At 73.2% G+C, this 56,769-nt stretch carries 50 protein-coding genes (1 of these 50 only partly in view); 22 read left to right on the top strand and 28 right to left on the bottom strand.

Features of this window, described 5'->3' with window-relative positions:
* Window positions 1–2,134: the 5' portion of an MFS transporter gene (locus tag ACZ466_RS44955; RefSeq protein ID WP_378283115.1), read on the bottom strand. Its footprint begins 170 nt before the window's first position; only the first 2,134 of its 2,304 coding nucleotides appear in the window; it begins with the start codon at window positions 2,132–2,134; its stop codon lies off the left edge, out of view.
* Between the two features lie 188 nt (window positions 2,135–2,322).
* On the opposite strand from ACZ466_RS44955, the gene ACZ466_RS44950 reads away from it, so the two are divergent.
* The 10 genes from ACZ466_RS44950 (at window position 2,323) to ACZ466_RS44905 (ending at window position 12,950) form a co-directional block, all read left to right on the top strand.
* Window positions 2,323–3,186 carry an NAD(P)-dependent oxidoreductase gene (locus ACZ466_RS44950; protein ID WP_378283116.1) on the top strand — a complete coding sequence of 288 codons (864 nt, stop codon included), beginning with the start codon at window positions 2,323–2,325 and terminating at the stop codon, window positions 3,184–3,186.
* Window positions 3,179–3,586, top strand: a complete 408-nt coding sequence (locus tag ACZ466_RS44945) for a carboxymuconolactone decarboxylase family protein (RefSeq protein WP_378283117.1) — start codon at window positions 3,179–3,181, stop codon at window positions 3,584–3,586. Before ACZ466_RS44950 ends, ACZ466_RS44945 begins: the two co-directional genes overlap by 8 nt.
* A 395-nt stretch (window positions 3,587–3,981) precedes the next feature.
* Window positions 3,982–5,205: a CaiB/BaiF CoA transferase family protein gene (locus ACZ466_RS44940; protein ID WP_378283118.1), complete on the top strand. Its 1,224-nt coding sequence runs from the start codon at window positions 3,982–3,984 to the stop codon at window positions 5,203–5,205.
* A 101-nt stretch (window positions 5,206–5,306) separates the two neighbouring features.
* The gene (locus ACZ466_RS44935; protein ID WP_378283119.1) at window positions 5,307–6,005 is read left to right on the top strand and encodes a TetR/AcrR family transcriptional regulator; all 699 of its coding nucleotides are present in this window, start codon (window positions 5,307–5,309) and stop codon (window positions 6,003–6,005) included.
* Window positions 6,006–6,048: 43 nt separating this feature from the next.
* Complete coding sequence (locus ACZ466_RS44930; protein ID WP_378283120.1) at window positions 6,049–6,987, top strand: cyclase family protein; 939 nt, start codon at window positions 6,049–6,051, stop codon at window positions 6,985–6,987.
* Between the two features lie 50 nt (window positions 6,988–7,037).
* A complete protein-coding gene (locus ACZ466_RS44925; RefSeq protein ID WP_378283121.1) occupies window positions 7,038–8,582 on the top strand; it encodes an AMP-binding protein in 1,545 nt (514 codons plus the stop codon).
* Window positions 8,583–8,730: 148 nt separating this feature from the next.
* Window positions 8,731–9,132 (top strand): DUF427 domain-containing protein, encoded by a 402-nt coding sequence (locus ACZ466_RS44920; RefSeq protein ID WP_378283122.1) that lies wholly within the window; start codon window positions 8,731–8,733, stop codon window positions 9,130–9,132.
* Entirely contained in the window at window positions 9,129–9,998 is an 870-nt protein-coding gene (locus tag ACZ466_RS44915) for an acyl-CoA thioesterase (RefSeq protein WP_378283123.1), read from the top strand. The genes ACZ466_RS44920 and ACZ466_RS44915 overlap by 4 nt, the downstream gene beginning before the upstream one ends.
* A 121-nt stretch (window positions 9,999–10,119) precedes the next feature.
* The gene (locus ACZ466_RS44910; RefSeq protein ID WP_378283124.1) at window positions 10,120–11,031 is read left to right on the top strand and encodes a leucine-rich repeat domain-containing protein; all 912 of its coding nucleotides are present in this window, start codon (window positions 10,120–10,122) and stop codon (window positions 11,029–11,031) included.
* Window positions 11,028–12,950 carry a hypothetical protein gene (locus tag ACZ466_RS44905; RefSeq protein ID WP_378283125.1) on the top strand — a complete coding sequence of 641 codons (1,923 nt, stop codon included), beginning with the start codon at window positions 11,028–11,030 and terminating at the stop codon, window positions 12,948–12,950. The genes ACZ466_RS44910 and ACZ466_RS44905 overlap by 4 nt, the downstream gene beginning before the upstream one ends.
* Window positions 12,951–12,988: 38 nt before the next feature.
* Here the strand turns inward: ACZ466_RS44905 and ACZ466_RS44900 are convergent, their stop codons facing one another.
* Together ACZ466_RS44900 and ACZ466_RS44895 are read right to left on the bottom strand one after the other, a co-directional pair.
* Window positions 12,989–13,966: a TAXI family TRAP transporter solute-binding subunit gene (locus ACZ466_RS44900; RefSeq protein WP_464041941.1), complete on the bottom strand. Its 978-nt coding sequence runs from the start codon at window positions 13,964–13,966 to the stop codon at window positions 12,989–12,991.
* Entirely contained in the window at window positions 13,966–16,101 is a 2,136-nt protein-coding gene (locus ACZ466_RS44895; protein WP_378283127.1) for a TRAP transporter permease, read from the bottom strand. Before ACZ466_RS44895 ends, ACZ466_RS44900 begins: the two co-directional genes overlap by 1 nt.
* Before the next feature lie 97 nt (window positions 16,102–16,198).
* Between ACZ466_RS44895 and ACZ466_RS44890 the strand changes: the two genes are divergently transcribed.
* A complete protein-coding gene (locus tag ACZ466_RS44890) occupies window positions 16,199–17,149 on the top strand; it encodes a TAXI family TRAP transporter solute-binding subunit (RefSeq protein ID WP_378283128.1) in 951 nt (316 codons plus the stop codon).
* On the opposite strand, the gene ACZ466_RS44885 is transcribed toward ACZ466_RS44890, so the two are convergent.
* Both ACZ466_RS44885 and ACZ466_RS44880 read right to left on the bottom strand, forming a co-directional pair.
* Complete coding sequence (locus ACZ466_RS44885) at window positions 17,122–18,615, bottom strand: sensor histidine kinase (protein WP_378283129.1); 1,494 nt, start codon at window positions 18,613–18,615, stop codon at window positions 17,122–17,124. The genes ACZ466_RS44890 and ACZ466_RS44885 overlap by 28 nt on opposite strands.
* 68 nt (window positions 18,616–18,683) lie before the next feature.
* Window positions 18,684–19,364: a response regulator transcription factor gene (locus ACZ466_RS44880; protein ID WP_378283130.1), complete on the bottom strand. Its 681-nt coding sequence runs from the start codon at window positions 19,362–19,364 to the stop codon at window positions 18,684–18,686.
* A 210-nt stretch (window positions 19,365–19,574) separates the two neighbouring features.
* On the opposite strand from ACZ466_RS44880, the gene ACZ466_RS44875 reads away from it, so the two are divergent.
* Window positions 19,575–20,717: a zinc metalloprotease gene (locus ACZ466_RS44875; protein WP_464041940.1), complete on the top strand. Its 1,143-nt coding sequence runs from the start codon at window positions 19,575–19,577 to the stop codon at window positions 20,715–20,717.
* A 25-nt stretch (window positions 20,718–20,742) separates the two neighbouring features.
* The gene (locus tag ACZ466_RS44870; RefSeq protein WP_378283132.1) at window positions 20,743–21,060 is read left to right on the top strand and encodes a hypothetical protein; all 318 of its coding nucleotides are present in this window, start codon (window positions 20,743–20,745) and stop codon (window positions 21,058–21,060) included.
* 6 nt (window positions 21,061–21,066) lie between these two features.
* On the opposite strand, the gene ACZ466_RS44865 is transcribed toward ACZ466_RS44870, so the two are convergent.
* From ACZ466_RS44865 to ACZ466_RS44845, 5 genes are all read right to left on the bottom strand, one after another.
* A complete protein-coding gene (locus tag ACZ466_RS44865) occupies window positions 21,067–23,112 on the bottom strand; it encodes a DNA/RNA non-specific endonuclease (RefSeq protein ID WP_464041939.1) in 2,046 nt (681 codons plus the stop codon).
* A gap of 103 nt (window positions 23,113–23,215) precedes the next feature.
* A complete protein-coding gene (locus tag ACZ466_RS44860; protein WP_378283134.1) occupies window positions 23,216–24,178 on the bottom strand; it encodes an alpha/beta hydrolase in 963 nt (320 codons plus the stop codon).
* Window positions 24,179–24,730, bottom strand: a complete 552-nt coding sequence (locus tag ACZ466_RS44855; protein ID WP_378283135.1) for a hypothetical protein — start codon at window positions 24,728–24,730, stop codon at window positions 24,179–24,181.
* Window positions 24,731–24,802: 72 nt separating this feature from the next.
* On the bottom strand, window positions 24,803–25,876 hold the full coding sequence (locus tag ACZ466_RS44850) for an ArsR/SmtB family transcription factor (protein WP_378283136.1): 1,074 nt from the start codon (window positions 25,874–25,876) through the stop codon (window positions 24,803–24,805).
* A 100-nt stretch (window positions 25,877–25,976) separates the two neighbouring features.
* Window positions 25,977–26,741 carry an NAD(P)H-dependent oxidoreductase gene (locus tag ACZ466_RS44845; protein WP_378283137.1) on the bottom strand — a complete coding sequence of 255 codons (765 nt, stop codon included), beginning with the start codon at window positions 26,739–26,741 and terminating at the stop codon, window positions 25,977–25,979.
* A gap of 99 nt (window positions 26,742–26,840) precedes the next feature.
* Between ACZ466_RS44845 and ACZ466_RS44840 the strand changes: the two genes are divergently transcribed.
* Complete coding sequence (locus ACZ466_RS44840) at window positions 26,841–27,818, top strand: GlxA family transcriptional regulator (RefSeq protein ID WP_378283138.1); 978 nt, start codon at window positions 26,841–26,843, stop codon at window positions 27,816–27,818.
* 14 nt (window positions 27,819–27,832) lie between these two features.
* Here the strand turns inward: ACZ466_RS44840 and ACZ466_RS44835 are convergent, their stop codons facing one another.
* Window positions 27,833–28,228 (bottom strand): PPOX class F420-dependent oxidoreductase, encoded by a 396-nt coding sequence (locus tag ACZ466_RS44835; protein WP_378283139.1) that lies wholly within the window; start codon window positions 28,226–28,228, stop codon window positions 27,833–27,835.
* Window positions 28,229–28,311: 83 nt separating this feature from the next.
* On the opposite strand from ACZ466_RS44835, the gene ACZ466_RS44830 reads away from it, so the two are divergent.
* Window positions 28,312–28,695 (top strand): winged helix-turn-helix transcriptional regulator, encoded by a 384-nt coding sequence (locus ACZ466_RS44830; RefSeq protein WP_378283140.1) that lies wholly within the window; start codon window positions 28,312–28,314, stop codon window positions 28,693–28,695.
* A gap of 184 nt (window positions 28,696–28,879) precedes the next feature.
* Here the strand turns inward: ACZ466_RS44830 and ACZ466_RS44825 are convergent, their stop codons facing one another.
* From ACZ466_RS44825 to ACZ466_RS44800, 6 genes are all read right to left on the bottom strand, one after another.
* Window positions 28,880–29,797, bottom strand: a complete 918-nt coding sequence (locus ACZ466_RS44825) for an MBL fold metallo-hydrolase (RefSeq protein WP_378283141.1) — start codon at window positions 29,795–29,797, stop codon at window positions 28,880–28,882.
* A 121-nt stretch (window positions 29,798–29,918) separates the two neighbouring features.
* Window positions 29,919–30,413, bottom strand: a complete 495-nt coding sequence (locus ACZ466_RS44820; protein ID WP_378283142.1) for a molybdopterin-dependent oxidoreductase — start codon at window positions 30,411–30,413, stop codon at window positions 29,919–29,921.
* Between the two features lie 159 nt (window positions 30,414–30,572).
* Entirely contained in the window at window positions 30,573–31,013 is a 441-nt protein-coding gene (locus ACZ466_RS44815; protein WP_378283143.1) for a cold-shock protein, read from the bottom strand.
* Between the two features lie 257 nt (window positions 31,014–31,270).
* On the bottom strand, window positions 31,271–32,944 hold the full coding sequence (locus tag ACZ466_RS44810) for a glycerol-3-phosphate dehydrogenase/oxidase (protein WP_378283144.1): 1,674 nt from the start codon (window positions 32,942–32,944) through the stop codon (window positions 31,271–31,273).
* Window positions 32,945–32,986: 42 nt separating this feature from the next.
* The gene (glpK, locus tag ACZ466_RS44805) at window positions 32,987–34,504 is read right to left on the bottom strand and encodes a glycerol kinase GlpK (protein ID WP_464041938.1); all 1,518 of its coding nucleotides are present in this window, start codon (window positions 34,502–34,504) and stop codon (window positions 32,987–32,989) included.
* Between the two features lie 61 nt (window positions 34,505–34,565).
* A complete protein-coding gene (locus ACZ466_RS44800) occupies window positions 34,566–35,498 on the bottom strand; it encodes an MIP/aquaporin family protein (RefSeq protein ID WP_464041937.1) in 933 nt (310 codons plus the stop codon).
* Window positions 35,499–35,827: 329 nt separating this feature from the next.
* On the opposite strand from ACZ466_RS44800, the gene ACZ466_RS44795 reads away from it, so the two are divergent.
* Both ACZ466_RS44795 and glpK (ACZ466_RS44790) read left to right on the top strand, forming a co-directional pair.
* Complete coding sequence (locus tag ACZ466_RS44795; protein WP_378282156.1) at window positions 35,828–36,595, top strand: IclR family transcriptional regulator; 768 nt, start codon at window positions 35,828–35,830, stop codon at window positions 36,593–36,595.
* A 57-nt stretch (window positions 36,596–36,652) separates the two neighbouring features.
* Window positions 36,653–38,188 carry a glycerol kinase GlpK gene (glpK, locus tag ACZ466_RS44790; RefSeq protein ID WP_378282157.1) on the top strand — a complete coding sequence of 512 codons (1,536 nt, stop codon included), beginning with the start codon at window positions 36,653–36,655 and terminating at the stop codon, window positions 38,186–38,188.
* Between the two features lie 29 nt (window positions 38,189–38,217).
* Here glpK (ACZ466_RS44790) and ACZ466_RS44785 read toward each other — a convergent pair whose 3' ends face one another.
* From ACZ466_RS44785 to ACZ466_RS44770, 4 genes are all read right to left on the bottom strand, one after another.
* A complete protein-coding gene (locus ACZ466_RS44785; RefSeq protein WP_378282158.1) occupies window positions 38,218–39,891 on the bottom strand; it encodes a DUF885 domain-containing protein in 1,674 nt (557 codons plus the stop codon).
* Window positions 39,892–39,914: 23 nt separating this feature from the next.
* Window positions 39,915–40,613 carry a hypothetical protein gene (locus ACZ466_RS44780; RefSeq protein WP_378282159.1) on the bottom strand — a complete coding sequence of 233 codons (699 nt, stop codon included), beginning with the start codon at window positions 40,611–40,613 and terminating at the stop codon, window positions 39,915–39,917.
* Window positions 40,614–40,865: 252 nt separating this feature from the next.
* Window positions 40,866–41,414 carry a LysE family translocator gene (locus ACZ466_RS44775; RefSeq protein WP_378282160.1) on the bottom strand — a complete coding sequence of 183 codons (549 nt, stop codon included), beginning with the start codon at window positions 41,412–41,414 and terminating at the stop codon, window positions 40,866–40,868.
* A gap of 66 nt (window positions 41,415–41,480) precedes the next feature.
* Complete coding sequence (locus ACZ466_RS44770) at window positions 41,481–42,260, bottom strand: hypothetical protein (RefSeq protein WP_378282161.1); 780 nt, start codon at window positions 42,258–42,260, stop codon at window positions 41,481–41,483.
* 245 nt (window positions 42,261–42,505) lie between these two features.
* Between ACZ466_RS44770 and ACZ466_RS44765 the strand changes: the two genes are divergently transcribed.
* From ACZ466_RS44765 to ACZ466_RS44745, 5 genes are read left to right on the top strand one after another with little or no spacing between them, the layout of a single operon-like run.
* Window positions 42,506–43,516: an AAA family ATPase gene (locus ACZ466_RS44765; protein WP_378282162.1), complete on the top strand. Its 1,011-nt coding sequence runs from the start codon at window positions 42,506–42,508 to the stop codon at window positions 43,514–43,516.
* A gap of 59 nt (window positions 43,517–43,575) precedes the next feature.
* A complete protein-coding gene (locus ACZ466_RS44760) occupies window positions 43,576–44,586 on the top strand; it encodes a DUF58 domain-containing protein (protein ID WP_378282279.1) in 1,011 nt (336 codons plus the stop codon).
* Window positions 44,583–45,545 (top strand): VWA domain-containing protein, encoded by a 963-nt coding sequence (locus ACZ466_RS44755; RefSeq protein ID WP_378282163.1) that lies wholly within the window; start codon window positions 44,583–44,585, stop codon window positions 45,543–45,545. The genes ACZ466_RS44760 and ACZ466_RS44755 overlap by 4 nt, the downstream gene beginning before the upstream one ends.
* A 47-nt stretch (window positions 45,546–45,592) precedes the next feature.
* Window positions 45,593–46,222, top strand: coding sequence for a class I SAM-dependent methyltransferase (locus tag ACZ466_RS44750; RefSeq protein WP_378282164.1), 630 nt, complete (start codon window positions 45,593–45,595; stop codon window positions 46,220–46,222).
* A complete protein-coding gene (locus tag ACZ466_RS44745) occupies window positions 46,219–46,767 on the top strand; it encodes a TrmH family RNA methyltransferase (protein ID WP_378282165.1) in 549 nt (182 codons plus the stop codon). The genes ACZ466_RS44750 and ACZ466_RS44745 overlap by 4 nt, the downstream gene beginning before the upstream one ends.
* Before the next feature lie 5 nt (window positions 46,768–46,772).
* Here the strand turns inward: ACZ466_RS44745 and ACZ466_RS44740 are convergent, their stop codons facing one another.
* The 7 genes from ACZ466_RS44740 to ACZ466_RS44710 form a co-directional block, all read right to left on the bottom strand.
* Window positions 46,773–46,994, bottom strand: coding sequence for an EF-hand domain-containing protein (locus ACZ466_RS44740; protein ID WP_378282166.1), 222 nt, complete (start codon window positions 46,992–46,994; stop codon window positions 46,773–46,775).
* A 98-nt stretch (window positions 46,995–47,092) separates the two neighbouring features.
* Complete coding sequence (locus tag ACZ466_RS44735) at window positions 47,093–49,528, bottom strand: SpoIIE family protein phosphatase (RefSeq protein WP_378282167.1); 2,436 nt, start codon at window positions 49,526–49,528, stop codon at window positions 47,093–47,095.
* Window positions 49,529–49,700: 172 nt separating this feature from the next.
* Window positions 49,701–50,399 carry an ABC transporter ATP-binding protein gene (locus ACZ466_RS44730; protein ID WP_378282280.1) on the bottom strand — a complete coding sequence of 233 codons (699 nt, stop codon included), beginning with the start codon at window positions 50,397–50,399 and terminating at the stop codon, window positions 49,701–49,703.
* A gap of 5 nt (window positions 50,400–50,404) precedes the next feature.
* Window positions 50,405–53,206: an ABC transporter permease subunit gene (locus ACZ466_RS44725; protein WP_378282168.1), complete on the bottom strand. Its 2,802-nt coding sequence runs from the start codon at window positions 53,204–53,206 to the stop codon at window positions 50,405–50,407.
* A 24-nt stretch (window positions 53,207–53,230) separates the two neighbouring features.
* Window positions 53,231–54,451, bottom strand: coding sequence for an ABC transporter substrate-binding protein (locus ACZ466_RS44720; protein ID WP_378282169.1), 1,221 nt, complete (start codon window positions 54,449–54,451; stop codon window positions 53,231–53,233).
* A gap of 15 nt (window positions 54,452–54,466) precedes the next feature.
* On the bottom strand, window positions 54,467–54,739 hold the full coding sequence (locus tag ACZ466_RS44715) for a DUF427 domain-containing protein (protein ID WP_378282170.1): 273 nt from the start codon (window positions 54,737–54,739) through the stop codon (window positions 54,467–54,469).
* 28 nt (window positions 54,740–54,767) lie between these two features.
* A complete protein-coding gene (locus ACZ466_RS44710) occupies window positions 54,768–56,402 on the bottom strand; it encodes an AMP-binding protein (protein WP_378282171.1) in 1,635 nt (544 codons plus the stop codon).
* Between the last annotated feature and the right edge of the window lie 367 nt (window positions 56,403–56,769).

Genomic DNA, 56,769 nt, shown 5'->3' with positions numbered 1-56,769 from the left:
CGAACCGGTAGAACCCGTCGGCGCCGGTGACCGAGGCGGCGACGACGTTGCCGCCGGAGTCCAGCACCGCGACCCGGATGTCCGGGAGCGGATTCCCGGACGTGGCGCGCACCGTCCCGCTCAGCGTGGCCGCGGGCTCCAGGGCGATCGCCCAGTAGCCTGCGGCGCCCGGCGACTCGCTCTGGAACGCCTGGGGCCGGTACCCGGCGGCGCGCACGGCCAGGGTGTGGTTCGGCGCGGCCAGGTCGGTCAGGAAGAACGCGCCGTCGTCCCCCGTGACGGTCGAACTCAGCACATCGCCGGTGCCGTCGACGGCCACCACCGTCGCGCCCGGCACGGCCTCGCCGGTCACGGCGTCGCGGACGGTGCCGCCCGCCCCGGCGGGCCCGGTCAGGCGGACGTCGGCGTCGATCGCGGCCCCGGCCGCCTGGACCGGGACAGCGGCCGGCTCGAACCCGGCCGCCGAACCGACCAGCAGGAACGGGCCGGTCCTGGCGGTGCTCAGGGCGTACCGGCCGCCCTCGCCGCTCACGGCGTGCGCGGCCTGGCGGCCCGCGTCGTCGATCAGCGTCACCGCGGCGCCCGTGACGGGCCGCGACCCGCTCAGGACGGTCCCGCTGACGACGGTCGAGCCCGTCGCTGCGGGGACCTCCGGGACGGCGGCCCGCGCGGGTGCGGGAGCCACAGGCGCGGGAGCGGGGGCCGCGGGACCGGCAAGCTCGGCCGGAGCGGTGATCTGGGCGGCCGGGGCGCGGCGGCGGCGGCCCGGGATGCTCAGGGTGAGGAGCGCGGCCGCGACCGCCACGCCCGCGCCGATGAGGAAGCCGACGCGGAACCCGTTCTCGGACGGGATGGACACCGGCCCCATGCGCACGGTCATCTGCGCCAGGACGACGCCGATGACGGCGCTGGAGGTCGAGGTGCCGACCGCGCGCATCAGGGTGTTGAAGCCGTTGGCGGCGGCGGTCTCCGAGGCGGGCACCGCGCCCATGATCAGGGCGGGCATGGCGCCGTAGGCGAAGGCCACGCCCGCGCTGCAGACGCAGGAGAAGGCGAGGATCCCCCACGCCTCGCCCATCAGCGGCAGCGCGACGCCGTACCCGGCGGCGATGATCAGCGCGCCGGTCAGCAGCGAGATCTTCGGCCCGGCGACCGCGGACAGCTTGGCGCCGATCGGGGACACGACCATCATCACCAGCCCGGCGGGGGCCATCCACAGACCGGCGGCGAGCATCGACTGGCCCAGCCCGTAGCCGGTGGCCTCGGGAAGCTGGAGGATCTGCGGGGAGAGCACCGACATCGCGTACATCGAGAAGCCGATGACGATCGAGGCCAGGTTGGTCAGCAGCACCTGGCGCCGGGCGGTCGTCCGCAGGTCGACCAGGGGCTCGGCGACGCGCAGTTCCCAGAAGCCCCAGAGCAGCAGGATCAGCGCGGCGGCCCCGAACAGGCCGAGCGTGGTGCCGCTGTCCCAGCCCCAGTCGCCGCCCTTGGACACCGCGAGCAGCAGGCACACCAGCCCGGCCGACAGGCCCGCCGCGCCGAGGTGGTCGAAGCGGCCGCGGGCGCGGACCTCGGATTCGGGCACGAACAGGAAGACCAGGACGCCGATCAGCACGGCCAGGACCGCGGTCCCCCAGAACAGCGCGTGCCAGTCGGCGTTGTCGACGACGACGGCCGACAGCGGCAGGCCGAACGCGCCGCCCACGCCGAGCGAGGAGCTCATGAGCGCGATGGAGGAGCCGAGGCGTTCGGCGGGCAGCACGTCGCGCATGATGCTGATGCCCAGCGGGATGATGCCCGACGCCATGCCCTGCAGGGCCCGCCCGACCACCATCGGGACCAGCGAGTCGGCCAGCCCGCTGACGACCGAGCCGGCCACCAGCAGCGCGACGCAGCCCAGCAGCACGCGCCGCTTGCCGTACAGGTCGCCCATGCGCCCGACGACGGGGGTGGCGACGGCGCCCGCCAGCAGCGTCGCGGTGAGGACCCACGAGGCGTCGGCCGGGCTGGTGTCCAGCAGCCGCGGCAGCTCGCCGATCAGCGGGACCACGAGGGTCTGCATCAGGGAAGCCACGATGCCGGCGCACGCCAGGACGCCGACGATCGCCCCGGCCCGGGGTGCTGGGGACACGTTCTCTCCTCTCGGGCACCGAACCGGCTCGGATGCCATGTGCACTCTACATACGTTATGCACGATGCACACATCGGGGCCGGGCCGTGGCGGGCCCGTCCTTGCGCCCTCCCCCGCCCCGGCGGGTACTCTGCAACGGAGAGGTGACCAACCGATCGCTTGCTTGTGGAGGGCAGGGTGGTCCGCGCATGAGCGCCGTCGAACTGGGCTTCATCGGATTGGGGCAGATGGGCGCGCCCATGGCCGGCCACCTGGCCGGCGCGGGCCTGATCGTGTACGACGCGCGCCCCGAGGCGATGGCGCCGCTGGCCGCCGCGGGCGCCCGGGCCGCGGGCGGCGTGGCGGAGGTGGCCGAGCGGGCGCGGGTCGTGTCGGTCATGGTCCGCGACGACGCGCAGGTGGCCGAGGTCGGCGCGGAGGTCCTAGCCGCCGCCCGGCCCGGCACCGTGCTCGCGATCCACTCCACGATCCGCGCCCGTACCGCCGAAGACCTGGCCGCACGCGCGGCCCCGCACGGGATCGAGGTGGTGGACGCCCCGGTCAGCGGCTCGTTCATCGGGGCGGCGGAGGGCAACCTCGCCGTGATGGCCGGCGGTACCGAGGAGGCGTTCGAACGGTGCCGCGAGCCGTTCGGCGCCTGGGCGGGCCTCGTCCTGCACATGGGCCCGGTCGGGTCGGGCACGCGGGCCAAGCTCGCCCGCAACCTGCTGCAGTTCGCGGCCTTCGCCGCGGCGGCGGAGGCGCAGCGGCTGGCGGAGGCGTCCGGGGTGTCGCTGCGCAAGCTGGCCAGGGTCGTCCGGCACACCGACGCGATCACCGGCGGGCCGAGTTCGATCATGCTGCGGCCGACGGCCGCGCCGCTGACCCCGGACGACGGCCTCTACGACGTCCTGCGGAACGTGCGCGACCTCGGAGAGAAGGACCTGGCGCTCGCCGTGGAACTGGCCGGCGAGCTCGGCGTGGACGTCCCGATGACCCGGCTCGCCCTCGACCGCCTCGCCGCCGGCCTCGGCCTGGAGGCGTCCGCCGGACGGGGCGGCGCCGATGGATGAGCGGCGGGAACGCGGCCTGGAGATGATGCGCCGGGTGTACGGCTTCGAGGTCGGCGACTCCCCCGGCGACTTCTTCGGCATCACCGTGGACCACCTGTTCGGGGACATCTGGACGCGCCCCGGCCTCAGCGTGCGCGACCGGCGCCTGCTGATCCTGGGCGTCCTGGCCGGCCAGGGCCAGACCGACGTCATGGAGCTCCAGATCCCCGCGGCCCTGGCCAACGGCGAGCTCTCCCCGGACGAGCTGCGCGAGATCGCCGTCTTCTTGACGCACTACATCGGCTGGCCGCTGGGGACCAAGGTCAGCGTCCAGGTCGACACCCACGTCGCCAGGCACGAGAAGCGCGCCCGGCGCGAGCGGGACGGCGGCCAGGAAAGGGACACGAAGCGGCCCCGGTAATACGGATCAGCACGTCGGCAAGGCCGTCGCCCTCAGGAGAATGGGCTTCTCCATAATCAATGCGGAGCCCCACTCCCACCCCCGCGCCCACCTCCGAGCGACGCCAGGGCCCGCTGACCAGGCGCGGGGGCCTCGCCCGCCTCCGGCAACGATCTTCCGGCGGCTTATGGACATACGCTCTTCTCCTGGTTAAGGTTGATTTCCGATCTAGGAGAAGCGTCTTCTCGTCTCCAGCGAGTACCATTTGCCCTCTAGCGCGGAGGAGCGACGACCGTGCCAACGGCGCCATTTCGCCATGCCTTGCGACCCGGCCGGGACCCCCTGGCCCCCCGAGCCGCCCGCCAGGCCGCCCGCCGCGCGGCGGCGGCATGAGCGCGGGCGAGGGGGAGGGCCCCGTGCCCGGCGGACCGGCGGACGCGCTGCCCGTCTTCGACGGCGTCCAGGTGCTCGAGGTGGCGCAGTGGACGTTCGCGCCCGCCGCGGCCGCGGTGCTGGCCGACTTCGGCGCCTCGGTGATCAAGGTGGAGGACCCGGTCACCGGTGACCCGCAGCGCGCGCTCACCACCTCCGGCGTGATGCCGGCGGTCGGCGGGGTCAACGTGGTCACCGCCCAGACCAACCGGGGCAAGCGCAGCATCGGGCTGAACCTGCGCGATCCCCGCGGCCAGGAGCTGCTCATGGAGCTCGTGGACCGCTCCGACGTCTTCGTGACGAACTTCCGGGGGCCGGCGCGGGCCAAGCTCGGCTTCGACGAGGACGCGGTCCGGGCCCGCAACCCGCGCATCATCTACGCCCGGGCCACGGGCCAGGGGGCGCGCGGCCCCGACGCCGACCGGGGCGGGTACGACTTCACCGCCTACTGGATGCGCAGCGGCATCGCCGCGAGCTTCACCGCCGAGGACGCCGACCGGCCGCTCCCCCAGCCGCCCGCCTTCGGCGACAAGGCCGGCGCGATGAACCTCGCGTTCGGCATCGCCGCGGCCCTCTACCGCCGCGAGCGCACCGGCCAGGGCGCCACCGTGGACGTCTCCCTGCTGGGCACCGCGCTGTGGCAGCACTCCAGCGCCGTCCTCTACAGCTGGGGGCTGGACCGCGAGTTCCCCATCCTGACCGGGCGGTCCAGGAACCCCATCGGCTGGAGCTACCGGACGGCCGACGGCCGCTGGATCGCGCTGATGATGATCGAGTCCGACCGGTGGTGGCCCGACCTGTGCCGCCATCTCGACCGCCCGGACCTGATCGACGACCGGCGCTTCGCCGACGCCGCGGCGCGCGCCGAGAACCTCACCGAGTGCGTCGCCGTGCTCGAGGGACTCTTCGCCGCCCTGCCGCTGGCCGAATGGGAGCGGCGGCTCGCGACGCTCGCCGGGCCCTGGGCCGTCCAGCGCACGATGCTGGAGACGGCCGAGGACCCCCAGGTGGTCGAGAACGGGTACGCCGTGTCGGTCGACTACGACGGCACCGACGTCCGGCTGATGAGCGCGCCCGTGCAGTTCGACGAGCGGGTGCCCGAGCTGGGCCGGGCGCCCGAGCACGCCGAGCACTCCGAGCAGGTGCTCCTCGAGCTGGGCTACGGCTGGGACGCGATCACCGAGTTCAAGGACTCCGGCGTGGTCTGAGTCGAGAGGACGAACCGCCATGACCGAGACCGACCCCGCGGAGGGCTTCCCGGGTTCCCCGGGGAAGGGGGAGGCCGCCGATCGCACGCTACCCTTTCGCTGTGACGCGAGATCCTGGATGGAGCGAGCTCATCGCTCGGGACGCGGTCGCGCGCCCCGAGCCGGGGACCTTCGTCGGGCCGCGGACGAAGCTCGTCCTGGCCGGGCAGCAGCTGCTGTTCGAGCACGGCGACTCCTCGTACACGATCGAGGAGCTGGTCCGCCGGGCGGGCGTGGCGATCAAGACCTTCTACCGGTGCTTCCCCAACAAGGAGGAGTTCCTGCAGACGGTCTTCACGACCTTCATCAACGGCACCATCCCGAGGATCCGGGAGCGCATCCTCGGCGCCTCCGGCGATCCGCTGGTCCGGCTGCGGATGGCGGTGACCTGGCCGCTGGACTGGCCCAGGGACGACGGGCGGCTGAACCGCGTGATCGCCAACGAGCACGTGCGGATCGCCGCGACCAATCCGGAGCGGATCGCCGAGACGAACCGGGCGTACGCCGAGCTCGTCCGGGAGATGGTCGCCGACGCCCGCGCGGCCGGGCTGGTGCGGCCGGCCGACCTGGAATGGGACGTCCACATCATCACCTCGATGGTCACGACGTCGTTCCACACCCTTGTCCTCGGGCTGAGCGATCCGCCCGACCGCGCGCTGCTGGCGGACAACGTCTGGCGGTTCTGCCTGACGGCCCTGCACGGACCCGGGCCGGTCTCGGCCGAGGGGGCCGAGCCGGTCTCGGCCGAAGGGGCCGGCTGACGCGCGGACTCACCTGTCGACAGCTCAGCGGGAGGCTCGAACCATGCCGGTGATCGATCTTGACGGGGTCCGGGCGCTCGGACGCGAGCTGAGCAACTGGGGGCGCTGGGGCGAGGACGACGAGCGCGGGACGCTCAACCTCATCACCCCCGAGGTGGTGACGGCGGCGGCGGCGACGGTACGGCGCGGGGTGTCCTTCGCTCTCTCGGTCCCCGCCGACGAGAACGGCCCCCACGACATGAAGACCAGCGGGCGCTTCAACCCGATCCACACGATGACGCGGTACCGCGGCGACAGCCCCCGGGGCGACGCGTGGGACTTCGCCTCCTCCGAGGACATGCTGATCATCGGGACGCACTCGTCGACGCACTTCGACGCGCTCGCCCACCTCTGGTACGACGACCTGCTCTACAACGGCCGCCACCACGACACCGCGGTGACGGCGTGGGGCGCCGTGCACGGCTCGATCCAGAACCTGGTGAACGGGGTCGTGTCGCGCGGCGTCCTGGTGGACGTCCCGCGCCATCTGGGCACCACCCATCTCGCCCCCGGGACCCAGGTCGGGCCCGCCGACCTGGACGCCGTGCTCGGCGCGGCCGGTGTCACGCCGCGGCCGGGCGACGTGCTGCTGCTGCGCACGGGCACCTACCCCCGGCAGCGGCGCGGCCTCGACGTCGCCCCCGGCGCGTCGCCCGGGCTCACCTGGGAGTGCGCCCGCTGGATCCGCGACCACGGGATCGCCGCCGTGTGCGCCGACAACCTGGCCGTGGAGGCGCTCCGCGCGAACGGCGACGGCCCGATGATCCCCTTCCACATGCTCGCGATCCGCGACATGGGCCTGCTCCTCGGCGAGATGTTCGACTTCGAGGACCTGGCCGAGGACTGCGCGGCCGACGGGGTCTACGAGTGCATGTTCGTCGCGTCCCCTTTGAACATCCCCGGCGGCGTGGGCTCGCCCGTCAACCCCATCGCGGTCAAGTGACCTCCGCCCCGCCCGGCCCCGGGCGGGCCTCGGATTCTGGAGCCATCGCCATGCGCACGATTCCCAGCGAGCTGGTCAAGCGGTACGAGGCGGAGGGGTGGTGGACGCGGGACACGCTCGGCGAGCTGCTGGCCCGGGGCCTGGCGGCGGCACCGGAGGCGGTGTTCCGGGTGCACTCCTCCGTGCGGCCGTGGAGCGGCACCTTCGCCGACGTGGAGCTGGTGGCGCGGCGGCTGGCCGGTGGGCTGCGGGAACGGGGCGTGGGGCCGGGTGACGTGGTCGCCTTCCAGTTGCCCAACTGGATGGAGGCGGCGGCGGTGTTCTGGGCGTCGGCGCTGCTGGGGACGACGGTGGTGCCGATCGTCCACTTCTACGGGCGTAAGGAGGTCGGCTACATCCTGGAGGCGGTCCGGCCGCGGGTGTTCGTGGGCGCCGAGAAGTTCGGGCGGCTGGAGTTCCAGGACGACCTGTTCGAGGGCGTGCCGATCGTGGGCGTGGTCGGGCGCGACTTCGACAGCCTGCTCGCCGCCGACCCGATGGCCGGGACGCTGCCGGTGGACCCGGCGGCGCCCGCGGTGATCGCGTTCACCTCGGGCACCACCCGCGACCCCAAGGGCGTGATCCACAGCCACCGGACCCTCGGCTGCGAGACGCGCCAGATGTCCGAGCGCTACCCGCCCGAGCTGGCGCGGCAGCTCACCTCGGCCCCCGTGGGGCACTTCATGGGCATGGTGGGCGCCTTCCTGGTCCCGGTGCTGGACGGCTGGCCGATCCACCTCGCCGACGTCTGGGACCCGGGCCGCGTCCTGGCGCTGATGGACAGCGACGGCCTCATCGTGGGCGGCGGCGTGCCGTACTACATCACCAGCCTGCTGGACCACCCCGACTTCGCCGACCGGCATCTGCGGTCCATGAAGTACGCGGGGCTGGGCGGCGCGGCCGTCCCGGCGGCGATCACCGGCCGGCTCACCGGGCTCGGCATCACGGTCTACCGCTCGTACGGCAGCACCGAGCACCCGTCCATGACGGCCTCGCTGCACACCGCGCCCGAGGCCAAGCGGGTCTACACCGACGGCAAGGCGCTGCCGGGCGTGGAGGTGCGGCTGACCGAGGACGGGGAGATCCTCAGCCGGGGCCCGGACCTGTGCCTGGGCTACACCGACGAGGCCCTCACGAAGCGGGCCTTCGACGAGGACGGCTGGTACCACACGGGCGACATCGCGGTGATGGACGAGGACGGCTACATCACGATCACCGACCGCAAGTCCGACATCATCATCCGCGGCGGCGAGAACATCAGCGCCCTGGAGGTCGAGGAGGCGCTGCTGACCCTGCCGGACGTCGCGGAGGCGGTGGTGGTGGCCGCGCCCGACGAGCGGCTGGGCGAGCACGCCGCCGCCGTCCTGCGGCTCAGGGAGGGACGTCCCGTGCCCACGATGGACGAGCTGCGGGCCCATTTCGAGCGGGTGGGCCTGGCCAAGCAGAAGTGGCCGGAGGAGGTGCACGCGGTCGACGACTTCCCCCGCACCGCCAGCGGCAAGGTCCAGAAGTTCGTGCTGCGGCGGGACATCGAGGCGCGCCGGACGTCCGGCTAGCCGGGGGCGGACCGCGCCTGGCACGGCCGTAGCGGCATATGGCACTCTCTTTTTCGGAGATGCCTCCATCCACTTAACGGGATCGGGCTTGTCCGGGCCGGCCGGGCGACGGCCGGCCCCGCTCGCGCAAGAGAGTGAGGTTGCAGCCTTGGGGTCCACACCCGTGCGGTCGGCGTTTCACGACCGGCCGGATTATCGCGTCGAACTGCTCGCCCGCACCAACGTCATGACCGCCTGGCTGGGTGAGACCCGCCTGGCCCAGAGCGACGCCTGCTTCGTCGTCGACGAGCAGGATCACGGGCTGGTGGTGTACTTCCCCCGGGACGCCGTCGATTTCTCCCATCTGGAGCCGACCGACCATCACACCGTCTGCCCGTTCAAGGGGCAGGCCTCGTACTGGCGGGCCGCCGGCGGTGAGGGGACGGGCATCGCGTGGAGCTATCCGGAGCCCTTCCCTGAGGTGGCCCGGCTGGCCGGCTACATCGCCTTCGACCAGGACCAGGTCCGCGTGGCCATCGGCACGGGGACCTTCACCGGGGTGCGCCCGTGAGCGAGTCGTCCCTCGAGCGCATGATCGACATCTTCGACGTGGCACCGGTCGACTCCGCCTCGACGCGGTTCGAGGGGGACAGCGACGGCGGGGGCCGGCAGGTCGTCGACGGCAGCCAGATCCTGGGCCAGTCCATCGTCGCCGCGAGCAAGGCCCTTCCGGGGCGGACGGTGCGTTCCGCGCACGCGCTGTTCGCCGCCGTCGCCGACCCGGACAGGCCGCTGGAGTTCACCGTGACGCCGGTGCGCGCGGGACGCTCGTTCGCCAGCGCCACGGTGCTGGTCGCGCAGGGCGACCGGCCCTGCGTGACGAGCACCGTGCTGCTGGACCATCCGCAGCCCGACGTCATCCGGCACGACCGGTGGACGGGCCCGCCGGTCGAGGGCCCGGAGGCGGCGAAGGCCGTCGACATGCCGCTGCCCGGCAGGGAGCTGCGCATCGAGGGGATCGACGACTACGGGAACCCCGACGAGGTCGGGCCGCCGGTCATCGACGCCTGGCTGCGCTACGACGCCGTGCCCGAGCGCGACGACCTGCGCCGCGCCCTGCTGTCGCACTTCACCGGCCACCTGTCCATCTCCACCACCATGCGGCCCCATCCGGGAATCGGCACGTCCCAGGCGCATTACACGGTCTCGACCGCGCCCATGGGCATCGGCGTGAGCTTCCACGACCCGGTCGGCTGGGACGGCTGGCTCCGCTACCACCACGAGAGCACCTTCGCGGGCGCGGGCATGAGCTACGTCCGCGGCCAGATCCTCACCGCGGAGGGGCGCCTGCTGGCGTCGTTCACGCAGGACGGCATGATCCGCGCCTTCGACGCCAAGGGCTCGGCGACGTCGATGCCGGCCAAGGCCCGCCTGTAGCACCGCGAACGGCCCCGGGGCCCGGCGGGTTCCCCGGGGTCACGCGCGGGTGAGGGGCGGCCGGCACCGTCGTTCGCCGGACCCGCCTCGAATGTCGGTCGCCGCCCATAAGGTGCCCGGGATGGAAACTCCGGATCTTGAACAGAGGCTGCGCGACCGGCCCGGCGACCGCGCCTCGTGGCTGGTCTACGGCGACCGGCTCCTCGACCGGGGCGACGCGCGCGGCACGCTCATCCGGTTGGAAGAGCGCCGCGCCCGCTGCGGCCCCGTCGAGGGCGTGGCCCTGGACCACGAGATCACCGGCCTGGAGCGGGAGCACCAGGTCGGCTGGGACGCGGCGCTGCCCGAGGGCGTGACCGTGCTGGCACGCCGGTACGGCTTCGCCACGAAGATCGCCGTCGAGTGGTCCGAGAACGCGCCCGCGGTGATCGAGCGCGCCCTGCGGGACCCCTTCGTGACCGCGCTGCGGATCCGGCCCCCCGCCGGCCCCTCCGACGACGACGAGGAAGAGGAGGAGGAGGAGTGGATCGAGCTCGACGAGGACGGCATGCCGCTCGGGGCGCCGCCCGTCGAGGCCGGCGCCCTCGCCACGCTCGACCTCGGCCGGCTCACCGAGCTCGACCTGTCCTACTTCCGCGTCGGCGACCCCGGCGCCAGGGCCCTCGCGGCCTCGATCGCGAAGGGCCGCGTCGAGACGCTCGACCTGCGGTACTGCGGCATCGGTGACGACGGCCTGGAGGTCCTCGCCGCGTCCCCGCACTTCGACCGCCTCCGGCGGCTGCGCCTGCAGAGCAACGGGCTCACCGCCGCGGGCGTCCGTTCGCTGGGCCGCTTCGGGCGGCTCGTCGACCTCGACCTGCGCTACAACCGGATCGGCGCGGACGGGGCGGACGCCCTGCTCGCCGCGCCGTTCATCGGGTCGCTCCAGCGGCTGCTCCTGCACCGCGGCGACCTCTCCGACGCCGGCGTGAAGAAGCTGGCGCTCGCCGACCAGCTCCCGCCCGCGCTGCGCAGCTTTTGGAGGAGTGTGTGAGCATCGAGCTCCGCGACCGTTTCTTCGCCCTGTCGGAGAGGGACGCCCCCGCCGCCGAGGTCGCCCGCTACCGCGCCGAGGTCGACGCCACCGACGCCGAGTCCGCCGCGACGCTCGACGGGCTGGCGATCTCCTGGCATCCGACCGCGCGCCACAAGGCGGTGCGGTTCGTGGACGCCTGGCGCATCGACGCCGGCGTGCGCGAGCTGTTCGCCCGGCCCAGCGAGGCCGCGCCGCACCTGGCGGCCGTCTTCGTCGATCCGCGCGAGCTGTCGTTCCGCACGTTCGAGAACATCCTCCCGCTGGACGACCTGTTCACCGGGGCCGGGCTGGAGTTCGAGTTCACCGACCGCGTGGAGCTCGCGGACGAGGCGTTCGCGTTCGCGCTCCGGCTCCCCGACGCCGACCGGGCCCGCCTCGAACGCCTCGACGCGCTGAACCTGTACGTCCCGCCGCTCAACGCCGCCTCGCGCGGCGGCGACCGCTTCATCTTCCACTCCGCCCTGCTCGCCGAGGCGCTCGGCGCAGCGGTCGCCACGGCGATGCCCGAGCCGCTGCTCGACGGCTTCTCCCACGTGAACCCGGTGTTCCGGTGCAACCGCTTCGAGCCCGGCGACGCCAACTTCCACCGCCACCGCGACACGCCCTATTACGACGCGGCGCGGCGGCACGTCTCGCGCTACACGGTGCTGCTCTATCTCACCGGCGGTTCGGCGGAGCCCGCCCTCGACCTCGCCGGAGGGGCCGCGCTCGCCGACATCGGGCCCTTCACCTGCGTGATCTTCGATCAGCGGTACGAGCACGAGGGCGCACCCTACCGCGACGGCCGCAAGGTCTTCCTGCGCACCGAGCTGATCTTCACCGACCCCGAGGTCTCCCACGATCCCGAGATCGGCGCGCTGTTCAGCAAGGCGTGCTACCTCACCGGTGAGAGCGTCTTCGCGCCCGAGCTGGCCCGCCACGCCGACGACCATTACAACCGGGTGGCCGCCGCGCACTGGGACGGCCTCGCTCCCGGCGCCGCCCGCGAGCCGTTCGTCCACAAGCGGTTCCGGGGCGTGGACTTCGTCGCCAACGGCTACGACTTCTGGTTCGCCAAGAGCGACGCGCTCTCGCTCGCCGAGTGCGCCGCGATCACGCTTCTGGACTACTTCAACTGCAAGGTCGGCGACACCGCGTTCCGCGCCCTCTGCGACTCGACGGTGATCGAGGCCGACGGCACCGACTGGATCCCCGGCTTCCTGGAGGAGCGGCGCGGCGGCTCGGCCGTCCCGGCGTTCGACAAGTCCATGCTCTTCCCCGAGCCGGAGGAATCCGACGGCGAGTGCTGCCCGTTCCACGGCTTCAGGTTCGAGGCCCGGCGCCACTACGAGATCATCGATCTCTACCAGCGCGCCCAGCTCTTCACCAAGGCGCACATCATGCCCGCGCCGATCATGATGATGGGCGAGGACGTGGTCCTCGATCCGGAGAAGTTCGTGGTCCGGGGCAACCAGATCCACGTGCTGGGCGGGGAGTCGCTCGCGCCCGTCAACTTCGCCGCGTGCTGGAACAGCGGCGGCTCACCGGAGAACTACATCGACGTCGCCGCCACCGTCGGGGTGGCGCACTTCCTGGTCCCGCCGATCCTCTTCACCGAGTCCGCCACCGGCTACCACCTGCGGTTCGACTTCTTCCGCAACTCCTGGACGGTGAAGCACCGGCAGGCGGCCGTCCCCGTCCCCATGATCACCGACGAGGGTCCGTGGGAGGTCGAGGAGAGCGGCGAGGCGCCCTGGATGGACGCCGTCGACCCGTCCCTGGTCGCGGGCGGCTCCGGCGAGACCGCGGCCAAGCTCTGGTGGGCCGACGGCTCCCCGCTGGTCGACGAGCTCTACGACTACGTCACCGACCGGGAGTATGACGAGGACGACTACTGAGGCCCCGGGCCCGGCCCGGGGCCTCACGGATCAACGGATCAGGCGCCGTCGTAGAACTTCTTGGCCCCCGGGTGCAGCACGACCGGTTCGCTCTTCGGCGCCTGGGCGCGGTCGATGTTCTTCGCCTCCGGATGCACCTTGATCAGCTCCTGCTGGTGGTCGAAGATCACCTTGGCGAGGTCGTGGGCCAGCGTGTCGGGCATCTTGGCCGAGACGATGAGCACGTTGGGCACCGCGATCGTCGACACGTCGCCCGGCGTGCCGTACACGTTCTTCCTGATGGTGGTGGACTTGTAGATCGGGCCGTAGGTCGAGCCCAGCCGGGCCAGCTCCCGGTCGAGGGGCACGAACACGGCCTTGGTCTTCATGCTGGTCATCAGGTCGGTGATGCCGCTGGTGGGCAGCCCGCCGGACCAGACCATGGCGTCCAGGGTGCCGTCCTTCATGCCCTGGACGGTCTCGGGCAGCGACAGGGCCTGTTTCTTGACCCCGGTGCCGGGATCCAGGCCGGCCGCCTCCAGCAGGCGCAGCGCCATGGTCTCGGTGCCCGACTTGGGCGACCCGGTGGAGACCCGCTTGCCCTTCATGTCCGCCACCGTGCGGATGCCCGCGTCGGCCCGCGCGATGACGTGCACGTAGTTGTCGTAGATGCGGGCCAGCGCCCGGATCGGCTGCGGGCTGGAGAACGAGTGCTTCCCGGTGGCGGCCTCCCCGGCGACGTCGGCCAGGCTGAAGGCGATGTCGGAGTCTCCGCGCACCACGCGCTGGATGTTCTCGACGGAGGCGCCGGTGGCCTCGGCCGTGGCCTGGTACCCGCGCACGTTCCTGCTGATCAGGTCGGCGTAGCCGCCGCCGAGCTGGTAGTAGACGCCGGTGGTGTTGCCGGTCGCGATGGCCAGCCGGCCCCGGTTGTAGAGGCCGTCGTCGCCGGTGTTCCGCTCGCCGCCGCACGCGGCCAGCGTCGCGGTGAGCGCCAGGGCCGCGAGGGCGGCACAGGTCCGGATGATGGGGCGCATCAGTGTCCTTTCCGGGCTGGGGTGGGTTGGAGTTCGGGGGCCGGGGGGAGGGTCCGGCCGCGCCGCAGGACCAGGTGGACGAGCAGGGCCGCCGCCAGCAGGCCGAGGCCGGCGGCCACGCTGGCGGGTCTGAGGTGCAGGAGCGCGAGGGCGGCGCCGGCGGCGAGCAGCCGTTCGACCGGGCCCGCCGGTCCGAGCATCCAGCCGCCGGTGACGACCGCGAGCGCCGCCACCGCGACGGCCGACACCGCCAGCGCGGTCAGCACCTCCGGCCACGGCGCCTGCCACAGCAGCGCGCGGCCCTCCGGCGCCAGCACGAACGCGAAGGGGACCAGGAAGGCGGGCAGGGTGTACTTCCAGGTCAGCATCATGGTCTTGAAGGCGTTGCCGCCGGTGATCGCCGCCGCCGCGACCGCCGCCAGCGCGGTCGGCGGCGTCACCTCCGACAGCACCGCGTAGTAGAAGATGAACATGTACGCGGCGTCCGGGGCCACGCCGTGCGTCTGCAGCACCGGCCCGATGATGACGGCGGCGATGATGAACGACGCGGTCACCGGCACCGCCAGGCCCAGCAGCAGGACGGCGACGGCGGCCAGGACGACGGTCAGCGTCATGTTCCCGCCGGCGAAGTCGACGATGAGCCGCGAGGACTTCAGCCCGAGCCCGGTGAGCGTCACGACCGCCACGATGATGCCCGCCGCGGCCGTCGTCGCCGCCACCGGCAGCACCCCGAGGGTGCCCGCCGCCAGGGCCTGCGCGGTGCGCCGCGGGCCGAGCCGGTTGCGGCGGTCCAGGAACGACAGCGCGAAGGCCAGGACGGTGGCGTACACGACCGCGCGGAACGGCGAGACGCCGAACGCCATCAGCACCACGATCGCGATCAGCGAGGAGAAGTGGTACCCGAACCGGCCGAGCAGCCGCCACACCGACGGGGTGTCCACCTCGACGGCGCGGACCCCGAACCGCCGGGCGTCGATCTCGATCGCCAGGATGATCCCCAGGTAGTAGAGCAGCGTCGGGATCGTCGCGTACAGCAGCACGGTCAGGTAGGAGACCCGCAGGTACTCGGCGATGATGAAGGCCGCGGCGCCGAGCGTGGGCGGGGAGAGGATCGCCCCGATCCCGGCCGCGGCCAGCACGCCTCCCCCGGCGGCCGGCGGGTACCCGGCCCGCCGCAGGATCGGCCACGAGACGCTGCCCAGCGAGACGGCCGTGGCCGTGCCCGACCCCGACACCGTGCCCAGCAGGAACCCGGCCAGCGTGACGGTGCGGCCGGGGGCCGCCGCCGACCGGCGGAAGGCGGCGAACGAGACGTCCACGAAGAAGCGGCCCGCGCCCGAGTGGTCGAGCACGGCGCCGTAGATCGTGAAGAGCACGATGTAGGTCGCGGCGACGTCCAGCGGCACCCCGAACAGGCCCTCGGTGCCCATGTAGAGCTGGGTGAGGATCCGGTCGAACTCGAAGCCGCGGTGCCCGAGCGTCCAGTCCACCGGCAGGTAGCCGCCGTAGTAGGCGTAGGCGAGGAACGCGACGCAGATGCCCGGCAGGATCGGCCCCACGGTGCGGCGCGTCGCCTCCAGCACCAGCAGCAGGCAGCCGGTGGCCATCGCCACGTCGAGGCCGGAGGGGGTGACCGTGCGGCGGAGGAAGTCGTCGAAGCCGATGAGCGGGTAGGCGCACACGACCAGGGAGACGGCCGCCAGGATCCAGTCGGCCACGCCCGGGTTGTCGCGCCCCGGGGCGCTCTTCTTCGGCTCCTCGCCGGCGTCCTGGTCGCCGTCCGGCGCGGTCTCGTCGCCGTCCCGCCCGCCCTTGAGGCGCCGCCCCAGGCCCCGCAGGTTCAGGCCGGGCCGGTACACCAGAAAGGTGAGCGGCAGCACCGCCGCCAGGAAGCCCATGCGGTACTGCAGGGCGGGGAGGGGCCTGAAGACGGCGTACAGCGCGTACAGGGACACGCCGAACGCGACCGCTCCGGTCGCGTACGCCACCGGGCCGGTGAGCCGCCGGGCCGGACGTTCCGCGTCGTACTCGGCGATGAGGTCCTCGGCGTCGGCCCGCGTGAGCTCGGGCGCCTCGCCTTTGGGCGCCTCGTCGCCGGTCGCCGGGCGCGGGTCGCTGTGCCTGGGTGTGGACACGCCAACCTCCCGTTCGGTTGACGGAAACGTAAATGTGATGCAGCGCACACGGGAAGGGGGCGGGCCTCCGATTTGAGGAACTCTTAGGGTTGCGTCCGTGAGGCGCGTCCCGGCCCTGGTCCTCGTGCTCGCGGTGCTGGTCTCGTGCGCGGCGGCGTGCAGCGAGTCGGCACCGGACGAAGGGCGCCTGCTGATCGCCGCGGGTGGCGGCAGCGGCGTCTACCACGCCTACGCGCAGGGCCTGGCGCGGGCGGCCCAGCTGGAGGAGATGCGGCCGCGCGTGCTCGCGACGGCGTCGGCGGCCGACAACCTGCGGCGGGTCGCGGAGGGGACGGCGGACGTCGCGTTCGCGCCCGCCGACCTGGCGGCGCTGGCGGCGGCGGGCAGACCCCCGTTCACCGCACTGCCGCGCGTGGCGGCGCTGGCGCGGCTGTACGACGAGCACACCCACCTGGTGGTCCCCGCCGACAGCGGCGTCCACGCGCTGCCCGACCTGCGGGGCCGGAGGGTGTCGACCGGGGCGCCGGGCACCGACACCGAACTGGTCGCCACCCGGCTGCTGGGCTCCGCCGGGATCGACCCCGACAAGGAGGTCCGCCGGCTGCGCCTGCCCGTGCGCGAGGCCGCGGCGGCCCTGCGGGACCGGCGGGTGGACGCCTTCTTCTTCTCCGGCGGCGTGCCCAACGAGGCGATCACGCAGCTGACCCACGTGATGGGGGTGCGGCTGGTCGATCTCGGCGCGTACGTGGGGCCGCTGCGCCGGTTCCACGGGGACTTCTACGAGGAGCGCTCGATCCCGGCGTCGGCCTACCGGTTGTTCGCCGCGCCCCGGACCGTCGGCGTGCCGAGCTATCTCGTCGTGGCGTCGTCCATGCCGGCCGACCGCGCCCTCGCGCTCACACGGATGCTGTTCGCGCGGAAGGACGTCCTGGTCGCCACCCGTCCGGAGGCGCTGTACCTGAACCGGCGCGCGGCGATCTCGACCGGGCCCCTGCCGCTGCATCCGGGGGCGGCGCGCTACTACCGGGAGTCCAAGGTCGCCGGCTGATCCGGGGACACCGCGCGGTCCTGCCCGTCCCGGGCCCGCGGCACGTCGCCGGCGGGTGCGGGCAGCACGAGCCTGGCGCACAGCCCGTGCGGCTCGACCGGCAGCAGCTCCAGCCGTCCGCCCGACGCCTCGGCCAGGGCGTGGGCGATGGTGAGCCCGAGCCCGGTGCCGTCGATGTTCTGGTGCTCCGGGCTCCGCCAGAACCGCTGGGTGGCGGCGGCGCGTTCGGCGTCCGGCAGTCCCGGCCCGTCGTCGGCGACGTCGACGCAGACCACGCGCTGCTCCGCGGCGGGCCCCTCCCCCGCGGGCACGGCGCCCGGGGCCGGCGGCGGCCGCCGGCGCGGGCGCGACACGGTGACGGTGACGGTCGCGCCCGGTCCCGCGAACTTGGCGGCGTTGTCGATCAGGGCGTCCAGGATCTGGCCCACGCCGTCGACGGCGGCCAGCGCGCCCGCGTGCGCCGCGCCCCGCCGCCGCACCCGCACGCCCGCCGCCGCCTCCCGCCACGCGGCCACCCGCTCGGTGGCCACCCGGCCGCAGTCCACGACGGCGACCCGGCAGTTGCCGCCCTCGGCGCGCACCAGCGCCAGAAGGCCGTCCAGGATGCCGGTGAGCCGGGCGGTCTCCTCGATCGCCGATTCCAGGTCGCGGGCCCCGTCGGCCGACATGTGCGGGCCGAGGTTCTCCACCCGCAGCCGCAGCGCCGCCAGCGGGTTGCGGAGCTGGTGGCTGGCATAGGACGCGAACGACCGCTGCAGCTCCAAATTGCGGCTCATCGCCTCGGCCATCGCGTTGAAGTGCTCGGCCAGCCGCCGCAGTTCCGCCGGGCCGGTGGCGACCGGGACCCGCGCCTGCAGCCGCCCGGCCGACAGCTCGCCGGTGACCCGGTCCAGGTTGCGCACCACCCGCAGGACCCACCGGCTCAGCGGGATCGCGGCGGCGCCGAACACCAGCAGCGCCGCCAGGCCCGCCGCCGCGAGCTGGCTCCAGCGCTCCACGACGCTCGCGCGCACGGCGTGCGTGGGCGAGACCGTGACGGCGGCGCCGATGACCTCGCCGCCGCACCCGACCGGCTCCACCACGATCATCGGATCGTGGTTCCAGGGCCAGGTCACGCTCTGGATCGCCGACCGGTCCCCCGACAGCACCGCGCGCAGCCGGGAACGGCCCACCTCCCGGACCAGCCCCGGGCGCGAGGCCACCACGATGTTGCCCTCCCGGTCGGCGACCGCCGCCGGGATGCCGTACAGCTCGTCGTAGCGGACCAGCTCGGCCCGCAGGCTGTCGGTCCGCCCGCTGCACAGCGCGGGCTCGGCGAGCGAGGCGAAGCGGGAGGTGTCGTTCAGGCGGTCGATGAACATGGCCTGCGTCTCGTGCGCGGCGAAGGTGACCGCGAGCGGTATCTCCAGCGCCGCCAGCACCATCACGAGCAGGGAGACGTACACCGCGAGCAGCCGCCGCAGCATCGGCCCTCACCCCCGTGCCGCGGGGCGTGCCGCGGGCCGCGCCGGGACGCGGCGCGGACGGGCCGCCGTCACGCCCCGTCCCCGGGCCGGGCCGGTTCGTCGACGGCGAGCTGGTAGCCGACGCCGCGGACGGTGCGGATCACCCGGGGATCGCCGAGCTTGGCGCGCAGCGTCGCCACGTGCACGTCCAGCGTGCGCTGGGCGCCGGGCCACACGCTCTGCCACACCTCCAGCAGGAGGCGCTCGCGCGCCACCACCGTCCCCGGCTGCCGGGCGAGCGCCGTGAGCAGCTCGAACTCCTTGCGGGCCAGGGCGACCGCCGCGCCGTCGGCGCCGGTGACCTCGCGCCGGTCGAGGTCGATGCGCAGCCCGCGCGCGGTCACGACCGGGTGGGCCACCGGCCGGACCCGCCGCATGACGGCGTCGATGCGGGCCATCAGCTCGGCGATCCCGAACGGCTTGACCAGGTAGTCGTCGGCGCCCGAGCGCAGGCCGATCACCCGGTCGCGCTCCTCGCCCCGCGCCGTGACGGCGATGATCGCGGTCTCCCCGGCGCCGCGCAGGCGGCGGCACACCTCGATCCCGTCCATGTCGGGCAGCCCCAGGTCGAGCAGCACCAGATCGGCCGCAGGAGCCGCCAGGCCCTCGGCGGCGGTGGCGACCCGATGCACGTCGAAGCCCTGCCGGCGCAGCGCCACCATGAGGGCGTCGGCGAACCGGTTGTCGTCTTCGACGAGGAGGACACGCATGGCGGACCCATCGTAGGAGCCGCCGGGCCAAACGCCTAGACGCCGGACCCGCGCGCACGCCGATGGCCGGGCCCTGCCGTCACATGGCGAAGAGATTGCAGGCCGGTCGGCTTGTGAACAGGCCCGGAGAGGTAGGTCTGCAGCGTCGCGGACCACCCGGCTCACCCCTTCGCGGAAGCCGATTCGACCCTGCCCGGAAGAAGGACGCACATGACCGAAACCGATGCCTTCCAGCCTCCGTCGCGCGACCTGTGCGGGACCATGCTCGTGCACCGCCGGCTCCTCAACCAGAGCATGACCTACCGCGCCCAGCGCAGCGCCATCGAGAACCGCGCGCTGCAGTACGAGCGGGGACGGCGGCTCGAGGCGATCACCGACATCGTGACCATCCCGGTCGTCGTGCACGTCGTCCACGACCCGCGCGCCCCCGAGCAGAACATCTCCGACGAGCAGATCCGCAGCCAGCTCACGGTCCTCAACCAGGACTACCGGGCCGCCAATCCCGACGCGGGGAAGGTGCCGGAGGTGTGGCGCCCGCTGGTGGCCGACGCGCGGATCGAGTTCCGGCTCGCCGACCGCGCCCCCGACGGCACGCCGACCGACGGGATCGTCCGGGCCGAGACCGACCGGCGGGGATTCACCTGGGACGACGGCGTGAAGTCCAAGCGCACCGGCGGCGCCGACCCCTGGCCGGCCGACCAGTACCTCAACCTGTGGGTGTGCCGGCTCACCGGCGGGCTGCTCGGGTACGCGCAGTTCCCCGGAGGCCCGCCGCAGACCGACGGCGTCGTCATCCTGCACTCGGCGTTCGGGACCAGCGGCACCGCCGCCGCGCCGTACAACGGCGGCCGGACCGCGACGCACGAGATCGGCCACTGGCTGGACCTTTACCACATCTGGGGGGACGACGACGGCGCCTGCTCCAGCGACGACAAGGTCGCCGACACCCCCAACCAGGCCGGCGAGAACACCGGAGTCCCGAAGTTCCCCCACATCTCCTGCGACAACGGCCCGAATGGCGACATGTTCATGAACTACATGGACTACACCGACGACGACGCCATGTTCTTGTTCACGCAGGGGCAGAGCACCCGCATGCGGGCCTGCCTGGAGGGCGCGCGGGCCTCGTTCATGGTGGCGGGCGAGCGCCGGGCGGCGGGGGCCGCCGCGCCGGCCGCGGCCGTGCCGTCGGCGGCGCCGTCCGCCGGCGCGGTCCCCGAGATGGCCCCGGCCGCGCAGAACGGCGAGCTGGAGCGGCTGCTGCACGACAGCGAGCGGCTGACCAGGGAGGTCCTCAAGGAGATCCACACCGTGCTGGGGCTGGTCACCGGCCGTCCGGCGGGCCGGTCCTGAACGCGCCGCGGACGGGGACGGCCACATGAGCGGGCCACCGCCCGGCCTCCTCGGGACGTGGCTGCACTCCCATGAGGAGGACACCGGGACCGCCGCGGTGTACCGTCCCGCCGGCCACCCGTTCCGTCCATCCCGCAAGCCCCGGCGGGGCCTGGAGTTCCGGGCGGACGGAACGGTCGTGGAGCTGCGTCCCGATCCCGGCGACCGCCTGCGGCCGGTGGCCACCGGCCGCTGGGAGGCTCGGCCGGACGGCCCGCACCGGCTCACCTTCCCCGCGGAGGGCGGCCGGCGCGAGGTCAGGGTGCTGTCGTACGGCGAGGACAGGCTCACCCTCGCGAAGTGACCTCGTTCAGAGGACGAGGTCCTCGGGACGGGTGATCTCGCGGGGACCCGGCACGGTCTCCAGCCGCTCGAGCGGATCGGCCTGGATGTGCGCGTCCAAGCCGAGGGCGGTGAGGTCGGCGACGCGGCGCACGGGCACCTGGTAGGTGCGGTAGGCCCCGTAGGAGAAGGTCTCCTCGGTCGGCAGGTCGTGGAGCAGCGCCGACTGGCTGAGGAGGTAGCCGGTGACCGACGGCTTCCCGGATTTGGCGACCATGGCCACGACCTTCCAGAACTGGCGGGGCAGCAGCACGCCCCGGTAGGGGTCGTCGTCGGCGGCCAGCACCGGCCCGGTGAACACGCTGACGGCCAGGTCGCGGTTGTCGGCGCCGTTCAGGACGTAGTCCTCCAGCCCCGCCCACAGCGTCCGGCCCGCGTTGAACGCGTGGTGCTGCGGGGTCGCGTTGGTGAAATGGAAGGTGTCGTCGGCGGCGGCCTTGGCCCGCACGTCGCTGTCGCCCCAGGCCGGATCGAGCCGCCGCACCAGGTGGCCACGGTCCAGGTCGTTGTCGCGGTAGACCTCCTCGCCCGTCTGCTCCCCGGCGGGCAGCCTGGGGTCGAAGATCCAGCGGTCGCTCTCCCGCCCCGGCCGCCGGGCGAGCGTGCCGTCGATGTTGCACGCGGTGAAGAGCGCGAGCCTGCGCCTGCGGTGCATGACCACGCTGAAGTGGTGGTAGCGCAGTTCGGGCGAGGCGTCCGCGACCAGTCCGGGCGACGGGACGGGCAGCGGGAGCGGATGGCCGAGGAACGCCGGGTCGTACCCGCCGCGGGTGGTGTAGTCGGGATCGATCGCGATCCTCTCCGGCACCGCGGGCGGCCGCCCGTCCGCGAACCGGACGGTGATCTCCAGCGGCACCTCGACGGTGAACGCGCCGTCCCCCAGCGGCGACGCCCCCGTCGGCACCGTGCCCGCCGCCTCGGCGGCCGCGGACGGCGCGGCGGCGGACATCGCCGCGGGGGCCGCGGCGGACATCGCGGCCGGCGCGGCGACCGGCGCCCCGACCGAGTTCGCGGGGACCGGGGGCGTGCCCGCGGCCGTGGACAGCAGGGTCACGGCCTGCTCGATGCGTTCGGGGGCGAAGAGCTGGTCGACGAGCTCGCGCCGCGGCCCCTGCAGGCCCGCCTCGCGCAGCCTCCGGCAGATGCGGCTGATACGGACGCCCTCGTTGACGAACCCGCCGAACTCCTCGTGCTCGGGCGCCGGCACGCTCGCGTGGTGGAGCGCCACGACCTCCCACTGGTCGTTGAACACCGGCGACCCCGACGAGCCCGGCTCGGTGTCGGCGGCGTAGTGCACGAACCGCTCGGGGATGTCGACGATGCGGTTCTCGCGCAGCGCCACCTGCTTCTTGTCGCCGCGCGGATGCTGGACGATCGTGACGAACTCCCCGATGATGATCTTGCCCTCGGTCTCGAGCAGCGGGTTGAACCCGAACGGGGCCAGGTCGGCGGCGGGCGCCCGCACCGCGACCAGCGCGAAGTCCAGTTCCTCGTCGGCGAGGAAGAACCGGTCGGGGTCCAGCGGGTGGACCGTCACGGGCAGCGGCCGCCCGTCCAGGCCGTCCTGGAAGTTGAACTCGACCACGCTGGTACGGGCCGTGGCGGCGTCCGGCAGCACGTGGTGGTTGGTCAGCAGCAGCGCGGGCGACACCAGCGAGCCGGTGCCGTACCCGGCCGGGCGGCCCCGCTCGTCCCGGATGCCGATGCGTCCCACGGCGCGGGCCGCGGCCACCCCGGCCTCGAGGTACCGGGCGCCCACGTAGTCGACGCTGTTGATGATCTTCTCGAGCCGGGCGGCGGGCTCGGGGGCGCCCGGCTCCAGCAGGTCGCCGTCGGCGTAGAAGCGGCTGAGCCGGTCGATCCGCTTGGCGATCCGCTCGGGGCTGTCGGCCGCCGCGACGCCTCCCGGGGAGGTCAGCACGCTCTGGTTCCCGCGCCGTTCCGGTACGCGCTCGGCCACCCGCCGCTGCGCCGCCCGGCGCTGACGCTCCTGTTCCCGCTCGTGAAGTTCCATACGTCCCCCGGTCATCCCCTATGGCCATCGATCCGGCGTCGTACCCCACGACAGGAACCACCCACGCATTTCCCCCAATGCCGCCAGAAACTGGTAACGCCCTTTACCCTGCACGGGCCCTCCGCCGCTCGCCCGACGCGTCGGGTGCCGGGCCGAGCCGCGCGCGGAGTTGAACGCCGAGCCAATCGGGCAGTGCCCTGCTGGCCGGGACGCGGCCGTTGTGGTGCATGAATCCGTGGATCATCCCGTCGAAACGCCGCAGGCCCACCGGCACTCCCGCCTCGGCGAGGCGGGCGGCGTACTGCTCCCCCTCGTCGCGCAGGGGGTCGTACTCGGCGGTGGCGATGATCGCCGGCGGCAGGGCGGCCAGGTTCCGCGCCCGCAGCGGCGCCGCGTACGGGTGCTCGCCCGCGTACGGCGTGGGCAGGTAGTGCCGCCACGCGCTCCGCATGAACGCCGTGGTCAGCGCGTAGCCGGAGCCGTAGCGAAGGTGGCTGACGGTGGCGCAGGCCGGGTCGGTCGGCGGATGGATCAGTACCTGCGCCACCAGCGGAGCGCCCACGCCCAGGTCGCGGACGGCCAGCGCCGCTCCCGCGGCGAGGTTGGCGCCGGAGCTGTCGCCGCCGATCGCGACGCGCCCCGCGTCCAGTCCGAGCGAGCCCGCGTGTTCGGCGAGGTGGCGCAGCGCATCGAGCACGTCGCCGAGCTGCCCTGGAAATCGGGTCTCGGGCGCCAGCCGGTAGTCGACACTGGCGACCACCGCGGGAATCCGGCGCGCGAGGTTCTTCAGAGGCGTGTCCCAGGTGTCGAGATCGCCACGCGTCCAGCCGCCGCCGTGGACCCACAGCAGGACAGGCGCCGGACCGGTGATCCCGGTGGGGCGGTAGAGCCGCATGCGCACCCTGCCCACCACGTGTTCCCGCACGTCGGACATCCGCGCCGCCTCGCCCTGCAGTGCGGTTACTCCGCGGATCGCGGTGCGCGCCTGCTCCAGGCTCAGCGATTCGAGCGGCGGCGCCTCGGCGCCCTCGGCCAGCAGGTCACGCACGTCCGGATCGAGAGGCATCTACACCAGTTCCTGTTCGTTCATGACGGCCTGCTCGCCGAGGTGGATCGCGGCGTGCCAGTACGGGCCGCCGTTCGGGATCGACATGACGTACTGGGCGAGCGCTCCGGTGCTCGTGGCCCGCGGATGGGAGAGGGCGAGCGGGGCCGTCCACCGGTCCTCGTCATAGCGGGACAGTTCGTCGACCAGCGCGTCGCGCACGACGCCGAACCTGTGCAGCAGCAGGTCGACGGGGAGTTCGCGCCCGGCCATGACGCCGGCGAGGTTCAGCGCCCTGCCGGACGACGGCGTCTCCCACGGGCCGTCCAGGCTCCAGTGGGCCCGGCCGAGGCGCGCCTCGGTCAGGACGGCGAGATTGATCTCGTCCCACATCAGGACATGCGCCACCAGATCGCGCAGGGAGTCGCAGAAATCGCCCAGCGGACCGCCCTCGACGCGGTAGGGCGCGACGAGCTCCCGCTCAGGTCGGTTCTCGACCCGGCTCGCCAGCAACCGCCGGTCCGCCTCCGTACGGCGCCGGGCTTCACGCATCGGCAGAAAGTCGGTCATCATGATCGCGACCTTAGGAGCGGAAGCCCGAGGCGGCCCGAAGACTGCGGCTCATCGGCAGGCTTCGGCTCGCCGTCAGCGCCGCAGGACGTCCAGCAGATCCGCGCCGAGCGCCGCGACCACGCCGTCGTCCAGGGCGTAGCGGACGTAGTGCCCGGCCCGCTCGGTGTGCACCAGCCCCGCCGAGCGGAGCGCGGACAGGTGCTTGGTCACGCTGGACTCGGTGAACCCCCACAGCCGGGCGATCTCCCGCGCCGACCGCGGTTCGACGGCGATGGCGCGGCACACCTCCAAACGGGCGGGATGCGCCAGCACGAGCATGCGCCGCAGCGTGGCCCGGCTGTCGGCGGCCCGCGCCGGCGCCGGGAGCGGGTAGTGCACCACCACGGGACGGCCCGGCTCGTCGGTGACGTACAGGTGCGTGCTCCCGACGGCGGTGGGGGTCAGGACCAGGCCGCGCCCCGCGATCTTCAGGCGCTTGTTCTGGACCTTGTCGATCACCACGCGCCGCTCGCCGGGACGGACGCTGATCGCCGGGGACAGGCCGTCCAGGGCGCGCTCCCAGCCGTTCCTGCCGCACAAGGCCGTACGCGCGGCGACCTCGTCGCTCAGCCGGGGCGAGGCGGCCGCCCAGTCGGCTTCGAAGAAGGCGTCCCAGCACCGCGCCATCAGGTCGGTGACCGCCTCCCGCGCCGACGCGGGCTCGTCGAGGACGAGGCCGACCGCGCGACGCGCCCCAGCTCCGCGGGCACGGGCGAGGCGGAGCACGCTGTTGCGCACCCGCGCGTCGGCCAGGTTCGCCGAACGGCCGCGCTGCCGCAGCAGGGGCCGCAGCAGCGAGACGGCGAAGTCTCCAGGGGGCATCCGGCGGATCCATTCCAGCTGGTCCGCCCACCGGCGCGGCGGCACCGCCGTCGGATCCGCCAGCAGCGTCGCCCGCACCGCCCGCACCGCGAACGACCACTCCCCCATGTCCCGGGCGAGACCCGCCGGGATCCGGGCCCGCGTCCGGGCCACCCATTCGGCCTGGTCAGGGTGATTGCCGGCGTCACTGAGGACGTGCCAGGCCCACCCGAACTCCACCATCGGGGTGGCGGTGAAACGCACCTCCGGCCCGGTGACGGCGGAAAGGTCCAGCGCGATCGGCATGACCGGATCGTATGGCGCGCGGACACCGGTTGCGATCATGGTCGCGCGTCCGATGCTCTTGGCCTTCACGATCGAAGCCCTGCCCTGACCTACTGCGAACCTAGGAACGGTGTACGGCCAGACCGGTGTCTCCGGGGACCACATCGGGCCGCAGTGCGAGGTCGTCGTCGTAGTCGCCGCTTCGCTCGCGCCGGAAGGGGATCGGCTCGGCGTCGGGCAACTCGCGCAGCCGCCGACGCAGTTCGGCTCCGGCGCCGGAGTACTCGTCGGCGCTGAGGTGGTGGGCCCCGTAGATCAGGACCGGCGGTACCACCTCCATACCGGTGTAGAAGAACGTGCCGTGCTGGATTCCGAACAGCACCTGTTCGGCCTCGCCGTGGATACCGCGCGCCCCGAAACCGGCGGCGCGGGCCCCGACGGTGGTGACGACCATGGCGCGTTTCCCGGTGAGCTTGCCGTCGCCGTACCGCAGCGGCCGCCCGTCGCCGTCCTTGACGCCGTAGGCGAAGCCCTGGACGAAGACGCGGTCGACCCAGCCTTTGAGGATCGCGGGCGGCCCCAGCCACCACAGCGGGAACTGCAGGACGACGGCGTCGGCCCAGGCGAGCTTCTCCAGCTCCGCCCGAACGTCCTCGCTCAGCGTGCCGGAGCGGTAGGCGTGCTCGGACGCCTTGCCGACGAGCAGCCGCCCGCCCGGGTCGTGGGCGTAGTCGGCGGCGGTGACCACCGGGTTCCAGCCCATGGCGTACAGGTCGGACTCGCGGACGTCGTGACCGAGTTCCTTGAGCGTGTGCAGCCCCTCGTCGCGCAGCGCGCCGTTCAGCGAGCGCGGTTCGGGATGGGCGTAGACCCACAGGACGTTCATGGCGTTTCTCCCTCCGTGCCGGGCGGTCACGTCCGATGCTGCGAGATCGGCCACGGCGCCGCGAGTGGCCTGAAAGCCATGATGTGCAAGAATCGGGCCATGAGCGTGTTCGGCGACGCGGGCCGGCGGCACCGTGTGGCGGTGCTGGTCCGCGACGGCGTGCTCCCGATGGAGCTGGGACTGGTGCACCAGCTGTTCGGTACGGCGGTGTCCCCAGCGGGGGAACTGCTGTACGAGGTGGTGTCCTGCGCCCTGGCACCCGGCGAGGTCCGCACCGACGCCGACTTCTCCGTCACCATCGACCACGGCCCCGGCACGCTCGCCGAAGCCGACACCGTGGTGCTTCCCGCCTCCCACGAGCAGGACGAGGTGCCCGGCCCGCTGCCCGGCCCGCTGGCGGACGCGCTGGAGCTGATCGGCCCGGACACGCGCATCGCGACCATCTGCACCGCCGCGTTCGTGCTGGCCGCCGCAGGGCTGCTGGAGGGCCTCCCGGCGACGACGCATTGGCAGTCCGGTGACCGGTTCCGGGCCTGGTACCCCGACGTGGCCCTGGACTGCGATGTGCTCTACACCGAGAGCGGCCGGGTGCTGACCTCGGCGGGCGAGGCGGCCGGCATCGACCTGTGCCTGCACATGATCCGCAACGATCACGGCGCGGCGGTGGCCAACGAGGTCGCCCGCCGCACCGTGGTGCCGCCGCACCGCGACGGCGGCCAGGCCCAGTACATTCCGCGCCCGATCGCCGCCCCGGGGGCGTCGTCCACCGGACGCGCCCGGGCTTGGGCGCTCGAGCACCTGGATCGTCCACTCACCCTGCGGGACCTCGCGGCACGCGAGTCCACGAGCGTGCGGACCTTCACCCGCCGATTCCGTGAGGAGGTCGGGACATCGGCCAACCGGTGGCTGACGCGGCAGCGCATCGAGCGGGCCCGGCACCTGCTCGAAGCGACCGATCTGCCCGTCGACCACGTCGCCGAACAGGCCGGGTTCGGGACGGCGGCGTCACTGCGCCAGCACCTGCAGGCCGCGCTGGGCGTCTCTCCCAGCGCCTACCGCAGCACGTTCCGCGGCTAGGGCCGGTCTCGAAGTCAGGCCGAGAAGCCCCGGACCTTGTCGGGGATGACGCGGATGGCCACTCGCACCACGCCCTCGGGGTCGGGCGGCGAGTCCTGGCCCAGGTACTTGTGGGACACCTTGCGCTGGAGGGCGCGGTCGGAGTCCTCGACGACCTCCGCGGTGCCGCGCACCTCCACCGTGCGATAGGGGTTCGCGGTGTCGAAGACGGTCAGGCTGACGCGGGGATCCCGGACGAGGTTGCGGGCCTTCCGCCGGTCGGTGGTGCTGGAGAACACCACCGTGTCGCCCTCGCGCAGGACCCACACCACCGAGGTCTGCGGCCCGCCGTCGGGGTTGAGCGTCGCCACGGTCGCGAAGTTCCTGCCGTCGAGCAACGTCCGCGTGGCTTCGTCGAATGTGATCGGCATGGCCTATCGACCTCCAAAGGTGCACGAGTTGTTACGGTGTTCATGATCTGTGACCACGGCGCAGGACGGAAGAAGGCACATTCATGTCACAGCGGAACGACTGTGTTCCCGACGACGCCGGCGGCGGGGAGGCGTGCACGGTCCTGGAGGCGCTCGGCCGGGTGAGCGGCAAGTGGAGCATCGGCGTCCTGATGGAGACGACCCGCGGACCGGTGCGGTTCACCGAACTGGAGCGTGCGATCACGGGCGTCAGCCGGCGGATGCTGACGCTGACCCTGCGCAACCTGGAGCGCGATGGCCTGCTGGTGCGCACCGTGTACCCGACCGTGCCTCCCAAGGTCGAGTACGTCGCCACCGATATGGCCCGCGAACTGTATGACCACCTGCTCGGACTGACGGAGTGGGCCGAACGCCACCGCGCCGGCATCGCCCGCGCCCGCGCCGTCTACGACAGCGCCGCCTCATAACACCACGGCCGGTGAGGTCCCGGCCAACGGCTGGGGCACGACCGCCTCCATGGGAGCCATCCTGAGCTACCGGCTCCTCATGATCAGCATCGTGTACTCGGCGCGTGTCCGGCGCAAGCACTGCGGACGTGCCCCCGACGGAGCAACCGGCCGCCGCATTGGGCGAACCGCCCGTCCCGCCGCTCTACCCGCGCTCCCCTTTCGCAGACGACAGGCGCAGGCCCGCGTCGGTACGGGTGAGCGTGAACGGGTGGTCGCCGGGGAAATGCGCGGGCAAGAGCAGCAACGCGTCACCGGCGCAACGGCCCAGAAGAGCATCCCGCGTCCGCGACGCCAGCGCCGGGTCCGCGTCTCCGGCCTGGCTCAGGTGCGGGTACAGCAACTGGACGGGGTGGTGGATCACGTCGCCGCAAAGGACGGCGCCACCGCCCGGCGACCGGATCTCCACGATGCTGTGCCCGCCGGTGTGGCCCGGCGCGGCACGCAGGACCACGCTGGTGTCTCCGTGCGCGGCGAGCACGTGACCGTCGCCGGCCACCTCCCACCGCCCGCCTTCGAGGACCGGGCGGACACTGTCCTCATAGGCGCGGGCCAGGTCGGCTTCGACGCCTTCGGTAGGGTTCGCGGTCGCCAGAGCGCGCAGATCGGCCAGCTCGTCGTGCCCGAACACGTAGGTCGCCGCCGGGAAGGTCGGCAGCCACCGGTCGCCGTCGAGCCGGGTGTTCCAGCCGCAGTGGTCGGGGTGCAGGTGGGTGTTCACGACCACGTCCACGTCCCGGACGTCCACACCCGCCCGCTCGAAGCGCTCCAGGAAGTCGGTGTCGAAACGGTGGTGCGGCGGCAGGTTGGGGCGCTCTTTGTGGTTGCCGTTGCCGGTGTCCACGACGAGCGCGGTCCCGCCGAGACGGATCACGTAGGTGTGGATGGCCAGCACGAGTTCACCGGTCGCCTCGTCCACGAACCGCGGCCCGAACGCCTCCGCGGCCCCGGCCACATGCGCGTCCCGCACGGCCGGAAACAGCTCCCGCGGCTGGAACGGCCAGCGTTCCAGCTCGGTGACCTGCACGACGGTCGCCTCGCCGACCTGGATCTCGAATGTCATCAGCCCTGTCCTGGGTAGTCGCCGCCGGCCTTGACGCCCGCCACAGAAGGATGGGGTGGCGCGACCGGTCTGACCAGCGCCACGTGCCGTTCATCGGGACACCGGACACGCGACATCGGGCTCAGATGTCGGTGAGGGTGGTGGCGGGGCCCGTCCAGATGGAGGTGATCTGGGAGACGTACCGGCCGCCGGCGGTGTCGCCGGGGACGACCAGTTGGGGGCCGTGGGTGTCGAGGGGACGGTCGTCGACGCTGGTGGCCATGAGGACGGCGCTGCCGCTGTAGCGGGGGTCGATCTCCCCCCACGACAGCACGGCCAGGTGCCCGTCGCGGCCGGTCACCACCACCAGGAACCGCACCCGGTCCTTGCCGATGACCGGGTGGAAGCGGGGGCCCGCGGCCAGCAGCACCTCCAGCAGCTCCGGACCGGTGTAGGTGTGCGGCTGCTCTCCCCGGCGGCCGCAGACGTACCGGGCCTGCACCGTGCGCTGCGGAAGCGCGCGCAGGTCGGCCACGGTCAGAGCCGCGGGATGCTCCACGTCTCCGGCCAGGTGGACCCGCGCGCATGCGGGGGCGATCAACGCTCGGGGTGGCTGGGCCGGTATCCGCTCGTCCATGAGCGCTCCTTAGCGCACCGGGGATGGGCCTACGACAGGGCCGCAGCGCGGGATGCAGATTCGCATCTGCGACCCTTATCGAAGGCTACCCTGGCGAATACCGGAGAGCAGGGGATCAGGAGGTCGCTTCTGCGAGAACCCCTCCGCCTGCCGGTGGGGTCAGCCCTCCACCCAGCCGTACTTGCGCGCGAAGGTCACCAGGCCCCGCCGCAGGTGGGTGATCTGCGCGCCGGTCAGTTCGGGCGCGTCCTTGATGAGCAGTTCGGTCAACTCCTGGACGAACTCCCGCTCGGAGAGGACGTCGCACAGACCGTCGTCCTCGTCCGGGCGGGGCTCGAACGGGACCCTCTCCGACGCGGACGGAAGGTACTCGTCGACCGCCGACGGGCGTTCGGAGCCCCTGACACGCACCGCGTAGGCCTTCAGGCCGCGTTCCCCCTGGGTCACCTCGAACTCGACGGACGTCCCGGGCGAGAACGCCGACTTCTCGTCGAGAAGATCGTTGGCGTGGACGAAGACGTCCTCGCCGCCGGCGTCCGGCACGATGAACCCGTAACCCCGCATGTCGTCGAACCGCAGGACCTTGCCTGTCTCCGCCATGACCACCCTCCAACAACCTCAACAAAACGACCAGATGACGGGCCGTCTCTGCACGGCCCTTCCGCATCTGGTTCCGAACCTATCCGCTCCGGCGGGCCGGGGTGATGAGGTGCGGGGCGGCGGCGACCTGGCCGGGGCCTGCATGCCCTGCGGGCCCCGACGATCAGCTCGGGCGGGCCGATCTCGCCGGTGGCGCGGACCCGGTTCGGTGTGCCGCACGACGGTGGAGGAGGCGCCCGCGGGCACGGGCGCCCGGGTCAGGCGGGGGCGGGGCAGGCGGCGGGGTCGCCCGCGGCCAGGTCGTCGTCACCGCGCTCGGACTGCACGTACCGGATGTAGCGTTCGCTCTCGGCGAAGACGGCGGTGTCGTCCCAGCCCAGGTGCGGGGCCATCAGCTCGGCCACGTGGTATGCGGCGGCCAGCCCGGCGTCGCGCTCCTCCATCGCGATGCGCGTCCGCCGCGCCAGCACGTCCTCCAGGTGCAGTGCGCCCTCGTGGGTGACGGCGTAGACCGCCTCGGCGCGCAGGTAGTCCTCGGCGCCGGGGACGGGCTCGCCCAGCGAGGCGTCCCGGGCGATGAGGGCCAGTACCTCGGGTACGCACGACCCGTACCGCTTGAGCAGGTGCTCCACCCGCGCCACGTGCAGGCCGGAGTCGGCGGCCAGGTGGCGGCGCTCGTTCCACAGCACCTCGAACCCGACCGCGCCCAGGACGGGGAGCCGGGCGGTCACCGAGGGCGGCACGGTGCCCTCCAGCCCTTCGACGGCGACGTCGACCGCGTCCTGCGCCATCACCCGGTAGGTGGTGAACTTGCCGCCGGTCACCACGACCAGCCCGGGCACCGGTTCGGCCACGGTGTGCTCGCGCGACAGCCGGGTGGTGTCGTCGGCCTCGCCCGACAGCAGCGGCCGCAGGCCCGCGTACACCCCCTCCACGTCCTCGCGCTCCAGCGGGGTGCGCAGCAGCCCGTTGACCTGTTCCAGCAGGTAGCCGACGTCGGCGGCGTCGGCGGTGGGGCCGTCGGGGCCCTGCTCCCAGGGGGTGTCGGTGGTCCCGATGATCCAGTGCCGGCCCCACGGGATGACGAACAGCACGCTCCTGGCGGTGCGCGCGATCAGCCCGGTGTTCAGGTGGATCCGGTCGCGCCGCACCAGCAGGTGGACGCCCTTGGAGGCGCGCACGCTGAAGGACGTGCGGGTGCCGGCCATCCGCCCCGCGTCGTCGGTCCACACGCCGGTGGCGTTGACGACCCGGCGGGCCCGCACGGCGATCTCCATGCCTGACTCGGTGTCCAGCACCGCCGCGCCCGTCACCCGCTCGCCCTCGCGCAGGAATCCGGTCGCCTCCGTCCGGGTGGCCACGCACGCGCCGTAGTGCGCGGCGGTGCGGGCCACCGTCATGGTGTAGCGGGCGTCGTCGACCTGGGCGTCGTAGTACTGGATGGCGCCGACGAGGGCGTCGGGGCGCAGTCCGGGGGCCTCGCGCAGGGCCGCGCCCCGGGTCAGCTGGCGGTGCCGGGGCATCACCCGCGACCCGCCGATCGAGTCGTAGAGGGTGACGCCGGCGCCGACGTAGCAGCGTTCCCACAGGCGGTGCCGCAGCGGGTACAGGAACGGCACGGGCCGTACCAGGTGCGGGGCCAGGCGGGTCAGCAGCAGCGCGCGTTCCCGCAGGGCCTCGCGGACCAGGCCGAAGTCGCGCTGCTCCAGGTAGCGCAGCCCGCCGTGCACGAGCTTGCTGGACCGGGAGGAGGTCCCCGACGCCCAGTCGCGGGCCTCCACCAGCGCGACCGACAGGCCGCGGGACACCGCGTCCAGGGCGGCGCCGGCGCCGACGATGCCGCCGCCGACCACCAGGACGTCGAACTCGGTGTCGGCCAGCCGCCGGAGGGCGGCCTCGCGGTACTGCGGTCCGAGTGGTAGCGATTCCACTTCCTGCTCCTCGAGGGGAAACCGTGCGGGAGATGGGGACGGTCAGTCGACGTCGACCCAGTCCAGGGTGCGCTGCACGGCCTTCTTCCAGCCGGCGTAGCCGCGCTCGCGCTGACCGCCGTCCCAGGCGGGCGCCCAGCGGCGGTCCTCGTTCCAGTTGCTGCCGAGTTCGGCGGTGGACTTCCAGAAGCCGGTGGCCAGCCCGGCGGCGTAGGCGGCGCCCAGCGCGGTGGTCTCGGCGACCACCGGCTTGGACACCGGGACGCCCAGCACGTCGGCCTGGATCTGCATGCACAGCTCGTTGGCGGTGACGCCGCCGTCGACCTTCAGCACGTCCAGCGCGACGCCCGAGTCCTCCCGCATCGCCTCCACGACGTCGCGGGTCTGGTAGCAGATCGACTCCAGGGTCGCCCGGGCCAGGTGGGCGTTGGTGTTGTAGCGCGACAGGCCGACGATGGCGCCGCGCGCGTCGCTGCGCCAGTACGGGGCGAACAGGCCGGAGAAGGCCGGGACGAAGTACACGCCGCCGTTGTCGTCGACCTGCCGGGCCAGCGCCTCGCTCTGCGCGGCGCCGGAGATGATGCCCAGCTGGTCGCGCAGCCACTGCACGGCCGACCCGGTCACCGCGATCGAGCCCTCCAGCGCGTACACCGGCGCCTGGTCGCCCAGCTGGTAGCAGACGGTGGTCAGCAGCCCGTTGGCCGAGCGGACCGGTTCGGTGCCGGTGTTGAGCAGCAGGAAGTTGCCGGTGCCGTAGGTGTTCTTGGCCTGGCCGGGCTCGAAGCACACCTGCCCGACCGTGGCGGCCTGCTGGTCGCCCAGCGCGGCCGTCAGCCGCACCTCGCCGCCCAGGGGGCCGTCGGCGCGGGTGACGCCGTACCCGGCCGGGTCGGAGGAGGGCCTGATCTGGGGGAGCATGGCGCGGGGGACGCCGAAGAACGACAGCAGTTCCTCGTCCCAGTCGAGGGTCTCCAGGTCCATCAGCATGGTGCGGCTGGCGTTGGTGACGTCGGTGACGTGGACGCCGCCGTCGGTGCCGCCGGTCAGGTTCCACAGCAGCCAGCTGTCGGTCGTCCCGAACAGCGCGTCGCCGGCCTCGGCGGCCTCCCGCACGCCCTCGACGTTCTCCAGGATCCACTGGATCTTGCCGCCGGAGAAGTAGGTCGCCGGGGGCAGGCCCGCCTTGCGGCGGATCACCTCGCCGCGGCCGTCGCGTTCCAGGGCGGAGGCGATCCGGTCGGTGCGGGTGTCCTGCCAGACGATCGCGTTGTAGTACGGGCGCCCGGTGCGCCGGTCCCAGACCACGGCGGTCTCGCGCTGGTTGGTGATGCCCAGCGCGGCCAGGTCGGAGTGGCTCAGGTTCGCCCTGGTCAGCGCGGTCTGGATCACCGCCCGGGTGCGCTCCCAGATCTCGGTGGGGTTGTGCTCCACCCAGCCGGCCCGGGGCAGGATCTGCTCGTGCTCGAGCTGGTGGCGGGCGATCTCGTTGCCGCCGTGATCGAAGATCATGAACCGGGTGCTGGTCGTGCCCTGGTCGACCGCTCCGACGAAGTCGCTCATGTGGTGTTCCTCCTGGCTGGGACGGGGATGCGGGGCCGGTGGGCGGGGCGCGGGACGGTGCTCACGCCGCCTCGGCGGGGACCTTGGTGGGGGCCGGTTCGGGCTCGGGCGCGCCCGCGGCGGGCAGGAACCGTCCGATCAGGGCCTTGTAGAGACCGGCCCCCAGCACGCCGCCCACCAGCGGGCCGACGATCGGGACCCAGAAGTACAGGTCGCCGTACTGGTCGCGCCAGGCTCCCCCGTATCCGGTGAGGAAGGAGGCCAGCCGGGGCCCGAAGTCGCGGGCCGGGTTGATGGCGTAGCCGGCGTCGGTGCCCCAGGCCATCCCGATCGCGACCACGACCAGGCCGATGACGAACGGGGCCAGGTTGGACAGCGGGCCGTCGTTGCGGGCGTCGGTGATCGCCAGGACCAGGAACAGCAGGATCGCGGTGCCGATGATCTGGTCGCGCAGCGCGCCGAGGCTGCTGACGGGCAGCTCGCCGTTGCCCGGCAGGGTGGAGAACACGCCCTGGGTCTTGATGGTGTGGCCGGGGTCGGCCTGGGCCAGCACCTCGCTGTAGTTCCACCGCACCAGCAGCGCCGCGACGAACGCCCCGGCCGTCTGCGCCAGCACGTAGGGGGTGACGTTGCGCCAGGGGAAGTCGCGGTAGACCGCCAGCGCGAAGGTGACGGCGGGGTTGAGGTGGGCGCCGCTGGCCCGGGCCGAGACGTAGATCGCCAGGGTGACGCCCAGGCCCCAGGCCCAGGCGATGCTGTCGTGGTCGCCGATGTCGGCGGCCGCGACCTGCGCGACCACCCCGACGCCGAACAGGATGAGGATCATCGTCCCGGCGAACTCGGCGAGGACGGCGGCCAGCGGGCCGCCGGGCAGGCCCGCGCCCGCCTCCGGGGGCGGGGGCGGGGACGCGCCGCGCGCGCCGCCGGCATCGGCGTCGGCGCCGGCCGGGCCGGCCGGCGTGGTGTCCTTGTGCGCCCTGTCGCTCTCTGGCATGAGCCTTGCCTCCTTGGCAAGCGGGGGTGGGAGGGCGCCCGCGCCCCCGGACCGGCAGGCGGGCGCCCCGTCGGCGGGCCGCCCATCAGGGAGGAGCGAGCGGGCCGCGCGGTTGCCGAGGACGCTAGGTCGGCTTTTCAGGGCGGTCAACGTACATGTGCCGACAATGTCGAACACTTTCCCTGCCGCCATGGGCCCATTACCCTCGCCGATATGCCGCAGATCACAGCGAACGGGCACCTCGGCACGCGTGATCCAGTGATGTCGGCGGGTGTCGACATTGTCGGCGACGTTTCGGCAGATGACGGTTCGGTTCTAGGATCGGTCCCATGCCGGGACCGGTGCAGTCGATCGAGCGGGCCGCGGCCATCCTCCGGCTGCTGGCCAACAGCTCCGGCCGGCTGGGCGTGGGCGAGCTGGCGAGCTCGCTCGGGCTGGCCCGCGGCACCGTCCACGGCATCCTGCGCACCCTGGTCAGGGTCGGGTTCGTCGAGCAGGACGAGGCCAGCGGCAAGTATCAGCTGGGCGCCGCCCTCCTGCACCTGGGCACCAGCTACCTGGACGTCAACGAGCTGCGCTCGCGCGCGATCAACTGGGCGGACGCGCTGGCCGCGCGCAGCGGCGAGGCTGTGCGCATCGGCAGCCTGCTGGACGGCAAGGTCCTGGTCGTCCACCACGTCTTCCGGCCCGACGACTCCCTGCAGGCCATGGACATCGGGTCGCTGCTGCCGCTGCACGCCAGCGCGCTGGGCAAGGCGCTGCTCGCCCACGACGTCAACGCCGCCGCCTCCATCCGCGGCACCGAGCTGGAGTCGTTCTGCCGCCGCACCATCACCGACCACCGCTCCCTGGCCCGCTCGCTCACCCGCGTCCGCGAGCAGGGCTGGGCGTCGGAGATCGAGGAGTTCGCCCTCGGCGAGGCCGCCATCGCCGCGCCCATCCGCGGGTACGGGGGGCTGGTCGTGGGCTCGATCGGGGTGTCGGGCGCGGTCGAGCGGATCTGCGACGCCCGCCGGCTCCCCGACCCCGCCCTGGTCGGCTACGTCCGGGACGCCTCCCGCGCCGTCTCCCGGGACCTGGGCGCCTCCCGCTGGTAGCCCGGTACCCCCGGTGCCCATCGTCGGGGTGCGGGCGCGGCAGGCGGTGGGGAGGGCATGACCGAGCGCTACGTCATGTCCATCGACCAGGGCACCACCTCCACCCGCTGCATCCTGTTCGACCACCGGGGCCGCCTGGTCTCGGTCGCCCAGCGCGAGCACCGCCAGCACTTCCCCAAGCCCGGCTGGGTCGAGCACGACGCCCTGGAGATCTGGCGGAACCTGGAGCGCATCGCCCCCGAGGCCCTGGCCCAGGCCGGTGCCGCGCCCGCGCAGATCGCCGCCGTCGGCATCGCCAACCAGCGCGAGACCACCGTGCTGTGGGACCGGCTCACCGGCATCCCCATCGGGCGCGCCATCGTCTGGCAGGACACCCGCACCGACGCCCTGGTCGAGGAGATGGCCCGCACCCCCGGCTCCGACCTGGTGCCCGAGCGCACCGGCCTGCCGCTGGCCACCTACTTCTCCGCGCCCCGCGTCCGCTGGCTGCTCGACCACGTCCCCGGCCTCCGCGAACGCGCCGAGCGCGGCGAGGTGCTGTTCGGCACCATGGAGAGCTGGCTGATCTGGAACCTGACCGGCGGCGTCGACGGCGGCGTGCACGTCACCGACGTCACCAACGCCGGCCGCACCCTGCTCATGGACCTCAAGACGCTGGACTGGGACGACGAGCTGCTGGCCTTCTTCGGCGTCCCCCGCGCCATGCTGCCCACCGTCCGCTCCTCCACCGAGATCTACGGCGCCGCCCGCAGGGTGTTCCCCGGCGTGCGGATCGGCGCCGCGCTCGGCGACCAGCAGGCCGCCCTGTTCGGCCAGACCTGCTACGCCCCCGGCGAGACCAAGTGCACCTACGGCACCGGCGGGTTCCTGCTGATGAACACGGGAACCGAGCCGATCCGCTCCGCCAACGGCCTGCTCACCACCGTCGGCTACAAGATCGGCGACGAGCCCGCGGTGTACGCCCTGGAGGGGTCGATCGCGATCACCGGGGCGCTGGTCCAGTGGTTCCGCGACGGACTCGGGCTGATCACCACCGCGCCGGAGATCGAGACGCTGGCCCGCAGCGTCGACGACAACGGCGGCTGCTACATCGTCCCGGCCTTCTCGGGCCTGTTCGCCCCGCACTGGCGGGCCGAGGCCCGCGGCATCATCGTCGGCCTGACCTCCTACATCACCAAGGGGCACCTGGCCCGCGCCGTGCTGGAGGCCACCGCCTGGCAGACCCGCGAGGTCGCCGACGCCATGAACGCCGACTCCGGGCTGCCCCTCAGGGAGCTGAAGTCCGACGGCGGCATGACCGCCGACCACCTGCTGATGCAGTGCGTGGCCGACGTCCTCAACGTGCCCGTGGTCCGGCCCATGGTGGTGGAGACGGTCTCGCTGGGCGCCGCCTACGCCGCCGGGCTGGCCGTCGGATACTGGGCCGACCTGGAGGGGCTGCGCCGCAACTGGCACCGCGCCGCCCGCTGGGTCCCGGCGATGGACCCCGTCCGCCGCGCCGCCGAGTACCACAACTGGAAGCGCGCGGTCGAACGGTCCTTCGACTGGACGAGGCCCGGCCCCGTCCCGGCCGAGGACCACGGCCCCACCTGACGCCGTTCAAAGGGCGGTGCCCTACCGGGTCACGGGGCGGCGGCGAGCTCGGCGCGGAGCCGGTCCAGGCCCATCGGGCCCAGGTCCAGCGCCCGCCGGTGGAAGGCCTTGAGGTCGAACGCGGCGCCCTCCCGGCGGCGCGCGTCCTCGCGCGCCTCCAGCCAGACCTTCTCCCCCAGCTTGTAGGCGATCGCCTGCGCCGGGCGGCCCAGGTACCGGTCGATCTCGAAGGTCACCTGCTCGTCGGCCCACGGCCCGCAGTGCGCCCGCAGGAACTCCCACCCCAGCTCCGGCGTCCACCGCTCGCCCTCGTGGAACCCGGTCCCCGCCGGGATCGGCAGCCGCAGGTGCATCCCGATGTCCAGGACGACCCGCGCCGCCCGGATCTGCTGCCCGCCCGCAAGCATCCCCAGCCGGTGCGCCGGATCGCGGTAGTAGCCCAGCTCGCCCATCAGCCGCTCGGCGTACAGGCCCCAGCCCTCGCCGTGCCCGGGGTACAGCTCCGCCGACACCCGCTGGTAGCGGTTGAGCGTCGCAGTGTTCAGCGTGGCCGACCCCAGCTGGAGGTGGTGGCCGGGCACGCCCTCGTGGAACATCACCGCCGGGACGCTCCAGGTGACGACCTCCTCCTCCGAGGGGTGCAGCGTCCACCACACCGTTCCGGACCGGGACAGGTCCTCGGCCGGGGCCAGGTAGTACACGCCCGAGTCCGCGGGCGCCAGGCGGCACTCGACGCGCCGCAGAGGGGCGGGGATGTCGAAGTGCACGCCATCCAGGTCGGCGATGGCGCGGTCGGCCAGTTCCTGGATGTAGGGCAGGAAATCCTCCGCGCGCACCCGGTGGGCCGAATCGGCGTCCAGGGCCGCGGTCACCTCCGCCAGGGTGCCCCCGGGGCGGATCTCCTGGGCGAGGGAGGCCATCTCCGCCTCGATCCGGGCCAGTTCCTCCCAGCCCCAGGCGTAGGTCTCTTCCAGGTCCAGATCGGTTCCCAGGAAGTCGCGCACGCCCAGCCGGTAGCGGTCGGCCCCCAGCGCGTCCTCCCGGGGGGCGCGCGGCTCCAGATCCTCGCTCAGCCAGCGGGCCAAGCCGCCCAGCGCCTGCCGGGCGGCCCACGCGGGCTCCTCCAGCCCCGCCCGCCGCGCGTCCTCACGCCCGGCCAACCCCGCGAGGTAGCGGCGCAGCTCCAGGCACGCGCGCTCGCTGCGGGCCACCTGCCGTTGCGGCGACAGGCGGCCCTCGTCGTGCGCCCGCACCAGGCCGGCGCGCAGGCTCTCCAGCGCGCCGGGAAGGGCCCGGACCCGCGCGCCCATGGCCTCCCAGTCGGTGGCCGCGCCCTGGTCGAGCAGCTCGAAGGCGTACCGGAGGCGCTGCACCGGACCGTCGGTGGTGTCGAGGCAGCCCTCCCGCACGCCCGCCTCGTCCAGGGCGAGCTCGGTCTCCAGCCGCTCGCGCAGCACCGCCGCCGCCACCCGCGCCGCCTCGGCGCGGGCCGCGTCCCCATCACCGGCGGGGTCGGGGCAGGGCAGGGCGTCGAGCGCGACCAGGGTGCGGCGGGTCAGGTCGGAACGGGCGGCGAACCCCTCCGGGCCGTAGTCGGTGAGGGCCCGGTCATGGCCGGCGATCCCCATGATCGTCGCCGCGCACGGGTCCAGCGCGGCGAACTCCTCCACGTACCGGTCGGCGAGGGCGTCCAGGGCGTCCATCCCGACAGGCTAGAACCGAATGATCAACCAGAACAGACCGGAATGTCCTGCCCCTGGTTGTCCTTGGCCTCGTCGTTGCCCCACCGGCTCAGGTACAGCGCCGGCACCCACCCCCGCGAGCCGCCGCCGTACACCACGTCCAGGTCGGTCAGCAGCCACCAGTGGTTGTAGGCGTCGCCTCCACCGCGGTCCATCTTCTGCCCCCACTTCTTGCAGAAGACGTAGTGGGTGCCCTTGCGCAGCTCACCGACCGCCGCGCCGGAGGCCGACGGCTGGGCGTACCCCTCCGCGGCGGCGAAGGTGTCGACGTAGAACTTCGCGCTCCCCACCGGAATCGAGGTGACCGGCGAGGCGGAACTCTGCGGTGCCTGGGGCGTCCCCGGGCTCCCGGCCCCTCCCGCGCCCTCCTTCGCACGTCCCGACGGCCACAGCACGATCAGCACCGCCACCAGTGCGAGCGCGAACGTGCCGGCCACCGCCCAGCCCGCGTACGGCGGGACGCGCCCGCCCGCGCGGGCCGGCGGCGGCGCGTACGGGGCGTGCGGCGCCTGCGGGGCCGGAGGGATCTCGGCGAACCGGGTCTCCACCAGCGTCGGATCGTCCTGGAACGCGACCGTCTCCGCGCCCGCCTCCGCGGCGGGCGCCCCGGGGACAGGGGCCGCGCACCGCGCGCAGTTCGCCAGATCCGTCCCGGTGTCGCTACCGCACGACGGACATCGCATGCCGTTCCCTCCGCCACTCCCAGCCACGCTCGCGCGCACATTGTCGTGCCGAACCGCCCGGATCCGCGAATCCGCCCGCCCCGCAGGACTTTGCCGCGCCGGGGGGACGCCCAAAGGCGGGGCCGGTCAGCGGGGTCAGCGGGTCTCCGAGGCCAGGCGGACGCCCAGCCCGACCAGGACCACGCCCGACACCTGCTCCAGGCGGCGCCGCACTCCCGGCCGCTCGAAGACCCGCCGGGCGGCGTCCACCGTTCACACCACGACCGTGTACCAGACCAGGTCGATCAGCGCCCACAGCAGCGAGAACCCCACCAGCACCACCGGCACCGGCCAGCCCTCCGGGACGAACTGCGGCAGGAACGACACCGCGAACACCCCCGCCTTCGGATTGGCGAAGTTGGTGATCAGCCCCAGCCGGAAGTACCGCCCCAGCGGCCCGGAACCGCCCTCCACGGCCCCCGCGGCCCCCTCGGGGTCCTCCGGGTCACCAGGAACGCCGGCGGCCGTCACGGCGCCGCGGCGCGCCTGCCACAGCGCCCTGGCCCCGAAGTACACCAGCACCGCCGCGCCCGCGATCCGCAGCCCGTCATAGGCCAGCCGGGACGCCGCCAGGAGCGCCGACAGGCCCAGCGCCGCCGCCAGCCCCCACAGCAGCACGCCCGTCTCGTTCCCCAGGACCGCGGCCAGCCCGGCCCGCCGCCCCGACAGCACCGACGACCGCATGATCACGACCGTGCTCGGCCCCGGGACCATCGCGATGAGGACCGCCGCACCGGTGAAGGCGATCAGGCTCTCCAGCATGCCCCCATGCTCGCCGCGCCGCACCGACGCCGCAACGCAATACCGGCTCGCACGGCCTTGCCAGAGCTAGAGCGGGCCGCCGTCGTCGCCCTCGCCGCCCGAGGGGGACGGCGTCGGCAGGCTCGGGGACGGCGTCGGCGTGGTCGGCACCGGCGACGGGCTCTGCGACGGCCGCGGCTGCTGCGGCGGCGTGGGCGGCGGCCGCAACGGCTGCGAAGGCGGGTCCGGCGGAGGCGGAGGCGGCTCGGTCACCTTCGGCTGGCAGGCGAACAGCAGCAGCATCAGCAGCGCCAGCACCGCCAGGATCCCCGCCAGGGTCAGGATGGCCGCGACCAGGCCCCGCTCGGGACGCTCCTGGACGGGCGGCCCCACCGGCGCGAACGCGGCCGGCGGACGCTCCAGCGCCGGTTCCCCCGACCCCAGCCAGTACGGCTGGAACTGCGGGCCCCTCCGGCGGCCTCTCCACCGCCCCCGGAACGCCCCCTCCAGCACCACCGAGTCGAGGAAGCGCTCCGCGCCCGGCCGCTCCATCCGGTCGGCGTCATAGGACGTCGCCACCCACGGCGCCGGCCCGTCGGGCTGCGCCGCCACCACCGGCGCCGGTTCCTCCGGGCCCAGCCGGGGCGGCCGCCCCGGCCCCGGGATCGCCGAGTTGATCGCGGCGCGGAACCGGTCGCGCGCCGCCGCGTCCTCGGCGGCCCCGCGGTTGAGCACCGCGACGCTGGCGCGACGGCCCGCGTCGTCCTCCCCCAGGTACACGATCCCGGCCGAGGTCTCCGACAGCCTCGCGGACAGCCGGTAGGGGCCGAGCCGTACAGGATCACCGGGTGGCAACGGCCTGGACATGGCCGCCACACTACAACCGCGCCGCCGCCCCCCGGAACGCCCCGTACACCCCCTCCCCCTATCGCCGACGTGCCCTCAGAGCCGTCCCCCAGGCTCTTTACACCGCCCATACGGCCGTGGATGGCAGGCTCTCAGCCGCGCATGTCGGCTTCGCGAGTGCGGTCTTCCCGCACGAACGGGTACATGTGATCCCGTAGGGTCGGAATGCGCCCGCCAGCAGCCGGAGGACAGTGAGGATCTCCCAGATGACCGTCGCAGCGCAGGATCTGGACCAGGCCGCGGCACTGCTGCAGCACACCGTGGCCGAGGTCAAGAAGGTCATCGTCGGCCAGGAGCACATGGTCGAGCGCATGGTCGTCGCGCTGCTGGCCAAGGGCCACTGCCTGATCGAGGGCGTGCCCGGCGTCGCCAAGACCCTGGCCGTGGGCACCCTCGCCCAGGTCGTCGGCGGCACCTTCGCCCGCCTGCAGTTCACCCCGGACCTGGTCCCCTCCGACATCGTCGGCACCCGTATCTACCACCCCTCCACCGAGCAGTTCGACGTCGAGCTCGGCCCCGTCTTCGTCAACTTCGTCCTCGCCGACGAGATCAACCGGGCGCCCGCCAAGGTCCAGTCCGCCCTCCTGGAGGTCATGGCCGAGCGCCAGGTCTCCCTGGGCGGCAACACCTACCCGCTGCCCCGGCCGTTCATCGTGCTGGCCACCCAGAACCCGATCGAGTCCGAGGGCGTCTACCCGCTGCCCGAGGCCCAGCGCGACCGGTTCCTGATGAAGATCGACGTGCGCTACCCCGGCGCCCACGAGGAGCTGCAGATCCTGCAGCGCATGAGCGTCGACCCGCCCGAGGCCGAGCCCGTCCTGGACCCCGACCGCCTCATCGCCCTCCAGCGCGCCGCCGAGGAAGTGTCGGTCCACGAGCTGGTCGCCGACTACATCGTCCGGCTGGTCATGGCCACCCGCGAGCCAGAGCAGTACCGGCTGCCCGACCTGCGCCAGGTCATCGAGATCGGGGCCAGCCCCCGGGCCACCCTCGGCCTGGTTTCCTGCGCCCGCGCGCTGGCGCTGCTGTCGGGCCGCGACTACGTGCTGCCCGACGACGTGCGCGCCGTCGCCCGTGACGTCATGGCGCACCGCGTCGTCCTCACCTTCGACGCCCTCGCCGACGGCGTCGACACCGGCGAGGTCGTCGCGCAGATCCTGGCCGCCGTCCCGCCGCCGCGCGTGGTCTGGAACCACGGCACGGTGACCGCCCAGTGACCACCGACCCGACCGGAGGCCGGCGGCCGTCCCGCGGCGGGCGGGCCGGCGGCGGCAAGGTGGCCGCGCTGGCCCCCGAGCGCACCCTGCGGCGCCTGGAGCTGTCGGTCACCCGCCGCCTGGAGGGCCTGCTGAACGGCGAGCACCTGGGCCTGATCCCCGGCCCCGGCACCGAGCTGGCCGAGGCCCGCGTCTACCAGCCCGGCGAGGACGACGTCCGCCACATGGACTGGGCCGTCACCGCCCGCACCACCACCCCGCACGTGCGCGACCTGGTCGCCGACCACGAGCTGGAGGCGTGGGCCCTCATGGACCTCACCCCCAGCATGGACTTCGGCACCGGCACCATGATCAAACGCGAGCTGGCCGTCGCCGCGCTGGCCGCCGTCGGGTTCCTGACCGTCCGGCTCGGCGACCGCGTCGGCGCCTACCTGCTGCGCCCCGACGGGATGCGCCGCTGGCCCGCCCGCACCGGCAAGGCCGCCATGTACGCCCTCCTGGAGGCCGTGCTGGAGGCCGACACCGGAACCGGGACGGGCACCCTCGGCGGGGGCCCGTTCGGCAGCAGGCCCGCCGGCACCCTGGCCGAGGGCATCACCTCCCTGGACCGCGGCCAGAAGCGCCGCGGCCTCCGCGTGATCATCTCCGACTTCCTCCCGCCCGCCGACGACCCCGCGCCGGCCGCCGCCGACACCGGCCACGACGGCCACCGGCACGAGCCGCCCGCCTGGGAACGCCCGCTGCGCCGCCTGGCCGCCCGCCACCAGGTCCTGGCCATCGAGATCATCGACCCGCGCGAGCTGGACCTGCCCGACGTCGGGCTGGTGGAGATGACCGACCCCGAGACCGGGGCCGTGCACGAGATCGTCCTGAACCGCAAGGTCCGCGAGCGCTACGCCGCCGCGGCCGCCGCCCAGCGCGAGCGCACCCGCGCCGCGCTGCGCCGCTGCGGCAGCCACCACCTGGTCCTGCGCACCGACCGCGACTGGATCGCCGACGTCGCCCGCTTCGCCCTGCGGCAGCGCCGCGCCGCCGGGCGCGCCATCGCCACCGGGGGAGTGCGCCCATGACCTTCCTGTCGCCCGAGCGGCTGTGGCTGCTGGCCCTGCTGCCGGTCCTGGCCACCGCCTACATCGTCCTGCAGATGCGCCGCGGCCGGTACGCGGTGCGCTTCACCAACCTGGCCCTGCTCGCCCAGGTCGCGCCGAAGCGGCCGGGCTGGCGCCGGCACGTGGCCGCCGGGCTGTTCCTGGCCATGCTGCTGGTCATGATGATCGGGTTCGCCCGTCCCGCCACCGGCGTCAAGGTCCCCCGCGACCGCGCCACGATCATGGTCGCGGTGGACGTCTCGCTGTCGATGATGGCCAAGGACGTGGCGCCCAACCGGTTCGAGGCCGCCAAGGACGCCGCCAAGAAGTTCATCCGCGACCTGCCCGGCCGCTTCAACGTCGGCGTGGTCTCCTTCGCCGGCAACGCCAACCTGGTCGCCGCGCCGTCCGCCGACCGGCAGGCCGCGATCGCCTCCATCGACCAGCTGGTCCTGGCCAAGCGCACCGCCATCGGCGAGGCCGTGTTCACCTCCCTGCAGGCCGTGCGGTCCTTCGACGCCCAGAGCCGGGGGCCGGACACACCGCAGGATCCGCCGCCCGCCCACATCGTGCTGCTGTCGGACGGCGACAACACCACCGGCCGCTCGGTCAGCGAGGCCATCGACGCCAGCCGCGGCGCGCACGTCCCGGTCTCCACGATCGCCTTCGGCACCCCCTTCGGCACCGTCGACATCGAGGGCGAGACCACCAGCGTGTCGGTCAACAAGGAGACGCTGCGGACCCTGGCCGAGGGCGCCGGCGGCAAGGCCTACGAGGCTGCCGACGGCGGCCAGCTGTCGGAGGTGTACTCCAGCATCGGCAGCTCGCTCGGCTTCAAGATCGAGCACCGGGACATCGCGGCCCGCTTCACCGGCATCGCGCTGCTGCTGGCGCTGGCCGCGGGCGGGGCCTCGCTGGCCTGGTTCGCCCGGCTGCCCTGACCGGTCCGGAACGCCGATTCGGCCGGACGCTGGTACGGTCTGCCGACGTGGGGGAACACTACTTCGCGTCCCGGCCCGGGGCGGCCAGCCGGCTCCGCACCGTCGACCTGGTGCTGCCGGACCTGCATCTGCGGCTGGAGACCGACCGCGGCGTCTTCTCGCCCGACCGGATCGACCCGGGCACCCGCATCCTGCTGGAGACCGTGCCCGCTCCCCCGCCCGCCGGCGCCCTGCTGGACCTCGGCTGCGGCTACGGCCCCATCGCGCTCACCCTGGCCCGCCGCGCTCCCGAGGCGCAGGTGTACGGGGTGGACGTCAACGAACGCGCGCTGGAGCTGGCCCGGCGCAACGCAACGGCCGCCGGCCTTGACACAGTAAGGTTCGCCCTGGCGGACGAGATCGCCCCCGAGCTCCGCTTCGAGGCGATCTGGTCCAACCCCCCGATCCGCATCGGCAAGGCCGCCCTGCACGACCTGCTCCTGACCTGGCTCCCCCGCCTCACGCCCGGGGGCCGCGCCCACCTCGTCGTGCAGAAGCACCTGGGCTCGGACACCCTGCAGCGCTGGCTGAACGAGCAGGGCTTCCCCACCGACCGTCTCGCCTCCCGCTCGGCCTACCGCGTCCTGGCGGTGGCCGCGCGGCCCGAACCCACCCGTACCGGAGATGACACCGCATGACCGCGCACGACCCGGCCCGCAAGCAGTTGCGCCCGACCGACGTCAAACGGCTCAACCGCGACTGGCGGCGGCGCACCGAGGGGCGGCTCGGGCTGCTGGTGGAGTCGGTCACCCAGCCGTTCAACATGGGCTCGATCATCCGCAGCGCGGCGGTCTTCGGCGTCGAGCACCTCTGGCTGGCCGGGAACGCCATCGACCCGTCCCACCGCAACGTCGCCAAGACCGCCCTGGGCACCGAGCGCCTGGTGTCCTGGGAGCACGCGGGGACGCCGGACGCGGCCGCCGCGGCGGTCCGCAAGCAGGGACTGCGGCTGGTCGCGGTCGAGCTCACCGGCGACGCCGTCCCGCTGCACGAGGCGCCGCTGGACGGCGACGTGTGCCTGGCCGTGGGCGGCGAGGACCACGGCTGCTCCCCCGCGCTGCTGGCCGCCGCGGACGCGGTCGCCTACATCCCGCAGATCGGCAGGGTCGGCTCGCTCAACGTCGCCGTCGCCACCGCCATCGCCCTGGCCGAGGCCCGCCGCCGCGAGTGGGCCGCCGGCTGACGGGATCAGGAGGCGGTGCCGCCCTGCATGAGCGCGGCGAACTCCTCCAGGGAGATCCGGCCGTCGCGGTTGGCGTCGGCGTCCACCATCACCTCGACCGCGCGGGTGTCGGTGATCTCCTTTCCCAGCGCCCGCATCACGTTCTTCAGCTCGGCGGTGGAGATGTAGCCGTCGCCGTCCGCGTCGACCATCTCGAACGTGGCGCGGTAGCTCTCCGCGTCGCCCATCGGCGCACACCCTTCACTCGGTTCACTGCGTTCGCAGCCTTCACCGGATTCCCACCGGTCGCCTGGACGCTAGCACCCGCCCTCGGATACCGACCAGATCACTCGGGGAGTGTCTGCTCGGCCCAGATCGTCTTGCCGGAGGGGCTCTGGCGGCTGCCCCAGCGGTGGGTGAGCTGGGCCACCAGGAAGAGGCCGCGGCCGTGCTCGTCGAACGCGCGCGCACGGCGCAGATGCGGCGAGGTGCTGCTGGCGTCGGAGACCTCGGTGATCAGGCTGGTCTCGCCGTGCAGGCGCAGCCGGATCAGGCGGAGCCGGACCGGCGGTTTCCCGTAGCGGAGGGCGTTGGTGACGAGCTCGCTGACCAGGAGTTCGGTGACGATGGCCGCGTGCTCCAGTCCCCAGGCGGCCAGCCGGGCCGTGGCCCATTCCCGTGCCCGTGACACCATCGCCGGGTCCGCGGGCAGATCCCAGGTCGCGACATGGGAGGCGTCCAGGCCCTGGGTGCGGGCGAGGAGCAGGGCCACGTCGTCCGCAGGGGCACCGGGCAGCAGTTCGGCCAGCGCCTCGTCACAGAGCCGTTCCAGGGACGGGGCGGGCGTGCGCAGCACGTCGCTCAGCCGGTCCAAAGCCACGTCGACGTCATGCCCGGTGGACTCGATGAGGCCGTCGGTGAACAGCGCGATCAGCGTGCCGTCGGGCAGTTCCAGCTCGGCCGACTCGAACGGCAGGCCGCCCAGCCCCAGCGGGGGGCCGGCCGGCAACGCGGGGAAATCGACGGTTCCGCCGGGGGCGACCAGCGCCGGCACCGGATGCCCTGCGCGGGCCATGGCGCAGACCCGCGAGACCGGGTCGTAGACCGCGTACAGGCAGGTCGCGCCGATGTCCCCGGTCTGCCGTCCGTCGCCGTCGGCGCCGCCCGGCCCCTCCTCGCGGTCCAGGCTCAGGACGACGTCGTCGAGGTGGGTGAGCAGCTCGTCCGGAGGCATGTCCACCTCGGCCAGGGTGCGGACCGCCGTGCGGAGGCGCCCCATGGTGGCCGATGCCTGGAGGCCGTGCCCCACCACATCGCCCACCACGAGCGCGACCCTGCCCCCCGACAGCGGGATCACGTCGAACCAGTCGCCGCCCACCCCTGCCCGGGAGCCGGTCGGCAGGTAGCGGGAGGCCACGGTCACCGCCGGATGCGGGGGTGACCGGCCCGGCAGCAGGCTCCGCTGCATGGCCAGCGCGGTCTCGCGCTGCTCGGCGTAGCGCCGGGCGTTGTCGATGCTCAGCGCCGCCCGGGCGGTGATCTCCTCGGCGAGCAGCAGGTCCTCGGTGTCGAACGGATCGGGCGTGCGATGCCGGTAGAACTGCGCCAGGCCGATGATCGTCCCGCGGGCCGGCAACGGCACGACGATGAAGGAGTGGATCCCGAACTCGCGGACGCTGGACGCCCAGGCGGGATCACGCGCCAGCCAGGCCCGGACATCGGAGTCGTCCGTCCGCCGCAGCAGCGAACGCCCGGTGACCAGGGCGCGGGCCGGCGGTGAGTCCTCCGGGTAGCGCCCCGCACCGCCGGTCTCGACCATGGCCTCCGGGCAGCCGGCCAGGAGGGACCGCTGCGCGGCACGATGGAGGACCACCCGGCCCGCGAGCCGACGCGGCTCCGCCTCCTCACCCGTGAGGACGCCGTCGAGCAGATCGACACAGACGAAGTCGGCGAACTGCTCGGCGGCTATGTCCGCGAGCTGCTGGGCGGTGGCCGCCGCGTCGAGAACGGTCCCGATGCGGGCGCTGGCGGCGTTCACGATCGCCAGACGCTGCTTGGCCCGGTCCTCCTCGGTGACGTCGAGCGCCGCCACGGCCGCTCCCAGCACTCTTCCCTCGGGGTCCTGCAGCGCGTACACGATCGACGACCAGGCGTGAGCGCGGTTCTCGCCCGGTGTCCGCACATAGGCGTTCATCCGCTCTTCCCGCCCCGTGCGGAGCACCCGCTCCAGCCGTTCCTTGAAGTCCTTGTACGCCGGGTCGGCGGACAGACGATCGACGGTCAGCCCGACGATCTCCTCGAGGCGCGCGCCCGCCGCGCGCAGCCCACCCCGGCTGGCCCCCCTGACCCGGCCCGCTCGATCGAAGAACATGACACCCATCGGCGACTGGGTCAGCGCCAGCTCCCCGAGCGTCGGCGCGCCGTCACCCGCCCCCGGCCCCGGCCCCGCCGCCCGGACGAGCGTCACGAGCCAGTGGACGTCCGCGCCGGGCCCGTGAACCGGGACCACGCGGACGGCGAGCTCGACCCGGTGGCCGTCCCGGTGCCGCAGCAGCAGCCGGCCGGCCCCCTCCTCGTCCCGCTCGACGCATCCGCGCGCCCATGCCGGAAGCCCGTCGGAGAGCAGGCCGACCGCGCGGCGTCCCACCGCTTCGTCGGGACGGTAGCCGAGCAGGCGCGCGGCCTCCTTCGTCCACCAGATCAGGACTCCTCGGGCGTCCACCATCCCCGCCGCCGTCGAAGGGACCTCGGCCGCGCTGTGTGAGGTGAAGGTCTCATCCATCGAGATCCATCCCGGACCGCCGTCACCCTTCAAGGAGTACCCCGTCACCGCACAGGAATCCGACTCCCTCCGGGTAACCGGCGAGCGAGACATCACCCGCCGAGGACCCCGCCCCTCCCCGGGGCCGTCTCGGCGGACGGCCCCGGGGTTCACCCGGCTGCCGCGGCCGCGATCATTCGGTCCCGTCTTCCGCGCGGGTGCCCAGATAGGCCGACCGCAGCGCGCCGGAGGACGCCAGCAGTTCGGCGCCGGTCCCCGACGCCGACAGCCGCCCCCGGCTCAGCACGTACCCGCGGTCGCTGACCGACAGCACCTGTGAGGCGTGCTGCTCGACGATGAGCACCGCCGTCCCGGCGTCGGCGGCCGCACGGATGCGTTCGAGCAGCCGCCTCACGATGAGGGGCGCGAGGCCCAGCGACAGCTCGTCGACCAGCAGCAGCTCGGGTTTGCCCGCCAGGCTCCGGGCCAGCGCCAGCATCCGCTGCTCCCCTCCCGAGAGAAGGCCCCCGGGGCGTTTGAGCAGCGGCTCCAGTTCGGGGAAGAGCGCCAGCGCGTCCCCGACGCTGCCGGCCCCGAGCCTGAGGTTGGCCAGCGTGGTCAGCCGGCTGAAGACCGAGCCCTGCTCGCTGATGTAGGAGATGCCCCGCCGCGCCCGCTGGTGCAGCGTTCCCCGCAGCGGGAGGTCCCGATAGAGGATCTGCCCGGACGTGGGGGTCAGCACCCCGGCAAGCGCGAGAAGCGTGGTGGTCTTGCCTGCCCCGTTCGGTCCCAGCAGCGCCACGACCTCGCCCTTGCCGATGTGCAGATCGATCTCACGGACGACGTCCACACCGGAATAGCCCGCCGCCAGCCCTTCGACCTTCAGCAGCATGGAACTCACGCCCTCTCCGGTTCGGGCCGCGTCGCGTCGCCCGGCGTTTCCGGGGCGGCCCCCAGGTAGGCCTCGACCACCGCGGGATCCCTCAGGATCTGGCCCGGTTCCCCGTCGGCGATCACTCGCCCGAAGTTCAGGACGACGACACGGTCGGCGCAGGTCTGCACGAATGACATGTCGTGTTCGATGACCAGGACGGCGATGCCGAGGGTGTCGGCCAGCCGCCGGATGAGGCGGGCCAGTTCGCCCGTCTCCTCCTCGCCGAGTCCCGCCGCCGGCTCGTCGAGGAGCAGCACGGCCGGGTCGGAGGCCACCGCCCGCGCGATGGCCAGCAGCCGACGCCGGCCGTGCGGCAGTTCGCCGGGGAACCGCTCCAGGTCGCCGGCCAGCCCGAACTCCTGGACGGCGGCCTCACCGGCGGCCGTCAGCCGCGGCATGCGCGGGCGGGCCAGGTCGGTGACGTACCGCAGCGGCGTGTCCATGGTCGTGACCAGAAGGTTCTCCAGCACCGTCAGGTCCTCGAACAGTTCAAGGGACTGGAAGGAGCGGACCAGCCCCGCGCGGGCCCGCCGCGCGGCGCCCCAGTCCTCCAGGGCCTGGCCGCCGAGCCGGATCCGCCCTCCGCGCTCGGGTTTCACGAAGCCGGTCAGCGCGTCGATCACCGTGGTCTTGCCGGCGCCGTTGGGCCCGATCAGCGCCACCACCTCTCCGGGGTCCACGCGCAGGCTCACCTCGTCGACGGCCCGCACCCGTCCGAAGCGGACGTTGAGCCCGGCGACCTCGAGAGTGCGCGTACCCGGCGTCCCGGCAGGGACGGCCCCGCGGACGGGTGCGGGCTCGGGCGCGGGCTCGGACGGAGGTGCGGGAGCGCGGTGCTTGCCGGAGCCGAGCCGCTCGCGAACCGCCGTCACGGCCCTGACCTGTTCGAAGGCCATCCCGCTGGGGTTCGCCAGAATGATCATCAGGAGCATCGCGCCCGAGACGATCTCCAGCGCGTTGGTGCCGAGCCCGAAGGAGTGCAGGATCTGCCCGCCGAGACCGCCCGGGGCGAACGATCCGCCGCCCAGCGCGCCGATCACGTAGCCGATCCCGCCGATCACGGTGTAGACCACCACCTGCACCGACGAGAACGGCGAGAACTCGGTCAGGACGAGGTTCTGCTGCCGGAACGCCAGGAAGACGCCACCGAGCGCGGCCAGCCCCGCGCCCAGCCCGAACGCGTAGACCTTGATCGCCGCGCTGTTCAGGCCGATCGCCGCGGCCGCCCGCTCGTTGCTGCGCAGCGCGATGAGCCGTAGCCCGGTGCCGCTGCGCCGGACGTTCGCCACCGCGACGCACACCGCGACGAGCACGGCCAGCGTGACGAACGCCAGCCGCCGCGGGTGGTCGAAGCCGTCCATCGCCCAGCCGAACACGTTGAGCCTGCCGATGTCGACGCCTTCGAGCCCGCCGGTGAGCGCGGGGTTCTGCAGGATCAGCTGGGACAGCACGACCGACAGGCCGAAGGTCAGCAGCGCCAGGTTCACGCCCCGGGTGCGCAGCGCGGGCACTGCGACGACCACCCCGATCACGGTGGTGATGACCACGGCGGCGACCAGGGCCGGGATGAACGGCCACGACTGCGCCTGCATCAGCTTGCCGGCGATCCACGCGCCGGTCCCGGCCAGTCCCATCTGCGCCAGCGAGATCTGCCCGGTCAGGCCCGTGACCACCACCAGCGACAGGCAGATCATCGCGGCGGCCAGGCTGACCTGGATCGAGGCCGCCCAGGCCGCGGGCACGACCGAGATCACCACGATCGTCACCGCGGCCGCGGCGAGCAGGCCGGGCCGGGAGATCCGGCCCGAGCCCAGCACCGGCAGCCGGTCCAGCAGCTCACCGCGGACCGGCAGGTTCCGGCCCGCGACGAACAGCACCACGACGATCATGAGGAAGGCCGCCGAATGGGACACCGACTGTGCCGTGAAGGTCCCGAACAGCAGCCGGTCGTCGGAGACGAAGGGCCCCAGCGGCCCCTCGTCCACGATGTAGCGTCCCAGCAGCGTCTCGACCACGCCGATGACCAGCGCGGCCGCCAGGGTCCGCCAGAACGAGACGAACCGGCCGACCAGCGCCGCCGCCAGCGAGCGCAGCACGATCAGTGCGAGCGCCTCGACGCTGAGGAACAGGATCGGCGCGACCAGGATGCCCGCCAGCGAGGCCAGAACGGCGCCCAGCACCCAGTTGGCCGTGGCGACCACGTCCGGTGATTTGCCGAGCGCGGCCGCGGCCACCGGGTTCTCCGCGATGGCCTCGGTCGTCCGCCCGAACGGTGTCCAGCGGAACAGCGCGGCCAGGCCGAGCGTGAGCACGGCGGCGATGGCGATGACCCAGAAGCGGTCCTGCCCGATCCCCGCCTGCGCGCCGAACAGGTGGTGCGCGTCGTGCGGGAGCGGGGAGACCACCAGATCCTGACCGCGTCCCCACAGCTGGTAGCCGATCCCCACCAGCAGCGCGAACACGCCGAGGGTCGCGACCAGTCGCACCAGCGCCGACGCCCGGCGCAGATGCCTCATCAGCAGCAGGTGCGTGGCGGCCCCCAGCAGCGCGGGGACGCCCAGGGCCAGCGGCCACGCCGCGGCCGGCGGCAGGCCCAGGTCGGGGGCGACACGGTAGAAGAGGAAGGCGCCGATCATGCTGTAGGCGCCCTGTGCGAAGTTGACCACCCCGCTACCGCGGTAGATCAGCACCAGGCCCTGGGCGGTGAGGGCATAGACCGCCCCGACCGACAGTCCCAGGATGAGGAAGGTGAGCAGGTCGTTCATGGGCAGGACTCCCGACCGATCCGACTACTGCTTCGCGAGCTGACCGAGGTCGACGAACCTGCCGCCGGGCTGGAGCATGATCTTGCCGCCCCGCACCGTCTGGAACTGGACGGTGGTCCTCGGGATCCGCGGCAGCTTGAGGAAGTTCGGCGTGCCGTAGGTGAAGTCGGGCGCGATGCCGAGGGAGACCTTGCTGCCCTCCAGCGACTTGGTCAGCGCGGCACCGTTGATCTCGGAGAGCCCGTTGAGCCTGTCGGCCACCAGGTGGACCGACGCCCAGGCGTTCAGAGCGAACTCGGTGCCCTCGATCCTGCCGTCGCCGTACTTGGCCGTCTCGTCCAGGAACTGCTTGATCTTCGGGTTGCCGGTGCTGGTCACGGCGTCGTAGTCGCTGACGACGACGGTGCCCTCGCCGGCGCCGCCCGTCTTCGCCAGGGACGCCTCCGACACCGCCGTCGCCACCACCGCGATCTTGCCCTGGTAGCCGGCCTGCCGCAGGCCGACGATCGTCTTGCTGGTGACATCGGTCGAGGCCAGCAGGGCCACCCCGTCGGGGCGTGCGGCGGCGATCTGGCCGAAGTGCGAGGTCAGGTCGGCCGAGGCGTCGAAGGGCAGGTAGTAGGCCCCCTTCAGGTCGCCCGGCGCCGCGAGCAGGGCCTTGACGTACTGGGGCACCAGCCGCCCGGAGGGGCTGTCACCGGTCACGACGGCCACCGTCTTGGCGCCCGCCTGCTGCAGCGCGACCCCGGTGCCCGCGGCCAGCACGGGGGAACCGCCCACGATCGGGAAGGACGCGGGGTTGGTGAAGTCCTGCCCGGTCATGACCATCGTGCCGACCAGGGGGATCCTCGCGCCCTGGAAGGCCTGGACGACCGCGTCCGACGACACGTACTTGCCGATGCCGGCGACCACCTTCTCGGCGATGGCCTCGCGGGCGCACTTGGTCGCCGCGTTGGGGTCGGTGACGGTGGACGCCTCGCACTCGACCAGCTTGAGCGGCCGGGCACTGCCCCCTCCCCCGGGCTTCACCCCGCCGGCATCGTTGACCGCGTTGACCGCGGCCCTGGCCGCCTTCACCAGTTCGGGCTGGTAGATGGGGCCGGGGCCGGAGGCGATCAGCGACAGGCCGATGGGCTCGCCGGTGAGGTTCTTGCCGTACTCGGTCTCCGAACCGGAGCCGGAGCAGGCGGTGACGGTGGCCGCCGCCAGCGCCGCGAGAGCGGCGATGTTGAGGACTCGACGCAAGGGGCTCTCCCTCTATCAGGGGCGGGGGGCGGGGGCGGAGGTGACCGGGTCGGCGGCCCGGCCCTGGTGGAAAACGATGCGGTCGCGGAGCATCGCGACCTCGTGCAGGCGCCCGTACCTCGCCCGCCCCTTGGAGGGGCGGCGTGAGGTCTGGTCGGAAGGTCGGAGCGGGAGTGCGAGCCCGTGGTCCTGCTCATCGACCACGAGGGCGGCCCTGGTCTCGTGAATCACGCGGTGGTCCGGCCGGTCGAGGCAGCCCGACGGTTCCACGACCACTCCCAACCTCACGGGGCTCCCATCGGCGTCTGGGCCGACGTCAGCGCGGGCGCCCCAGCGAGCCGTCGCGTACCCGCTCACGCAGGCGGAACTTCTGGATCTTCCCGGTCGCCGTGCGCGGGAAGTCCGCGACCAGGTGGATCGACTCCGGCCACTTCTGCCGGGCGAGCCCGGCCGCGGCCAGATGAGAGCGCACGTCGTCCAGCGAGACCGGGCTCGCCGCATCATGCGGGCGGATCACCGCGGTGGCGTGCTCACCCAACCGCGGGTCGGGCTCGGCCACCACGCTCACCTCGGCGATCTGCTCCATCCTGAGCAGCAGCGACTCGACCTCCTGGGCGCTGATGTTCTCACCGCCGCGGATGATGACATCGGTTACGCGGTCGGTGATGGTGAGGCAGCCGTCGCCGTCGACCGTGCCCATGTCGCCGGTGCGGTACCAGCCGTCGGCGTCGAAGGCGCGGGCGGTCAGTTCAGGATCGGTGTAGCCGATGAAGCAGTCGGCACCGCGCGAGAGGATCTCACCGCCCCGGTCCAGGCGGATCTCGGCACCGGGCAGCACGCGGCCGTCGGTGCGCAGTCGCTTGTCCGCCGCGTCGCCCACCAGGCTCGCCGTGATCGAGGGGTGCTCGGTACTCCCGTAGGAGCGGTACACCGTGATGCCCTCCCTGGTCGCCCGCTCGGTGAACGCCTCCGGCACCATCGCGCCGCCCAGTCCCATGTAGGGGATCAGGGCCAGGTGCTCGGGCGTGAAGTCGGCGTGGTCGAGCAGGCTGGTCAGGAAGTAGGGCGGACCGCCGGCGATGCCGAGCCCCCGCTCGCCCATCGCCCGCAGCACCTCGGCCGGGTCCCACACGTCGATCAGGTGCACCGGCTCGGACCGCACCAGCGGCAGCAGGAAGGCATTGATCATGCCCATGAAGTGGCCGACCGGAGTGCCCACGATCTGCGGCGGCCCGCCCTTGCCGTAGAAGCCGTCGCACTGGCGCACCTCCCAGCCGATCGTCTGGTGGCTGTGCACGACGCCCTTGGGGTTGAGCGTCGTACCGGAGGTGAAGCCCACGATCGCCGGGGCCGCGGGGTCGACCGCCTCCGGCGCGCCGAGCGGGTCGCTCTCCAGCATCTGGTGGAAGGGCGTGGCACCGCGCGGCAGATCCTGCCGCCGGCGGTCGCCGACCACCAGCCACAGCGGCGTGTCGTCTCGTTCCGCCAGCAGCTGCTCGTACTGCTGGAGGTGGTCGGTGCGCCCGAAGCGGTCAGGTGTGACGATCACCGCGGGGCGCGTGTCGTCCAGGATGTAGCCGACCTCTTTGGGCCCGTAGAAGTGGACCACCGGGACGACGACCGCGCCGATGTAGGTCGCCGCCCAGAACGTGATGGCGGCCTCGACCCAGTTCGGCAGCTGGAGCACGACGACCGACCCCGGACCGATCCCCTGAGCCCGCAGGCCCTGGGCGAGCGAGCGCGCCGCCCGGTCCACGTCGCCGAGGGTGCCGGTGTAGGGACGCACCGTGGAGCGCACGTGGAATGACAGGTGCGGGGCACGGCTCAGCCCCGCGGCCACCGTCGAGCCGAGGGAGTCCGCGGTCCACCGCCCTTCGTCGCGGTAGCGCTGGGCCAGCCAGCCGGGAACCGTTCGGATCCCCCAGTCTTGGAGAGCAGAGCTTCGGGTCACCGTGTCTCCTTCGGGGTGGATTCGGAGCCGACGGTTTCGCCATCCGGCACTGGCCGCAATCAAAGTATGTTTCGACATCGAGGTCAATAGTGGAAATCCTGCCTCGCACGCCCATCGGATCCCGACGCCGGCACCGCCCACCCTCCGAGTCGGCGCTCGAGCAACCCACCACGGCCACGGGCGATCGCACCAGGCTGAAGGCTCTCAAAGCCCACACGGCACGACCGGGCAGCCACCCCCTCCGGGCGGCAACGACGAGTCAGGGAGTCGCGGGGCGACGAGCAGGACCACGCGGTCTACTACCTGGAGATATCGATCCTGACGTCGGAGTCGATTTATGTCGCTTACGGCGGTGAAGGCTCTGGGG

It is taken from the genome of Actinomadura rugatobispora, from assembly GCF_055379765.1.
The sequence above is the reverse complement of the archived record's forward strand: the minus strand, read 5'-3'. Positions and strand labels throughout refer to the sequence as shown.

Excerpts from the sequence above, each read along its gene's own strand:
- ACZ466_RS44950 (WP_378283116.1), top strand. The coding sequence starts at position 2,323 with ATGAGCGCCGTCGAACTGGGCTTCATCGGATTGGGGCAGATGGGCGCG.
- ACZ466_RS44945 (WP_378283117.1), top strand. The coding sequence starts at position 3,179 with ATGGATGAGCGGCGGGAACGCGGCCTGGAGATGATGCGCCGGGTGTAC.
- ACZ466_RS44930 (WP_378283120.1), top strand. The coding sequence starts at position 6,049 with ATGCCGGTGATCGATCTTGACGGGGTCCGGGCGCTCGGACGCGAGCTG.
- ACZ466_RS44925 (WP_378283121.1), top strand. The coding sequence starts at position 7,038 with ATGCGCACGATTCCCAGCGAGCTGGTCAAGCGGTACGAGGCGGAGGGG.
- ACZ466_RS44910 (WP_378283124.1), top strand. The coding sequence starts at position 10,120 with ATGGAAACTCCGGATCTTGAACAGAGGCTGCGCGACCGGCCCGGCGAC.
- ACZ466_RS44900 (WP_464041941.1), bottom strand. The coding sequence starts at position 13,966 with ATGCGCCCCATCATCCGGACCTGTGCCGCCCTCGCGGCCCTGGCGCTC.
- ACZ466_RS44885 (WP_378283129.1), bottom strand. The coding sequence starts at position 18,615 with ATGCTGCGGCGGCTGCTCGCGGTGTACGTCTCCCTGCTCGTGATGGTG.
- ACZ466_RS44880 (WP_378283130.1), bottom strand. The coding sequence starts at position 19,364 with ATGCGTGTCCTCCTCGTCGAAGACGACAACCGGTTCGCCGACGCCCTC.
- ACZ466_RS44875 (WP_464041940.1), top strand. The coding sequence starts at position 19,575 with ATGACCGAAACCGATGCCTTCCAGCCTCCGTCGCGCGACCTGTGCGGG.
- ACZ466_RS44870 (WP_378283132.1), top strand. The coding sequence starts at position 20,743 with ATGAGCGGGCCACCGCCCGGCCTCCTCGGGACGTGGCTGCACTCCCAT.
- ACZ466_RS44865 (WP_464041939.1), bottom strand. The coding sequence starts at position 23,112 with ATGGAACTTCACGAGCGGGAACAGGAGCGTCAGCGCCGGGCGGCGCAG.
- ACZ466_RS44860 (WP_378283134.1), bottom strand. The coding sequence starts at position 24,178 with ATGCCTCTCGATCCGGACGTGCGTGACCTGCTGGCCGAGGGCGCCGAG.
- ACZ466_RS44855 (WP_378283135.1), bottom strand. The coding sequence starts at position 24,730 with ATGATGACCGACTTTCTGCCGATGCGTGAAGCCCGGCGCCGTACGGAG.
- ACZ466_RS44850 (WP_378283136.1), bottom strand. The coding sequence starts at position 25,876 with ATGCCGATCGCGCTGGACCTTTCCGCCGTCACCGGGCCGGAGGTGCGT.
- ACZ466_RS44845 (WP_378283137.1), bottom strand. The coding sequence starts at position 26,741 with ATGAACGTCCTGTGGGTCTACGCCCATCCCGAACCGCGCTCGCTGAAC.
- ACZ466_RS44840 (WP_378283138.1), top strand. The coding sequence starts at position 26,841 with ATGAGCGTGTTCGGCGACGCGGGCCGGCGGCACCGTGTGGCGGTGCTG.
- ACZ466_RS44835 (WP_378283139.1), bottom strand. The coding sequence starts at position 28,228 with ATGCCGATCACATTCGACGAAGCCACGCGGACGTTGCTCGACGGCAGG.
- ACZ466_RS44830 (WP_378283140.1), top strand. The coding sequence starts at position 28,312 with ATGTCACAGCGGAACGACTGTGTTCCCGACGACGCCGGCGGCGGGGAG.
- ACZ466_RS44825 (WP_378283141.1), bottom strand. The coding sequence starts at position 29,797 with ATGACATTCGAGATCCAGGTCGGCGAGGCGACCGTCGTGCAGGTCACC.
- ACZ466_RS44820 (WP_378283142.1), bottom strand. The coding sequence starts at position 30,413 with ATGGACGAGCGGATACCGGCCCAGCCACCCCGAGCGTTGATCGCCCCC.
- ACZ466_RS44815 (WP_378283143.1), bottom strand. The coding sequence starts at position 31,013 with ATGGCGGAGACAGGCAAGGTCCTGCGGTTCGACGACATGCGGGGTTAC.
- glpK (WP_464041938.1), bottom strand. The coding sequence starts at position 34,504 with ATGAGCGACTTCGTCGGAGCGGTCGACCAGGGCACGACCAGCACCCGG.
- ACZ466_RS44800 (WP_464041937.1), bottom strand. The coding sequence starts at position 35,498 with ATGCCAGAGAGCGACAGGGCGCACAAGGACACCACGCCGGCCGGCCCG.
- ACZ466_RS44795 (WP_378282156.1), top strand. The coding sequence starts at position 35,828 with ATGCCGGGACCGGTGCAGTCGATCGAGCGGGCCGCGGCCATCCTCCGG.
- glpK (WP_378282157.1), top strand. The coding sequence starts at position 36,653 with ATGACCGAGCGCTACGTCATGTCCATCGACCAGGGCACCACCTCCACC.
- ACZ466_RS44785 (WP_378282158.1), bottom strand. The coding sequence starts at position 39,891 with ATGGACGCCCTGGACGCCCTCGCCGACCGGTACGTGGAGGAGTTCGCC.
- ACZ466_RS44780 (WP_378282159.1), bottom strand. The coding sequence starts at position 40,613 with ATGCGATGTCCGTCGTGCGGTAGCGACACCGGGACGGATCTGGCGAAC.
- ACZ466_RS44775 (WP_378282160.1), bottom strand. The coding sequence starts at position 41,414 with ATGCTGGAGAGCCTGATCGCCTTCACCGGTGCGGCGGTCCTCATCGCG.
- ACZ466_RS44770 (WP_378282161.1), bottom strand. The coding sequence starts at position 42,260 with ATGTCCAGGCCGTTGCCACCCGGTGATCCTGTACGGCTCGGCCCCTAC.
- ACZ466_RS44765 (WP_378282162.1), top strand. The coding sequence starts at position 42,506 with ATGACCGTCGCAGCGCAGGATCTGGACCAGGCCGCGGCACTGCTGCAG.
- ACZ466_RS44755 (WP_378282163.1), top strand. The coding sequence starts at position 44,583 with ATGACCTTCCTGTCGCCCGAGCGGCTGTGGCTGCTGGCCCTGCTGCCG.
- ACZ466_RS44745 (WP_378282165.1), top strand. The coding sequence starts at position 46,219 with ATGACCGCGCACGACCCGGCCCGCAAGCAGTTGCGCCCGACCGACGTC.
- ACZ466_RS44740 (WP_378282166.1), bottom strand. The coding sequence starts at position 46,994 with ATGGGCGACGCGGAGAGCTACCGCGCCACGTTCGAGATGGTCGACGCG.
- ACZ466_RS44735 (WP_378282167.1), bottom strand. The coding sequence starts at position 49,528 with ATGGATGAGACCTTCACCTCACACAGCGCGGCCGAGGTCCCTTCGACG.
- ACZ466_RS44730 (WP_378282280.1), bottom strand. The coding sequence starts at position 50,399 with ATGCTGCTGAAGGTCGAAGGGCTGGCGGCGGGCTATTCCGGTGTGGAC.
- ACZ466_RS44725 (WP_378282168.1), bottom strand. The coding sequence starts at position 53,206 with ATGAACGACCTGCTCACCTTCCTCATCCTGGGACTGTCGGTCGGGGCG.